Below are 54,709 nucleotides of genomic sequence, written 5' to 3' on the forward strand. Positions count from 1 at the left end.
ATCCTTGAAAGAGCAGTGCCCGTGTATGGTTTAACGTCTGCACCATGCTGCTGGTTCTCTCGCCACGGGCAACGAGAGGCACACGGTCGCAGACAGAACTTCTTACTTCGCGCGGGAAGCGACGATGGCTTCGGCCACGTTGCGCGGAGCTTCGGCGTAGTGCTTGAACTCCATCGTGTAGGTGGCACGGCCTTGCGACATCGAGCGCAGCGTGGTCGAGTAGCCGAACATTTCCGACAGCGGAACCTCGGCCTTGATGGCCTTGCCGCCGCCGACCATGTCGTCCATGCCCTGCACCATGCCGCGGCGCGAGGACAGGTCGCCCATCACGTTGCCGGCGTAGTCCTCGGGCGTCTCGACTTCCACGGCCATCATCGGCTCGAGGATCACGGGGTTGGCCTTGCGGGCCCCTTCCTTGAAGCCGAAGATCGCGGCCATCTTGAAGGCCATTTCGTTCGAGTCCACGTCGTGGTACGAACCGAAGTGCAGCGTGACCTTGACATCCACCACCGGGTAGCCGGCCAGGACGCCCTGGCCCAGCGCCTCGACGATGCCCTTTTCGACCGCGGGGATGTACTCGCGCGGCACCACGCCGCCCTTGATGGCGTCGACGAACTCGAAGCCCTTGCCGGCTTCCTGCGGCTCCAGCTTGAGCACGACGTGACCGTACTGGCCCTTGCCGCCCGACTGGCGCACGAACTTGCCTTCGGCTTCCTCGACGGTCTTGCGGATGGTTTCGCGGTAGGCGACCTGCGGCTTGCCGACATTGGCTTCGACGCCGAACTCGCGCTTCATGCGGTCCACGATGATTTCGAGGTGCAGCTCGCCCATGCCGGCGATGATGGTCTGACCCGATTCTTCGTCGGTCTTGACGCGGAAAGACGGATCTTCCTGCGCCAGGCGCTGCAGCGCGATGCCCATCTTTTCCTGGTCGGCCTTGGTCTTCGGCTCCACTGCCTGCGAGATCACGGTTTCAGGGAACACCATGCGCTCGAGCGTGACGATCGCGGCCGGGTCGCACAGCGTTTCGCCGGTGGTGACTTCCTTCAGGCCCACGCAGGCGGCGATGTCGCCGGCGCGGATTTCGCTGACTTCTTCACGGTTGTTGGCGTGCATCTGCACGATACGACCGATGCGCTCCTTCTTGCCGCGCACCGGGTTGTAAACGCTGTCGCCCTTGGTCAGCACGCCCGAGTAGACGCGCACGAAGGTGAGCTGGCCCACGAACGGGTCGGTCATCAGCTTGAATGCGAGCGCCGAGAACTTTTCGTTGTCGTCGGCCTTGCGCGTGACGGGCTGCTCGTCATCGTCCGTGCCGGCCACGGGCGGGATGTCCAGCGGCGACGGCATGTACTCGATGACGGCGTCGAGCATGGCCTGCACGCCCTTGTTCTTGAACGCCGAGCCGCACAGCATCGGCTGGATCTCGCCGGCGATGGTGCGCTGGCGAATGCCGGCCTTGATTTCCGCCTCGGTCAGCGCGTTGCCTTCGAGGTACTTGTTCATGAGCTCTTCGCTCGATTCGGCGGCGGCCTCGACCAGCTTCTCGTGGTACTCGGCACAGACGTCGGCCAAATCGGCCGGGATTTCGCCGTACTTGAAGGTGACGCCCTTGTCCTCGTCCCAGATGATCGACTTCATCTTCACGAGGTCGACGACGCCCTGGAAGCGGTCTTCGGCACCGATCGGAATCTGGATCACGACGGGGTTGGCCTTGAGGCGGTCCACCATCATCTGGCGCACGCGCAGGAAGTCGGCGCCGGTGCGATCCATCTTGTTGACGAACGCGAGGCGCGGCACCTTGTACTTGTTGGCCTGGCGCCAGACGGTTTCGGACTGGGGCTGCACGCCGCCGACGGCGTCATACACCATCACGGCGCCGTCGAGCACGCGCATCGAGCGCTCGACCTCGATCGTGAAGTCCACGTGGCCGGGCGTGTCGATGATGTTGATGCGGTGTTCGTCGAAGTTGGTGCCCATGCCCTTCCAGAAGCAGGTGGTGGCAGCGGACGTGATCGTGATGCCACGCTCCTGCTCCTGCTCCATCCAGTCCATCGTGGCGGCGCCGTCGTGCACTTCGCCGATCTTGTGGTTCACACCGGTGTAGAACAGGATGCGCTCGGTGGTGGTGGTCTTGCCGGCGTCGATGTGCGCGGAAATACCGATGTTGCGGTAGCGCTCGATGGGGGTCTTGCGGGACATGAAATTACTCCGTTAACGGATGAAAGCCCGCCCACCGCATTCGGTGGGTCGGGCTTCCAGCCTGTCTGACTAGTGGGCTGTTGTTAGAAGCGGAAGTGGCTGAAGGCCTTGTTGGCTTCGGCCATGCGGTGCACTTCATCGCGCTTCTTCATGGCACCGCCACGGCCTTCCGTGGCTTCCATGAGTTCGTTGGCCAGACGCAGGGCCATCGACTTCTCGCCGCGCTTGCGGGCGGCTTCCTTGATCCAGCGCATCGACAGCGCCAGGCGACGCACCGGGCGCACCTCGACGGGAACCTGATAGTTCGCACCGCCGACGCGGCGCGACTTCACTTCGACCATCGGCTTGACGTTGTTGATGGCCATCGTGAAGGCTTCGACCGGGTCCTTGCCCGGGTTCTTCTTCTCGATCTGATCGAGCGCGCCATAGATGATGCGCTCGGCAACCGCCTTCTTGCCGCCTTCCATGATCACGTTCATGAATTTGGACAGCTCGACATTGCCGTACTTGGGATCCGGCAGGATTTCACGTTTGGGGACTTCGCGACGACGTGGCATTTTTCTAACCTCTTTGCTTCAGTTGGCACCGTTTCCGGCACCGCGAGAGCCAACAAGAACTCTCACTTACTCGACCCAACAGCGGGCCACTTCGTCCGATGCGCCTGCCAGGGCACGCCGAACACCGTTGAACGACAGAAAGCCTTAAGCCTTCTTGGGGCGCTTCGCGCCGTACTTGGAACGCGACTGCTTGCGGTCTTTCACGCCTTGCAGGTCCAGCGAACCGCGCACGATGTGGTAGCGCACACCAGGCAAGTCCTTGACACGACCGCCGCGAACCAGCACGACGCTGTGTTCCTGGAGATTGTGGCCTTCGCCGCCGATGTAGGAAATGACTTCGAAGCCGTTGGTCAGGCGCACCTTGGCGACTTTCCGCAGCGCCGAGTTCGGCTTTTTCGGGGTCGTGGTGTAGACCCGGGTGCAGACGCCGCGGCGCTGCGGCGAGTTCTGCATGGCAGGGCTCTTCGACTTGATCTTTTCGACCTCGCGACCCTGACGCACCAGTTGATTGATGGTTGGCATGAATGAATAAGTCCCAAAACACCCCGGCAAGAATCCTTGTCGTGACACAAGGGGCCGGGAGATGACGAAAACGTGAATCCCTTCGGATTTTTCCGAAAAGCCCACGAGTATAGCAGTGCGGCCATGACGCCGCAATTTCAGCTGCGCTGGAGCGCCCACCTGGCGGGCGGCGGCCTCACTTGATCCAGAGACGGACGGCATCCCAGGCGCGGCCCAGCACGCCGGCCTGTTCGACCGGCTCCAGCGCGACCAACGGCACCTCGGCGACCGGCTGATCGGCCAGCGTGATCTTGAGCGAGCCGATCGGCTGGAAGCGGGAGAACGGCGCGACCAGCGGGTCTGGACGCGCCACTTGCGTCTTGATCTTGCTGGCCGAGCCGGCCGGTACCGCCACCACGATCGCCTCGGGGCGACCCAGCTTGACGGTGTTTTCCTTGCCCTTCCAGACTGCCGGCGTCGCCACCGGCTGGTTGGCGTCGAACAGGCGGACCGCATCGTAGGCGGTGTAGCCCCAGTTCAGGAGCTTCTGCGACTCGTTGGCGCGCGCGTTCTCGCTGGCTGCGCCTAGGACGATCGACAGCAGGCGCCGGCCGCCGCCGAGGTTCGGGAAATCGCGCTTGGAGGTCACGATCATGCAGTAGCCGGCTGCATCGGTGTGGCCGGTCTTGAGGCCGTCGACGGTCGGATCGCGGAACAGCAGCAGATTGCGGTTGGTGTCGTTGGTCGAAGGCGTGCCGGGATAACGGTATTTCTTGATGGCGTAGTAGTGCACGAACTCCGGAAAGTCGCGCATCAGGCGCGTCGCCAGGATGCTGAGGTCGCGCGCCGTGGTGGTGTGCCCCGGCGCGGTGAGGCCTTCGGGATTCTTGTAGCTGGTGTTCTTCATGCCGAGCGCCTTGGCCTGCTCGTTCATGAGCCCGACGAAGTGCTCGACCGTGCCGCCCACGCCCTCGGCCAGCGCGACGGTGGCGTCGTTGCCCGAATTGACAATCAGGCCCTTGATCAGGTCTTCGACCGGCACCTGCATCTTGGGGTCGATGAACATGCGCGAGCCGGGCATCTTCCAGGCACGCTGGCTGACCGGCAAGGCCTGCTGCAGGCTGATCTTCTTGGCCTTGAGCGCATCGAACACCAGGTAGGCCGACATCAGCTTGGTAAGCGAGGCCGGCTCGACCGGGCTGTCGATGTCCTTTTGCGCGAGCAGCTGGTTGGCCGTGACGTCGAGCAGCAGGTAGCTGCGCGCCGCGACCTCGGGCGGCGCCGGCACCTGGGCGTGGACGACCATGCAGAAGGATGCGGCAGCGGCTACCGCGAGCGCACGCAGCGCGTCGAGAAAACGATTCATGGGGATGCGAAGAGACGAAAAACTAACCCGCGCGCAGGTGGCGGACGACCAGACTTTTGAGCAGCGGCAATTGTCCGTGAAAGAAATGGCTGCCTCCGGGAACGACTGTGACAGGAAGTGACTGCGGCCGCGCCCAGTCCATCACGGCAGCAAGCGGCACCGTATCGTCCTGCTCGCCATGCACGACCAGCGTGCATTCGTGCGCTTCGGCCGGCAGCGTCGCAACGGAAAAGCGCGAGGCGGCCGTGCCGACCAGCACCAGGTGCTTGATGTCCCGCGCAGCCCAGAGCTTCTCGGCCGTGCAGCTCGCCACGAAGGCGCCGAACGAGAAGCCGGCGATGGCCAGCGGCCCCTCGGGCGCCAACTGCTCGACCACGGCCAGCATGTCGTCGCGCTCGCCGCGTCCTTCGTCATGCGTGCCTTCGCTGCCACCGACACCACGGAAATTGAAGCGCACGGCGGTCCACCCGCACGAAACGAAGGCACGCGCCAGCGTCTGTACCACCTTGTTGTCCATGGTGCCGCCGAAGAGCGGATGGGGATGGGCGATCACCGCGACGCCGAGCGCGGGCGAGCCCGCAGCCGCCGCGTCGCGCAGCACCTCGATGGCGCCGGCGGCGCCCTTCAGCTGGATTTTTTCGGTTCTGGAGTTCATCAGCGCCCCACCTCGGGCGGCAACAGCAGCCGCTCGACCACCTTGCCGTTCTTCAAATGCGATTCGACGATCTCGTCGATGTCGTCCTGGTCGACGAATGTGTACCAGACCGCTTCCGGATAGACCACCGCCACCGGCCCGCCGGCGCAGCGGTCAAGACAGCCCGCCTTGTTGACCCGCACCTTGCCGGGCCCGGCCAGTCCGGCCTCCTTGATGCGGGCCTTGCAGCGATCGAAGCCCGCCAGGGCGTTGTGCTTCGAGCAGGAGTCCTCTTCGTTCTTGCGTTCGTTCAGGCAGAAGAAAATGTGCCGGGCGTAGTAGCCGCGCGGCGGCGAGGTGCTGGGATCGGACATCGAACCATTCTATTGAGCGTGCGACGCGACCACTCGATGCCGGGGTATGGGCTACGCCGGCCGCGCTCGGCGCGACAGCGCGGCCAGCACGTAGGCCAGGGTGGCGAAGGGCCAAAGCCAGCCCAGCCACTGCGCGAGCCCATGGAAGCGGATGAAGCGCCCCTGCTCCCAGGTCGCCAGGGTCTGTGCGAAATAGGCGCTCTCGGGCGCCTGGTTGAGCAGGCTCAGGTGGACCACGAGCGCGATCAGCAGCAAGCCTGCACAGAACCGGCGTGGCGCGGGCAGCAGCAGCACGCCCAGAACCAGCGCGGCCACGATGCCCACCTGCACCGGCAGGCTCAGCCAGGCCCAGGCATGCTCGGGGCCGTAGCTCAGCGCCGCCGACAACGCAGTGGCCGCCATCCCGGCCACCAGCACCAGCGGCAGCAGGACGGCCCTGCGAGAGATCGAGCGCGTGACCAGGAAGGCGAGCAGGCAGGGCACCACCGCGCCCAGCATGACGCACAGCAGCTCGACGCCGGGCACCAGCGGTTCGAGCTCGAACTGGCGCACCGGCATCCAGTCGATGAAAGGGGTGTCGAGGAGCCATTCCGAGATCGCTGCCTCGAGCCGTTCGAACACCTGGCCCAGGCCGAAGGTCACCGCCGCCGGGAACAGCAGTGCCAGCGGCCACAGCGCCAGCAGCACCAGCGCGCCGCGCGACTCCTCGACGAACCAGTTGGAGCGGGTCCGGTGCCAATGCGCCACGGCACCGAAGCGCTCGAGCGCCGCCGCGAGCACGGCGCCCGCCAGGGCGCCGGCACTGTTCAGTCCGAGATCGACATTGGAGGGAATGCGCGAGGGCAGGTAGCTTTGCACGGTCTCCATCGCGAAAGCGATTGCGGCGCCGGCAGCCGTGGCGCGCAGCACCGCGCCCGCAACGCCGACGCCGGGCCGGGTTCGCAGTACCGCGATCGCCGCCAGGAAACCGAAGGGCATGTAGCCCGCGACATTCACGCCGAAGTCGAAGCCGGTCCAGTACTTGGGCCACGGCGCCGCCAGATAGGCCCAGGGCGCGATGCCCTGGTCGCGCCAGTCGGTGAACGGATAAAGACTCGCGTAGGCGATCAGCGCCGCGTAGGCGAGCGCAAGGGGCAGCGCGGCGGACTTGTGCCGGGTTCCCACCGCGCTCAGAAGGGCTTGACCACGACCAGCACCACGATCCCGAGCAGCAGCAGCACCGGCACTTCGTTGAACCAGCGGTACCAGCGCTCGCCGCGCCGGTCTGCGCCCGAGACGAACTTGCGCAGCAGCACCCCGCAGGCATGGTGATAGCCGATCGCGAGAAGCACCAGGGCCAGCTTGGCATGCATCCAGCCGTTGCCCGGGCCGCGTCCGATGCCGTAGCCGAGCCAGAGCCAGAGCCCGAAGCCCAGCGCCGGCACGGCCAGGAAAGTGGTGAACCGGAACAGCTTGCGCGCCATGAGCACCAGCCGCGCGCGTTCGGCCACGGATTCGGGCGCCACCATCGCCAGGTTCACAAAGAGGCGCGGCAGATAGAACAGTCCCGCGAACCAGCTCGCAATGAACACGATGTGCAGTGATTTGACCCAGAGCATGGCGGCAGTTTAGTGGCGCGCCCCAGTGGCACGGGGGGCGATTGAAAGGGGCAAAAAAAAGCCCGGCGTCAAAACGCCGGGCTGGGAAGCCCTTTTGCTGTCACACATCAAGGCACCCGCTCAGGGAGGAAAAGCGGGGAGCGGCAAGCCGCCCACCGCGGAATTTAGCAAAGGCATTACAACCTATCAAGCGAGTTCTAATCTTTTTCCCCAAATTGGTAAAACGCGTAGTTCCAACGTATTACTCGACCGAGGCGACATAAAAGCCGCTTGAAGGGCTGTATCAGAGGGCAACCCGCCACTTCAGGCACAATTTTCCGCATGACTCTCCACGCCCCTTTTCCGGCCGGCCGGCCGCGCCGGCTGCGCCGCGATGTTTTCACGCGCAATCTTGTACGTGAGCACACGCTCAGCGCTCACGACTTGATTTATCCTGTGTTCGTCCAGGAAGGTCAGAAGCGTCGCGACGCCGTGTCCTCGATGCCCGGCGTCGATCGGCTCAGCCTGGATCTGCTGCTGCCGGTCGCCGAAGAATGCGCGGCGGCCGGTATCCCGGTGATGGCGCTGTTTCCGGTTATCGATGCCAGCCTCAAGACGCCGGCCGGGGACGAGGCTTTCAATCCCGAGGGCCTGATCCCGCGCGTGGTGGCCGCCCTCAAGTCGCGCTTTCCGGAGCTGGGCGTGATGACCGACGTGGCGCTCGATCCGTACACCAGCCACGGCCAGGACGGCCTGCTCGACGACACCGGCTACATCCTGAACGATCCGACCGTCGAGGTGCTGGTCAAGCAGGCGCTCGTGCAGTCGCAAGCCGGCGTGGACATCGTGGCGCCGAGCGACATGATGGACGGCCGCATCGGCGCGATCCGCAGCGCCCTGGAGTCGGCCGGCCAGATCCACACGCGGATCATGGCCTACAGCGCCAAGTACGCCAGCGCCTTCTACGGCCCCTTCCGCGACGCCGTCGGCTCGGCGGCCAACCTCGGCAAAAGCAACAAGAAGGCCTACCAGATGGATCCCGGCAACAGCGACGAGGCGCTGCGCGAGGTGGCGATCGACATCGCCGAGGGCGCCGACATGGTGATGGTGAAACCCGGCATGCCCTATCTCGACATCGTGCGCCGGGTGAAGGACGAGTTCCAGGTCCCGACCTTCGCCTACCAGGTCAGCGGCGAGTACGCGATGCTCAAGGCCGCGGCGCAGAACGGCTGGCTCGATCACGATGCCGTGGTGCTCGAGAGCTTGCTGGCCTTCAAGCGCGCCGGCGCCGACGGCGTGCTCACCTACTTCGCGCTCGATGCTGCACGGCTGCTGCAGAAACAGTAGCAGGCGGACCGGGCCCCATGCGCGTCTTTGAGATCAGCGGCTCGCGGATCGCGGAACACGAGGCGCTCGCGCCGATGGCCGTCCCCGGCGCGTGCGCCAGCGGCTATCTGTGGATTTCGCTCACACGAGATGAATTCCGCAGTTCGCTCGCCGAGGTGCAGGGCATCCTGCAGTCGCTCTGCGGCACCCAGCTGGTCGACCTCCATGTGGCCGACCTGGTGAACGATCAGTTGCCCTCGCACTACGACTACACCTCCCAGTACGACGTGCTGGTTTTTCGCCGGCTCGCGGCTGCCAACGGCGCGGCGCCGAAGAGCGCCGAGCCCACGCTGGCGCGCGGCGGCCCGCCGGTGCTGCGGCGCGTCGATACGCGGCCGGTCGGCTTTGCGGTCTTCGACCGGGTGCTGCTGTCGGTGCATCCGGAAGACGGCGCGGTGCGCGATGCCTTTGCCGCCCGTCTGCTCGCGGCGGCGGCGCCGGACGCGCGCGGCGCCACCGCCCCAGCGCTGGACGTCCGCGCCGTTTCCACCCGCGTGCCGCCGAATCCTGCCGACCTGATGCTGCGCGTGGTGAACCTGATCGTCGACGCCTACCTCGACCTGCGGCGCGACCTGACGCGGCAACTCGACCACTGGCAGGCCGAGTTGATCGACCCCCGCAGCCGCTTCACGAACTGGAGCGCGCTGATGGATGCGCGCCAGTCGCTGCACCACCTGGACGAGATTTGCGAAGACCAGCGCGCAGCCATTCAGGACTGGATCGATGCGCTCGAGACCCTGCCGGCGCCGGAAGGGGCGGCCGCCCTGCGCGAAGGCGAACTGATCATGGTCCGCAGCCGCGACGTGCTCGAGCACATCCAGCGCGTGGTGCACCACGTGCGGCGGCTCGAACAGAACGCCGAGACAGCCGTGCAGATGCATTTCAGCGTGCAAAGCCACCGCGCCAACGACATCATGCGAGTGCTCACGGCGCTTACCGCCATCTTTCTTCCGCTCAACCTGATTGCCGGCATCTTCGGCATGAACTTCGAGTTCATCCCGCTCGTGCACAAGGCCGACGGCTTCTGGATCGCCATGGCGTCGATGGGCGCGATCGCGCTGCTGCTCGTGGTCGTGTTCTGGCGCAAGCGGTACCTGGCCCGAAGCAGATAAACAAAAAACCGGGCAGCGCTGATGCGCTGCCCGGTCCTTCTGTGGGTCGGCGAATTACTTGGCCGCGGGGGTGCCTTGCTGCTGTGCTTGCTGCAGCGTGGCGGCGCGGTTGGGCATGGTCGAGATCACGCGGCTGTTGACGCGCGAGCCGCTGGTCACGTTCTGGTCGGGCGCATTCGCCGTGGCGATGGCTTGGGCACGCACGGACGCCGGATCGGCCACCGAGGTGAAGGGATCGGCGCCACGCGAGCCGCGCGTCACGTTCTGGTTGGGTGCAGAGGCAGCACGAACGGCTTCGGCTTCGACGTCGGCGCGGCTCAGGCCGGACACCGGCTTTTGTACGCCTTCGTAGCTTTCGGCCTGGGCGCCGGCGGCGGCCAGAAGGGAAAGAGCGGCGGCGGCGATGATTTGCGAGGTCTTCATTTCAGGTCCTTTTTGGAATTCGTCGGAGTGGTTGCTTAACCAGGCTCGCGGGATGGCTGGCCTGTGCGACGAAGTTTCCGGTGGAATGACCTCGGGAAATTACCTAGAAAAGAGACACCGCGTTTCCGGGATCGAAACAATGTAAAGCCGGGCTCATGCTTTCGCATGGCCCGGCTTTGTCGCTCTTGCGAACTTGAGGATTACAGCCCGGCTTGACGCGTGATAACGAAGCGCGGGTTCGAGAACTGCTGCGGAATCACGCTGCCGGCAAAGGACTCGCGGCGCACGTTCTGGTTCGGCCGGTGTGCATGGGCCACGGCTTCGGCGCGCACGTCGGCACGGTCCCGCGCGCTCGCCAGCACCGTCGCCGGGCCTGCGGCGTAGCCTTCCGCATAGGGGTTGGCGCTGTGGGCGGCGGCGACCGCCTGGGCATTCACTTCGGCGCGGCTATTGGCCGACACCGGCGAGTGCACGCCGTCATAGGTTTCGGCTTGGGCGCCGGCAGCGGCGAGAATCGAGAGTGCGGCGGCGGCGATGATCTTCGAGGTCTTCATTTCAATCTCCTTCGGTTGGTGTGGGATGAAGTTTGCGCCTGAATCTAGGTAAAAACCCTTGGCTTTATGAACCACCGTATTCACGAAATTGAAACAATGGAAGCCCGATGGACGGCCTGGACCTGCTGAAAGCCTTTCGTGAAGTTGCCGAACGCGGCAGCTTCTCCCGCGCCGCCAAGGTGCTCGGCACCTCGAAAGCCACCGTCAGCAAGTACGTCGCACAGCTCGAAGAACGCTTCGGCGTGCGCCTGCTCAACCGCTCCACGCGCTCGGTCAGCCTGACCGATGCCGGCCAGTTGCTGCTCGAGCGCAGCAAACCGCTGATGGAAATGGTCGAGCTCACGCAGAACGAGCTGCAGGAACATGCGGGTCATCCGCGTGGGCGGCTTCGCATCACGGCGCCGCACGGATTCGCGCAGAGCGCCTTTCCGGACATCCTGAGCGAGTTCATCAAGACCTACCCCGACGTTCATGTGAGCCTGCACCTGAGCAACCGCGTGATCGACCTGGTGGAAGAAGGCGTGGACGTCGCGCTGCGCCTCGGGCGCATCCGCGACGAGAACCTGATCGTGCGGCGCCTGCGCCAGATGGACCTGGTGCTTTGCGCCGCGCCTTCCTACTGGGCCCGGCGCGGCCTGCCCGGGAAGCCGGACGACATGCGCCGGCACGACGTGCTGACCTACTCGCTCGCCGAGGGCGCGCCGCACCTGCCTTTCGAGGTCGACGGCAAGCCCTACATCGTGCCGGTGGCGAGCCGCATGGATGCCAACGATGCCGCGCCGCTGATCGGCGCCGCGCTCGCCGGACTCGGCGCCGTGTGCGTGCCGGCGATGATGGCGCAGTCGCATGTCGAGCGCGGCGCGCTGGTGCCGGTGCTGAAGGAATACATGCCGCGCGACCTGTGGCTCTACGCGGCCTATTCGCAGCGCCGCCACAACAGCGCGGCGCTGCGCGCGCTGCTGGATTTTCTCGAGGACCGCGTGCGGAACTCGGCAGCGGCGCCGGCTCCCCCCGAGGCGGTCGCCGTCAAGCCCGCCAGGCGCGCGCGACAGCCTGCGACCGCCTGAGCACGCGGTTCAGCGCAGACCGAACAGCGCGGCCGCGTTGCCCCACGCGATGCGCTGCGCCACCTCGGCCGGCACGTCGCCGAGCCAGCGGCGATAGCCGCCCATGATCTCGTCGTAGGCGCTCCAGCGCTGGTTGACCCAGGTGTCGGAGCCCACCAGGAAGCGATCGGGGTACTTAAGGATCAGCGCGCGCCACTCGGGGCACAGCATGCCGCCCTCGCAGGTGAGGCCCGGCCGGTAGGAGAGCTCGCCCATCAGCAGCGGATAGCGCTCCAGCAGCGCCTGCACGCGCGCTGCCGGCGCGCCGCCGATGCCGGTGTGGGCCCAGATGAGCCGCAGCGACTTTCCCTTGGAGGGCGCATGCGCCATCAGCAGGTCGATTGCCACGTCGTCGACATGCGCAAGCACCGCGAGCTTCTTCTCTTCCGCCAGAACGATCAGCTTCTTCGCGACCGGTCCGTTGGCGTTGGCACTGTCGTAGAGATGGAACTCCCCCAGCCCCCGGTAGGGCCCGCTCGCCGTACCGCGCGCCAGTTCGGCTTGTACCATCTCGTAGATGCTCTCGTCGCGGAACCAGTTGCCGTAGTCGTCGCGGTTGCGGTAGAGCCGCACGAAGGGCACCACGGTTATGCCGGCCTCGCGCGTCTCGCGTGCCGCAGCCAGCGTCCGCGTCCCGGCGTTGGGACGCGAGTTGGCGATGATGGCCTTCACGCCGTTGCGCTGCATGCGCGCCAGCGCCTCGGCGGGCGGGTACGGGCCGGTGTCGCCGTCCCAGGCTTCCTGGTTGTAGTGCAGGTGGGTGTCGAACAGCGGGCCGCCGTAGTCGGTCGCCTGCGCGCCGAAAGCGGCAGCCGCCAGCAGGGCCGGCACCCAACGCATCAGATGCCGCTTCACGCCATGCCCCGATCAGCCGACGTGCTTCGCAAAGAAGGCCAGCGTGCGCTCGCGCGCCAGCTTGGCGGCCTCGGCGTTGTACGAGCCGCGCTGATCGCAGTTGAAACCGTGGCCGGATTCGTAGACATGCACCTCGACTTCGGGGTGGGCCTTCTTGAAAGCCTCGATGGTGTCGAGCGGAATCCAGTGGTCCTTGTTGCCGAAATGGGCGAGCACCGGGACCTTGGGCTGGATCGCACTCTCCTCCGGCGTGGTCATCCCGCCGCCGTAGTAGGGTGCCGCCGCCGCAATGCCGGAGACCTTCGCCGATGCGCGCCACGTGAGCAGCCCGCCCCAGCAGTAGCCGACGATGCCGACCTTGCCGGCACGGGCCGCGTATTCCACCGCGGCCTGGATGTCCTGCAGCACGCCTGGCTCCGGCAGAGCTTCGACGGCGGTCTTGAGCTCGAAGCCGGCCTTCATGTCTTCCTCGCTGTAGCCCAGCTCGACGCCTGGCCTGACGCGATGGAAGGTCGAGGGCGAGACCGCGAGATAGCCGTCGGCCGCATAGCCGTCGGCCACTGAGCGGATGTGCGAGTTGACGCCGAAGATCTCCGGCACCACGACGATCGCGCCCTTCGGCTTGCCCGCGGGTTCCGCCACGTAGGCCGGAAAGCTGAAGCCGTCTTTGGCGGTGAGATCGATGAACTGGCCCATGGTCATGCTCCTGAGGTGGATGGTTGTTGAATCAATGCGCGTTCGACGAAATCCAGCCGGTCCTGGCCCCAGAAGATCTCGCCGTCGATCACGTAGCTCGGCGCGCCGAACACCTTGGCGTCGATGGCCTGCTGCGTGTAGTCCTCGTAGCGCTCCTGGACCGTCTGGCTTTGCGACTGCTCGCAGCGTCTGGCCGACAAGGCGCATTCGCCGACCAACGCTTCAAGCACCTTCGGATCGGCGATGTTGCGCTCCTGCACCCAAACCGCGGCGAACACCGCGCCGCAGAGCTTCATCGCGGCCTCGGTACCGTCGTGCAGGTCGACGGCGATGATGAGCTTCGCGGCGTCGTCGGCAGCGACCGGAAAGAACTTGGGCTTGGGGTTCAACGGAATGTCTAGATGGCGCGAGAAGCGCGCCAGCTCCAGCAGCCGGTAGGCCTGGCGCTGCGGTGCCCGCTTGCCGAGCGGTAGGCCGCCGGAGACCGGAAACACGGCGCCGAGATCGACCGGCCGCACCCGCACCGTGGCGCCGGTGGACTTGGCGAGCGCAGCGAAGCGCGCATGCCCCAGGTAGGTCCAGGGACTTTGGGGCGTGAAGTAGTAGTCGATGGTGTGGGTCACAAGCCGCTCCCGATGATGTAATCGTGCGCACGGTTTTAACTGAGGCACGGCTTTCGTGCAGGAGGTGGGATTTGGACCAGGTGCTCTTGATCACCGGCGGCAGCCGCGGCATCGGCGCCGCGACGGCGCTGCTGGCCGCGCAGCGCGGCTTCGCGGTGGCCGTCAACTATGCCAGCAACTCGCTGGCCGCAGACGAGGTGGTGCGCACGATCCGCGACGGCGGCGGCCGCGCGATCAGCGTGCACGCTGACGTCGGCGACGAGGCGCAGGTGCTCGCGATGTTCGAGAAGGTCGATGCGAAGTTCGGCCGCCTCACGGCGCTGGTCAACAACGCCGGCGTGGTCGACGTGCAGGCGCGCGTCGACCAGATGAGCGTGGCGCGGCTCGATCGCATGCTGCGCATCAACGTGATCGGCAGCTTCCTTTGCGCGCGCGAGGCGGTGCGGCGCATGAGCACGAAGCACGGCGGCAGCGGCGGCGCCATCGTCAATCTCTCGAGCGCCGCCGCGCGCCTCGGCTCGCCGGGCCAGTACGTCGACTACGCGGCCAGCAAGGGCGCCATCGACAGCTTCACGATCGGGCTGGCCAAGGAAGTCGCCGAGGAAGGCATCCGCGTCAACGCGGTGCGGCCCGGCCTGATCGACACCGAGATCCACGCCTCCGGCGGCATGCCCGACCGCGCCTTCCAGCTCGCATCCACCGTGCCGATGAAGCGCACCGGCAGCGCCCAGGAGGTCGCCAACGGCATCGCATGGCTGCTGTCGGAAGAAGCGAGCTACGTGACGGGCACCTTTCTCGACGTCACGGGCGGAAGGTGATGGACGGCCCCCACGCTCACTTCGTTCGCTGCCCCCCGAGGGGGCGCTCCATGCCCTTCGGGCGGCCGGGCGGGCATATGGACGGCCCCCACGCTCACTTCGTTCGCTGCCCCCCGAGGGGGCGCTCCATGCCCTTGGGGCGGCCGGGCGGGCATTGATGGCAACACCGACGATGGACCTGGTCAAGCCGATGATCACGCTGCTGGCCATCGTGAATCCGCTGGCGATCGTGCCATTCTTCATCCACTACACGCAGGGCTACACCGAGGCCCAGCGCAAGCGCACCGCGTGGGTTTCGGCCTTCAGCGCCTTCGTGGTCATCGCGGTCTGCGCGCTGCTCGGGCTTCAGCTGCTGTCCTTCTTCGGCATCTCGATCGCGAGCTTCCAGGTCGGCGGCGGCATGCTGCTCCTGATCAGCTCGCTCAGCATGCTCAACGCGCAGCCGGCCGAATCCAAGACCAGCCAGGAAGAACTCCGGGCCACGGAAGTGAAGGCCTCGCTGGGCGCCTCGATCGCGGTGGTGCCGCTCGCCATTCCGCTCCTGACCGGGCCGGCCACCATGTCGACCGTGGTCATCTACGCCGAGAAGACTCAGCACCTCTGGGAGCTCGCAGTGCTGGTCGGCTACGGCATGGTGATCGGGCTGGCGACCGGCCTCACCTTCCAGCTGGCCGAACCGATCGCACGCGTGCTCGGCAAGACCGGCATCAACGTGATGACGCGCCTGATGGGCTTGATCCTCGCGGCGCTGGCGGTCGAGGTGATGGCCGACGGGCTCGGCACGCTGTTTCCGGCGCTCGCGCGCGCGCCCTAGCCGTTCAGGAGTTCGACGATGCGCGGCGTGACCATGCCGCCATCGATCTTCAGCTCCGCCGCCGAAATCGGCAGCCTGAAGCGACGCGGGCCGGCGCTGCCGGGATTGAGGTAGAGCACCCCGTCGCGCTCTTCGGCCCGCGGCCGATGCGAATGCCCGGACACCACCACCCTGACGCCCGCGGCAACCGGGTCGATGTCTAGCTGCGCGAGATCGTGGATCGCGTAGAGGCGCACACCGCCGAGCTCGATGAGGGCCGTTTCCGGCACCGCCTCGGCCCACGCGTCCCGGTCGTTGTTGCCGCGCACCGCGGTCAGCGGCGCGATGGCGGCCAGCGCTTCGAGAATCGCCGTATCTCCGATATCGCCGCCATGCACGATGTGCTCGCAGCCGTGCAGAAAAGCGAGCGCCTCGGGCCGCAGCAGGCCATGCGTGTCGGAGATGAGACCGATGCGCATGCGGCCGACCTGATCAGCGCGGCTGGTCCACCCACGCCACCAGTTCCGCCACCGCCGCATCGCTTGCTGCTGCCAGCCCCTTCACGCCGCCGGGCGCATCCCCGCTCGGCGCGGGCCGCTGCACCATGAAACTCTGCTGCGCGAGCACGCGGTCGCCACCGGCGTTGCTGCGGATCAGGGTCGCACGCAGGCGCACCAGCCCGACACTCTTGTTCGGCGATTCGAAGTAGTGGCTGAATTCCTCCAGCGACACCCTGAGCGTGTCGGGCACCTTGCCCTCGCTGCGCGCGATGGTGGCGCTCTCTTCCGGGCCGAGCACGGTGCGGCGCGCGGCCAGCGCGTCGCGCAGGCGCTGGTGCAGCAGCTGCGCCGGCGCCAGGCTCCAGCGCGATTGGCCATAGGGCCGCAGCTGGTTGGCGTCGGCATAGCCCAGGCGGTAGAGCAGCTGCGTGCCCTCGAGCCGCGTGCCGGCCTCGAGCTCGGCCAGCGCGATGGGCGGCAGCGCGTGCGGATTGGAAGGTGCCGGCGCGGTGGATGCGGTGAGATTGGGGCCGAAGTCGTAGAGCGTGGCGCGAGCAGGCTTGTCGGGCAAGGCGCCGCAGCCCGCCGCGAGCAGCACGGCGGCGATGCCGGCGACGGCCGCGAGGCGTGCCCTCGATGCGCGAGCGGCCATGTTCTGGAGCAGTTCGTTCATGTCGTCACTTTCAAGGCCGCGCTGGCGCGGCGGCCGGGGCGGAAAATCCGGGCTCGCCCGGCCCGGCGACCACGCCGCCGCTGCCGAACAGCAGCGATTGCGGGTTGTCGTTGATGCCGTCGGCCGCGCGGCCGAGACGGCGCACCGCGCGCGAGGTGTCGTCGGCGACGCGGTTCACGCGCGGCAGCGTGGCGCTGTTGAAGGAGTCAACCGCCTGAGCCAGGGACTTGGTGCCGTCGCCCAGACGGTCGAGCGGACCGTCCTTCGCATTCAGCCGGTTCACGGTGCCGTTGAAGTTGTTGGCCACACGCGAGACGTCGCCGGCGGCGGTCTTCACGGTGCCCATGGTGTCCTTCGTGCGGTCGATCAGCGGCGGGAGAGCGGCCAGCGCCGGGTTGAGCCCGTTCTTTACCGTGTTGTCGAGCGATCGCGTCAGCTGGTTGGCGCTGGCCGAAGCCTGCGCGATGTTCTCCAGCGCGTCGGCGATGCGCTTCTGGTTGTCGTCGCCCAGCAGCGTATTGGCCTTCTTCGTCACTTCGTCGATCTGGTTGATGATGGCTTCGCCGCGGTCCTGCAGCTGCGCCAGCACCGAGGGCTTGAGCGGAATGCGCGGTGGCTCGTCGTTGTTCGGCGTGAGCGCCACCTGCGACTCGCCCTTGTCGTCGATCGCGATGAAGGCCAGGCCGGTCACGCCCTGGTAGCTCAGCGTGGCATAGCTCGAGGTCGTGAGCGGCACGCGCTCGTCGACCGTGATGCGCACGCGCACATTGCCCTTCACCTTGGGATCGAAGTCGATCGAGGCAACCTTGCCGACGGCGATGCCGCGGTAGCGCACCATGGCCTGCGGCTGCAGTCCGCTGACCGCGTCGCGGGTCGAGAGTTCGTAGATGTTGCGCACCGTGTTGTCGCGCGTGAACCAGACCACGAGCGCGACGATCGCGGCGATCAGGCCGAGCACGAAGGCGCCGGCGGCGATGGCATGGGCCTTGTTTTCCATGGCAGCTACCTTTCAGTGAGTGGGAGTCCGGCTGCGCCGGCAAGCCCCGAGACGGTGGGGGGCGGCACGCCTTCGTGGAGCGCCTCCATGGCGCGCTGGCCGCGGCCGCCGAGAAAGTATTCGTGGATGAAAGGGTGCGGGTAGGCGATGACGTCGCGCGCCGTGCCGGCGACGATCACGCGCTGGTCGGCCAGCACCGCGATGCGCGTGCTGAGGTCGAACAGCGTGTCCAGGTCGTGCGTGACCATCACCACCGTGAGCCCCAGTTCGCGATGCAGTCCGCGCAGCAGGTCGCAGAAGCCGTCGGCGCTCTCGGGGTCCAGTCCGGCAGTGGGCTCGTCGAGCAGGAGCAGCGGCGGATCCATGATCAGCGCGCGCGCCAGCGCCACCCGCTTGATCATCCCGCCCGACAGATCGGCCGGACTCTTGGTGGCCTGCTGCGGATCGAGCCCGACCATCTGCAGCTTGACCAGCGCGGCATCGCGGATCAGGTCGTCGGGCAGGAGCTTGAGTTCGCGCAGCGGGAACGCGACGTTGTCGAGCACGCTGAAGGCCGAGAACAGCGCGCCGTGCTGGAACAGCATGCCGACGTTGGCGGCGCCCGTGGCGCTGAGCCGGCCCGGCGGATGGCCGAGCACCGAGACCTCGCCCTTCGAAGGCCGCTCGAGTCCCAGGATCTGGCGCAGCAGTACGGTCTTGCCGGTGCCCGAGCCGCCCACCAGCGACAGCACCTCGCCTTTGCGGATCGTGAGGTCGAGGTCGCGGTGCACCACCTGGTCGCCCTCGGGCGACTCGAAGACGGTCCACAGCTTGCGGATCTCCACGACATTGGCGGTCTGCTGGTCGGTCATGCTCGTTTCCTGCCGCCTGAAGCTTGGTCCCAGCCCATTCCAGAAACACCGCGGAACCGGCTTCGACGGGCCGCTGGTGTTGCCCCCTGCAAGGGGGGTGGAGAAGCGACACGAAGTGCGCGAAGACTGGGGGTGGGTTCCATTTTCATGCCCTGAACCCCACGCCCTTGAAGAGCACTGCGAAGAGCGCATCGACCAGGATCACGACCGTGATCGAGGCCACCACCGAGGATGTGGTGCCGCGGCCGAGGCTTTCGGTGTTGGGCTTCACCTTCATGCCGTAGTAGCAGCCGATCAGCGCGATCAGGACGCCGAACACGGCCGACTTGGACATCGCGAGCCAGATGTTGACCATCGGCACCGCGCGCGGCAGCGCCGACAGGAAATAGGCCGGCGAGATGTCCAGCGTCAGATCGGCCGCGAGCATGCCGCCGAACAGCGCGGCCGCCGAAGTCCACATGCTGATCAGCGGCATCGCGATGGCCAGCGCCAGCACGCGCGGCATCACGAGCCGGAAGCCGTGCGGAATGCCCATCACGCGCATGGCATCGAGCTCCTCGGTCACGCGCATGACGCCGATCTGCGCGGTGATGGCCGAGCCCGAACGGCCCGCGATCAGCACCGCCGCGAGCACCGGGCCGAGTTCGCGGATCAGCGACAGGCCGAGGATGTTGACGATGAAGGCTTCGCCGCCGTACTGGCGCAATTGCTGCGAAGTCAGGTAGGCCAGCACCACGCCGATCAGGAGGCCCACCAGCGCGGTGATGGGCAGCGCGGTGGCGCCGAAATGGTAGAGATGGCCCGAGAAGTCGCGCCAGGGCGCACGGTGCGGCGCGCGCAGCAGCGTCCCGATGTCGAGCGTGAGCTGGCCGACGAGCGCCAGGAAATCGCGCGCCACCATCATGATGCGCGTGCCGTTGTGGGCGAAATCGTGGAGACGCTCGGTCAGCGTCTTGCCGGGCTCCGCCGGCGCGCTGCAGGTGTACTGCGCCACCTGGTCCAGCACGGCCTTGTGCTGCGAGTCCATTTCGAGCTGCGCCGGCCAGGCCTGGCGCCAGTGATTCCACAGGAGCTGGGCGCCGATGTGGTCGAGCTGCTCGACGGGGCGCAGGTCCCAGGCCCGGCCGTCCTGCGGCGGCAGGGCTTCGAGGTTCTTCGCCAGCGCATCCCAGGTGCGCCGCGACGACATCGACAGCGCGGTCCAGCAGCCGCTGGCGACGACCCAGTTGCCGCCCTCCCCGTCGCGTTGCTCGACGCGCGGATGCAAGCGGTCTGCGTTTTGCGCGTCGGCGGTCGGCAACGATGCGATCGACATGGATGGAGCGGGCGGCGGGCGGCGGTCGGCGGGATGGGGACGCAACATCGTAACCGCGTGCGTCTGCGCCGAATCGTCCGATCGCCGCCCGTTCGCGTAGGCCATCGGCGCAAGGCGCGGGCCTTTGCCACAATCGACCGTTCGATGCCGCATTGCGGCACCCCTTCACAAGAACGACCAGAGACAGACAAGGCGCGAATGAGCGACACCACCTTCGACTACATCGTCATCGGCGCCGGCACCGCCGGCGCGCTGATGGCCAATCGCCTCAGCGCCGACAAGCAATGCCGCGTGCTCCTGATCGAGGCCGGCCGCAAGGACGACTACCACTGGATCCACATTCCGGTCGGCTACCTCTACTGCATCGGCAATCCGCGCACCGATTGGCTCTACAGCACCGAGCCCGACGCCGGCCTCAACGGCCGCACGCTGCGCTATCCGCGCGGCAAGACGCTGGGCGGCTCGTCTTCCATCAACGGCATGATCTACATGCGCGGCCAGTCGCGCGACTACGAGCAGTGGGCCGCGCTCACCGGCGACGACAGCTGGCGCTGGGACAACGTGCTGCCCGCCTTCAAGAAGCACGAGGACTACTACCTCGGCGCCGACGAGATGCACGGCGCCGGCGGCGAGTGGCGGGTCGAAAAACAGCGCCTGCGCTGGGACATCCTCGATGCCTTCGCCGAGGCCGCGCAGCAAGCCGGCATCCCGCATTCGACGGACTTCAACCGCGGCAGCAACGAAGGCGTGGGCTATTTCCAGGTCAACCAGAAGAACGGCTGGCGCTGGAACACGGCCAAGGCCTTCCTGCGCCCCACCTGCTACGGCCGCCCCAACTTCGAGCTGTGGACCGGGGCCCAGGTCTCGCGTCTCGTCATCGACACGCGGCCGGACGGCAGCCGCCGCTGCACCGGCGTCCAGGTGTGGGACGGCCACGAGATGGTGCTGGCGCATGCAACGCGCGAAGTGATCCTCTGCGCCGGCAGCATCGGCTCGCCGCAGATCCTGCAGCTTTCGGGCATCGGGCCGGCCGAGCTGCTGCGCCGGCATGGCATCGACGTCGTGCTCGATGCGCCGGGCGTCGGCGCCAATCTGCAGGACCATCTGCAGATCCGCGCGGTCTACAAGATCAAGGACGCGCCCACGCTCAACGTGTTGGCCTCTTCCTCCTACGGCAAGGTGAAGATCGGCCTCGAATACCTGTGGAAACGCAGCGGCCCGATGAGCATGGCGCCCTCGCAGCTCGGCGCCTTCACGCGCAGTTCGCCCGAGCACGAATGGCCGAACCTCGAATACCACGTCCAGCCGCTCTCGCTCGATGCCTTCGGCGAACCGCTGCACGCCTTTCCCGCCTTCACCGCCAGCGTGTGCAACCTGAACCCGACCAGCCGCGGCACGGTGCACATCAAGAGCCCCCGCTTCGAGGACGCGCCCGCGATCGCGCCGCACTACCTCAGCACCGACGAAGACCGCAAGGTGGCGGCCGATTCGCTGCGCGTCACGCGCCGCATCGCGGCCCAGCCGGCGCTCGCGAAGTACGCGCCGGAGGAATGGAAGCCGGGCGTTCAATACCAGAGCGACGAGGAGCTCGCGCGCCTGGCCGGCGACATCGCGACCACCATCTTCCATCCGGTCGGCACCACCAAGATGGGCGCCGACGGCGATCCGATGGCGGTGCTCGACGCGCGCCTGCGCGTGCGCGGCATCGAAGGCCTGCGCGTGGTCGACGCCGGCGCGATGCCGACCATCACGAGCGGCAACACCAACAGCCCGACCTTGATGATGGCGGAGAAGGCGGCCGGCTGGGTTCGCGACGCGGGGCGCTAGAGCTCAGCGCTCTATCGTTTTGTTCCAGCGCGCGTTCCAGGCCGGCCGGTTGGCGTTGATGCTGTCCCAGTCGATGGTGACTGCGTTCTTCATCCACTTGTTGATCTCCGCCACCTGCGCCGCGCCCTCGCCCACCGCGGGCGCCTTGGGGTTGGTCGGGATCTGGCTGCCGAACTGAAGCACGTTGGCCTGCGCCAGCGGGCTCAGCAGGAACTCGGCCAGCTTGTGCGCCAGTTCGGGCTCGCTGTTGTTGGCGATTACGCACTGCCCCACCATCAGCACCACCGAGCCTTCCTTGGGCTGCGCGTATTCCACCGGAATGCCCTTGGTCTTCAACGCGGCCACCGCCGTAGGGGTGAGCGGAAACAGCGCGGCCTCGCCGGTCTGCACCATCTCGGAAATCTTGGCCGAGCTCGGGATGTATTCGAGCACGTTGGGACCGATGGTGGTGGGCCAGGCCTTGAAGCCGGGCTCGACGTTCTTGTCGCTGCCGCCCTGGATGCGGTTGAACATCAGGAAGCCGTGCAGGCCGAAGGACGAGGAGGACATCGACTGGAACACCACCTTGCCCTTGAACTTGGGATCGGCCAGATCCATCCACGAGGTGGGTGCAGCCCAGCCCTTCTCGGCGAACATCTTCTTGTTGTAGGCCAGCCCGGTCATGCCCAGGCTGACGCCGCTGGCCATGTCGTCCTTGAAACGGGCCGCCGGGTAGATGTCGTTGAGCGCCGCGCTCGGGCGCTGCTTCTGGCACAAGCCCATGCCGATGGCGCGCACCATGATGCCGTCGTCCAGGAACATCACGTGCATTTGCGGCTTGTCCTTGTTGGCCTGCGCCTTGGCCAGGATGTCCGACGAGGTGCCGGGCACCACCACCACCTTCACGTTGTTCGCCTTCTCGAAGGCCGGGAACACGTACTGCGTGTACGCCTTCTCCATGGTGCCTCCGTTCATGCCGATGTAGAGCGTCTTGGTCTGGGCGCTGGCCGCACCGCTTGCGGCCAGGGCCGCGGCGGCGGCCACGGCGAGGAGTGCACGGCGGACCGATGGGGATTGGCAAGAACGGGGCATGGCGGGTTCCTTTGAGAGTGGGTGGGGAAACTTCAATGCGCCGTTGCGGGCACGGCGGCTTCGACGGAAAGAAAACGTTCGATGGCGAAGGCTTCGATGGGCGTGCTGCTGCGCCCGTCGCGCGCGAGCTCGGCCAGCACCTCGCCCGCGGCCGGGCCGATCTGGAAACCGGCGCCGGCGAAGCCGAAGCCGTGGATCAGTCCCGGCGTGGTCGCGCTCAGGCCCAGCACCGGCTGGCGGTCGGGCAGATAGCCTTCGGTGCCGCTCCAGGTGCGGATGAAGCTGGCGTGGCGCAGCACGGGCAGCAGCTCGATCGCCTGCACCGCCAGCGCGGCGATGGCCTCGCGTGCGGAGCGGGCGGTGTCGGCGTCCAGCGCCACGCCGGCACCGCCGCCCAGCACCAGGTTGCCGCGCTGGACCTGACGGCAATAGATGCCGCCGCCCTCCACGCCGAGGCTCCAGTCCATGAAGTACGGCAGCGGCTCGGTGACCGCCATCGCCGGATGGCCGGATTGCAGCGGCACCGTCTCGCCGAAGCGGCTGGCGACGGCACCGGCCCAGGCGCCGGCGCAGTTGAGCATCACGGGCGCGCACACTTCCAGCGCGTTGCCCGAACGCAGCATGAAGAGTCCGCCGTCGTGCGCCACCTCGTCGAGCGGGGTGCGCTCGAAGATCTGCGCGCCCGCGCGCTGCGCCGCGCGTGCGAAGGCCGGCGACACCAGCCGGGGATTGGCCTGCCCGTCTTCCACGCACAGCGAACCGCCGAGCGCCCTGTCGCCCAGCCACGGGCAGCGCTCGCGCATGCGCGCACCCGACAGCAGCTCGATGCCGAGGTCGAAATCGCGGCTCGCGTCGCGGTAACGCTCGAGCGCGGCCAGGTCGGCCTCGCTGCGGGCGATCTTGAAATGGCCGGAGCGCAGGTACTCGCCGTCGGTGCCGATCAGTTCCGGCAGCCGGCCCCAGATGCGATGGGCCCGCTGGGCCAGCGGCAACTGGGACAGCGGCCGGCCCTGGCGCCGCACGCCGCCGTAGTTCACGCCGCTGGAACGCGAGCCGCAGAGGTCGCGCTCCAAGAGCACCACCTGCAGTCCGATGCGCCGCAGCGCCAATGCGGCAGAAGCGCCGACGATGCCGCCGCCGACGATGGCCACATCGGTCTTCAGCGTTCGCTTCATGCGGCCGCGCCCTCGGCCGGCGCACTCGCCAGCTGGATCGGAATCGGCTTGATCGGCGCCTGCCCGCGCAGCCGGCCCACCTGCGCGAGCGGCTGGCCGCTCGCGTGCGCGAGCATTTCGGCCGCCGCCGTGCCGCACATGCGGCCCTGGCAGCGGCCCATGCCGACGCGGGACAAGGCCTTGAGGCGGTTCATCTCGTCGGCGCCGCAGCTGCGCACGGTCTCGCGCAGCTCACCGGCGGTGACGTTCTCGCAGCGGCACACCACAAGCTCGTCGGGCGCATGGGCCGCCCAGTCCTGCGGAAAGGGAAAGGCGCGCTCCAGGCCGCGGCGAAAACCGACGAGCTTGCCGAGCTTGCGTTCCAGCGCCTGGGCGCGGACGGCGTCCACCTTCACCCCATGGTCGGTCAAGAGCGCCAGCGCAGCGCGCTCGCCGGCCCATTCGGCCGCATCGGCGCCCATGATGCCGGCGCCATCGCCTGCCAGGTAGACGCCGGCCACGCTGGAACGACCGGCCGCATCGCGCTCGGGCAGATGCGCGCGCTGCAGCGGCGCGAAGGCGAAGCGGCAGCCCAGCAGGTCGGCCAGCTGCGTTTCGGAACGCAAGGCGTAGCCGAAGCCGACCGCGTCGCATTCGAGCGTTTGTTCGCGCGTGCCGTCGTGCCAGGAGACGCCGCCGACGCGCGCATCGCCCAGCACCCGCAGCGGCCGGACGCCGCCATGAAGCAGCACGCCGCGGGCGCGCAGCCAGGCCACGTAGTAGAGCCCCTTGAGGAACACGGCCGGCTGCGAGAGCAGCGCCGGCACGGCCGCGAACTGGTCGGCGAAGCGCGCGGTGTCGAGCACGGCCGCCACGTTCACGCCGGCCTTCGCGTATTGGCAGGCCACCAGGTAGAGCAGCGGGCCGGTGCCCATGAAGACCACGCGCCGGCCGATCGCGCAGCCCTGGAATTTGAGCGCCACCTGCGCGCCGCCGAGGGTGTAGACGCCAGGCAGCGTCCAACCGGGCACGGGCAGCACGCGGTCGGTCGCGCCGGTCGCCACGATCAGCTGGCGATAGGGCACGCTGCGCGTGCTGCGGCTCGGGCCGTGCAGCACATCGAGCAGGCCGCCCTGGGCGTTCCACACCAGGCTGTCGGGCTGGTAGTCGATGCGGTCCTGCAGCCCGTCCAGCGCCGCGTGCATGGCGGTGGCGCGCGCGGCTTCGAAGCCGTACAAGGTCTCGGGGGAACGCTGAAAGTTCGCCGGTGGCCGGCGGTAGATCTGGCCACCGGCACGGCCGGCTTCGTCGATCAGCACCGGCCGCAGGCCGTGCGCGACCAGCGCCTGCGCCGCGCGCACGCCGGCCGGGCCGGCGCCCACGATCACGGGTTGCAGCATGGCCTCTGCCGTCATGCAGGCTCCCCGCCGGTGAGCAACGCCATGCCGGGTTCGATGAAGGTGGAGCAGGCGCGCAGCCGGGCGCCATCGGCCGTCAGGATCCAGCAGTCCTGGCAGGCGCCCATCATGCAGAAGCCCGCACGCGGCGCGCCGCTGAATTCGTTGCGGCGCAGCTGGCCGCACTGGGTCAGCACGGCGGTCAGCACCGTGTCGCCGGCCAGGGCGCGAGCAGGCCGCCCGTCGAGCGTGAAGGCCACGGGAGCGCGACCGGACTCGGCCACACGGTACAGCAGAGGCTTGGCGAAACCGCTCATCGGCGCCCCACCAGCACCCGGTCCAGCCCGTAGACGCGGTCGAGCACCACCATGGCGCAGGCCGTCACCGCCACCATCAGCGCCGACACCGCGGCCATCAGCGGATCGATCGATTCGGTCGCGTACATGTACATGCGCACCGGCAGCGTCACGGTGCTGGGCGCGGTCACGAAGATCGACATGGTCACCTCGTCGAAGCTGTTGATGAAGGCCAGCAACCAGCCGCCCGTCACGCCCGGCAGGATCATCGGCAAGGTGATGCGCCTGAACATGGTGGCCTGGCTCGCGCCGAGCGAGAGCGCAGCCTGCTCGGCGCTGCGATCGAAGCCGACCAGCGCGGCGATCACCAAGCGCAGCGTGTAGGGCGTGACGATCAGCGCGTGGGCCAGCACCAGCCAGCCGAAGCTGCCGGTACCGCCGACCAGCGCGAACAGGCGCAGCAGCGCCACGCCCAGCACCAGGTGCGGAATGATCAGCGGCGAGAGGAACAGGCCGTTGAGGAAGTCGCGCCCCGCGAACTCGTAGCGCGTGATCGCCATGCCGGCCGGCACCGCCAGCAGCGTGGCCAGCGTGGCCGAGGCGAGCGCCAGCCACAGGCTGTTCCAGAACGATTGCATGAAGTCGGGGTGCGCGAACACCGCTTCGAACCAGCGCAGCGAGAAGCGCGTGGTCGGGATGGTGAGCGTGTTCTCGGGCGTGAAGGCGACGATGCACACCACCAGCAGCGGTGCCAGCATGAAGGCGATGACGAGCGCGTTGAACGCGAGGGCCAGGGGTCCGTTCTTGCTCATGGCCCTACCCGAGCGCCTTTTTGTATCGGCCCTCGACCAGCCGGTTGTAGCTCAGCATGACGACGAGATTGGCCGCCAGCAGCGTCAGCGCGATGGCCGCGCCGAGCGGCCAGTTGAGCTCGTGCAGGTACTCGTCGTAGACCACGGTCGCGACCATCTTCAGGCGCCGCCCGCCGAGCAGGCCCGGAATGGCGAAGGAGCTGGCCGACAGGCCGAACACGATCAGGCTGCCCGACAGCACGCCCGGCATGACCTGCGGCAGCACGACGCGGCGCAGCGTGGTGAAGTGCGAGGCCTTGAGCGAGAGCGCGGCGTTCTCGACGCCCGGGTCCAGCTTCTGCAGCGAGGTCCAGACCGGGATCACCATGAAGGGGAGCATCACGTGCACCAGCGCGATCACCACCGCGGTCTCGGTGTAGAGCATCTTCACCGGGCCGAGGCCGACGAGCTTGAGCGACCCGTTGACCAGGCCTTCCGGCCCGAGCAGCATGCTCCAGCCGAAGGCCCGCACCACCACCGACACCAGGAGCGGCGCCAGCACCACCAGCAGCAGCACCGAGCGCCACGGGTTGCGCATGCGGCTCAGCACATAGGCCTCGGGGGTGCCGACGAGCACGCAGATCAGCGCCACCAGGCCCGAGATCCAGAAGGTGCGCCAGAAGATGCCGTGGTAGTAGGAGTCGGTGAACACATGGGTGTAGTGCTCGAGCGTGAACTCGTCCGCCCGGGGGCCGGTGGCGGGGTCGTAGACGTTGAAGGACAGCACCGCCGTCAGCGCCAGCGGCACCAGCAGCAGCGCGGCGAACAGCAGCAGCGCCGGCCCGGACAGCCACCAGGGCGATGCCTTCTTCATGCGGCCACCCGTTCGGCAGCCGCACGCTCTTCGGCGGGCAGCAGGCGCGTGCAGTGGTCGGGCCAGGCGAGCCCGGCCGCATGGCCTTCATCGAGCGCGGGCCGGCCGTCGTTGGGCGACAGCACCATCAGCTCGCCGACCGGCGTCGTCACGGCGTAAAGCCACTGGCTGCCGAGGAAGAAGCGCTCGCGCACCGTGCCGTCGAAGCGGCCGCGGCCGGCTTCCACCAGCTGCAGCTTTTCCGGCCGCACGCTGAGCAGCACCTGCGCGCCGACCTGGAAGCCGGCGTCGTCCACATCGACCGCGAACGGCCCCAGGTCGACGCGGCTGCGGGTGCCGTTCGCCACCACGCGCCCGGCCAGCAGGTTGGCCTTGCCCACGAAAGTGGAGATGAAGCGCGTGCGCGGATGCTCGTAGACGCGGTGCGGATGGTCGATCTGCGTGGCGCAGCCGCCTTCCATGACGACCACGCGGTCGCTGATCGACATCGCCTCGCTCTGGTCGTGCGTGACCATCACCGTGGTGGTGCCCACCTTGCGCTGGATCTGGCGCAGCTCGAACTGCATCTCCTCGCGCAGCTTGGCGTCCAGGTTGGAGAGCGGCTCGTCCAGGAGCAGCACCGGCGGCTCGATCACCAGCGCGCGGGCCAGCGCCACGCGCTGGCGCTGGCCGCCCGAGAGTTCGCGCGGATAGCGGGTGGCATGCGGCTCCAGGTGCACCAGGGACAGCGCCTGCGCCACGCGCTCGCGCCGCTCGGCCTTCGGCATCTTGCGCATCTCGAGGCCGAAGCTCACGTTGTCGGCCACCGTCATGTGCGGAAACAGCGCATAGGTCTGGAACACGATGCCCAGGCCGCGCGTGTTGGCCTTGGCGTGCGTGATGTCGCGCCCGGCCAGTTCGATGCGGCCGCTGCTCACGGCCTCGAAGCCCGCCACCATCTGCAGGGTGGTGGTCTTGCCGCAGCCCGAAGGCCCCAGCAGCGAAACGAATTCGCCTTTCTCCACCGACAGGCTCATGGCGGACACCGCGCAGGTGCTGCCGTAGAACTTGGTCAGCTCGGTGAGCTTGAGAAATGACATGAACAGGCCTTTCGTGGGGCGCACCCCGATGGGGCGGCAACTGAAGTCTTTCGTCGGAGTCGATTCACTCTATTGCAACGAATGCGCCAGATCACACAGGGTATTTCACTAATCAGAATCTTTTTCTTATTTATTCCGTTCAATGGAATTTGTGGCGTAGACTGGCCGAACAACATTCCACCCTGCACAGGCATGAGCACCCCTTCTCCTTCCACCAGCGGCGTGCCGCGCGTCTTCGCCGTGATCCGGGCCCTCGCCGCGGTGCAGGCGGAGGGTGGACGCGTGACCCAGATCGCACGCGCCGTCGGCCTGACCCAGGCCACCACGCACCGGCTGCTGCAATCGCTGGTGGCCGAAGGCATGGTCGACCAGGACGCGCGCAGCAAGCTGTACCGGCTGGGCATCGACTTCTTCGCGCTGGCCGCCAATGCGGGCAACCCGGGGGACCTGCGCACGCTGTGCCGCCCCGTGCTGTTGCGCCTGTGCGCGAGCCTGGGCGACAGCATCTTTCTGCTGGCGCGCAGCGGCTTCGATGCGGTGTGCCTGGACCGCAGCGAGGGGCCGTTTCCGATCCGTTCCTTCACCGGCGACGTCGGCGGGCGCATCGCGCTGGGCGTGGGCCAGGGCGCGCTCGCGATCCTGGCCTTCCTGCCGGAGGCCGAGCGCGAAGAGGTGATCCGCTTCAACCTGTCGCGCGTGCGCGAGTACGGCGTGTACGACGAGGTCTATCTGCGAACCGAGATCGAGCGCGTTCGCCAGGCGGGCTACGCGGGCCGCAGCACCGGCCTGCTCGAAGGCATGGCCGGCGTCGCCGTCCCCATCTGCGACCGCGAGGGCCGCGCGGTTGCCGCACTGAGCGTGGGCACCATCGCCGACCGGCTCAACGCCGACCGCATGCCGACCGTGGTGGAGCTGCTCAAGCGCGAGGCCGCGGCCATCGGGCCGAAGATCAATCCCTTCGACGCGACGCTGCGCCGGCCTTCGCAGAGCCTGGCGAGCTCGCCGGCCGCGCAGCGGATCGAGCTGCCCGCGGCGCCGGGGCCGGCGTGAGGGCCGCGGCCCGGCTCTGGGCCACGATCCAGTCGCGAAAGGCCAGCAGCAGGGGCGTCTGGGCGCGCGACTCGGGGTACACGAGGTAGTAGGCGTCCGAACTCGTCAGCGCCTGCGGAAACAGCACGACCAAGGCGCCGGAGGCGATCTCGGCCTCGACCAGAAAGCTCGGCAACAGCGCCGCGCCCAGCCCTGACACTGCGGCCTGGGCGATCATCGCGAACTGCTCGAAGCGCGGCCCGCGCAGTGCCTGCGCCGCGCTGCCGCCGGTTTGCTCGAACCACTCGGCCCACTGGGTCGGCCGGGTGCTCTGCTGCAGCAGCACGACCGAGGCCAGGTCCTGCATCCGGTGGATGCCGTGCTGCTGCTTGTAGGAAGGGCTGCACACAGGCACCACCTCTTCCTGCATCAGGTATTCGCAGGCGGCGCCAGCCCAGTGCGGCGCGCCGAAATGAATGGCCGCATCGAAGGGCTCCTGGGCGAAGTCGAAGGGCTCGGAGCGGGCCGCGAAGTTCACCGTGACCTCGGGATGGCGCGCCGCGAAATCGGGCAGGCGCGGAATCAGCCAGCGCGTACCGAGCGTGGGCAGCACGGCCAGGTTGAGCAGCCCGCCGCCGCCGGAGAGCGCCATGACCTTCTGCGTGGCGCCGGAGAACTGCTGCAGCGCGCCGCGCACGTCCGCGGCGTAGACCCGGCCGGCGTCGGTCAGCACCACGCGCTGGCGCACGCGGTGGAACAGGGCCACGCCCAGCTGGGCTTCGAGCTGGCGGATCTGCCGCGACACGGCGCTCTGCGTCAGGTGCAGCTCGTCGGCCGCGCGCGAGACGCTGGCGTGGCGCGCCGCAGCCTCGAAGGCCAGCAGGTCCGCGATCGGCGGCAGGAAGGTCTTGCGAAGCGTGGTCATGCGGCGGAGGAATGATCTGGCGGGAGGCTAGCGTAATCGCGCTGCGCAAAGTTCATTCCTTCCGAGCATCAAGTCTTTCCGATTTTTTGCTATGCAATCGGCCCGGCGTGGCGGATATTGATGCCCTCCTGTTCTCGAACGCGAATCCCATGCCGCAAGCCTTCACCTCCTCCGTCGCCACCGAAGTCGATCAGCTGCTGCAGCGCTTGGGCGTGCCCCACGCCGCCTACACCGGCGGCGACCTGCCGGTGCGCTCCCCGATCACCGGCGAGCCGATCGCCGCCGTGGCGCAGACCACGCCGGCCGAAGCCACCGAGGCCATCGGCCGGGCGCACGCGGCCTACCAGGCATGGCGCAGCGTGCCGGCGCCGCGCCGCGGCGAACTCGTGCGCCTGCTTGGCGAGGAGCTGCGCGCGGCCAAGGCCGACCTGGGCCGGCTGGTCACGCTGGAGGCCGGCAAGATTCCGTCCGAAGGCGCCGGCGAGGTGCAGGAAATGATCGACATCTGCGACTTCGCGGTCGGCCTGTCGCGCCAACTCTACGGCCTGACGCTGGCCACCGAGCGCGCCGAGCACCGCATGATGGAAAGCTGGCATCCGCTGGGGGTCTGCGGCGTCATCTCGGCCTTCAACTTCCCGGTGGCCGTGTGGTCGTGGAATGCCGCGCTGGCGCTGGTCTGCGGCGACGCGGTGGTGTGGAAGCCGTCCGAGAAGACGCCGCTCACCGCGCTGGCCACGCACGCCATCGCGCAGCGCGCGCTGGCGCGCTTCGGCGATGCGCCCGAGGGCCTGCTGGAACTGCTGCTCGGCCAGCGCGCCGTCGGCGAAGTGCTGGTGGACGACCACCGCGTGGCGGTGCTGTCGGCCACCGGCTCCACCGCCATGGGGCGCCAGGTCGCACCGCGCCTGGCGGCGCGTTTCGCCCGCGCGATCCTGGAGCTGGGCGGCAACAACGCGGCCATCGTCGCCCCGTCGGCCGACCTCGACCTCGCGTTGCGTGCCATCGCCTTCTCCGCGATGGGCACGGCCGGGCAGCGCTGCACGACGCTGCGCCGCCTGTTCGTGCACGACGGCGTGTACGACACGCTGGTGCCGCGGCTCGCCAAGGTCTACGGCAGCGTGCAGGTGGGCGATCCGCGCGCGCCGGGCACGCTGGTGGGGCCGCTGATCGACAGCGCCGCCTTCGAGGGCATGCAGAAGGCACTGCAGGAAAGCCGCGAGGCCGGAGCGACGGTGCATGGCGGCGGACGCGTCGACGGCATCGCGGGCGACGGCGCCTTCTACGTGCGGCCGGCCCTGGTGGAGCTGGCCGCGCACGCCGGCCCGGTGCTGCGCGAAACCTTCGCGCCCATCCTGTACGTGCTGCGCTACCGATCGCTCGACGACGCGATCGCCTGGCACAACGAAGTCGGCGCCGGCCTGTCGTCGTCCATCTTCACCTTGAACGTGCGCGAGGCCGAGCGCTTCATCTCGAGCACGGGTTCGGACTGCGGCATCGCCAACGTCAACATCGGCCCGAGCGGCGCCGAGATCGGCGGCGCCTTCGGCGGCGAGAAGGAGACCGGCGGCGGGCGCGAGGCCGGCTCCGACAGCTGGAAGGCCTACATGCGCCGCGCCACCAACACCATCAACTATTCCACCGCCCTGCCGCTGGCGCAGGGCGTGACCTTCGACATCGAGGGCTGAGCGCATGACCGCTTCGCGCACCGGCGGCCGAATCCTGGTCGACCAGCTCATCACTCACGGCGTCCAACAACTCTTCTGCGTGCCGGGCGAGAGCTTCCTGGCCGTGCTCGACGCGCTGCACGACGCCTCGATCGAGGTCACCGTGTGCCGCCAGGAAGGCGGCGCGGCCATGATGGCCGAGGCGCAAGGCAAGCTCACCGGGCGCCCCGGCGTCTGCTTCGTGACGCGCGGCCCGGGCGCTACCAACGCGGCGGCCGGGGTGCACATCGCGCACCAGGACTCGACGCCGCTGCTGCTCTTCGTCGGCCAGGTGGCGCGCGGCGCGCTGGGCCGCGAAGCCTTCCAGGAGCTGGACTACGGCGCGGTGTTCGGCACCATGGCCAAGTGGGTGGTGCAGGTCGACGACGCCGCGCGGCTGCCCGAACTGGTGTCGCGCGCCTTTCATGTCGCCACCTCGGGGCGACCGGGCCCGGTGGTCATCGCGCTGCCTGAAGACATGCTGACCGAAGCGGCTGCGGTGGCCGATGCGCTGCCCTACGCGGTGGCCGAGACCTACCCCGGCGCGGCGCAGCTGGCTGAATTGCAGCAGCGCCTGGCGGCGGCGCAGCGGCCGGTGGCCATCGTCGGCGGCAGCCGCTGGTCCGAGGCGGCGGTGCAGCACTTCAGCGCTTTCGCCGAGGCCTTCGCCCTGCCCGTCTACTGCTCGTTCCGGCGCCAGATGCTGTTCAGCGCCGACCATCCCTGCTACGCCGGCGACCTCGGCCTCGGTGCCAATCCGCGCTTGCTGGAGCGCATCCGCCAGTCGGACCTGATCCTGCTCGTGGGCGGACGCTTGTCCGAAGTGCCGTCGCAAGGCTACGAACTGCTCGACATCCCGTCGCCGAAGCAGGCCCTGGTGCATGTGCACGCCGATGCGGACGAACTGGGCCGCCTGTACCGCGCCACCCAGGCGGTCCACGCGACGCCGCAAGCCTTCGCCCAGGCGGTGGCCGCGCTGCGCCCGGCGGCGCCGCCAGCCTGGCGCGGCGCTACCGCAGCGGCGCGCGAAGAATTCCTGCGCTGGAGCGACCCGACGCCGATCCGCATCCCGGGCCCGCTGCAGATGGGCGAGGTGATGCAGCACCTGCGTGAAGCCCTACCCGCCGACACCATCTTCTGCAACGGCGCCGGCAACTTCGCCACCTGGGTGCACCGCTTCTGGCCCTTTCGCGCCTTTGCCAGCCAGTTGGCCCCGACCAGCGGCTCGATGGGCTACGGCCTGCCCGCCGGCGTGGGCGCCAAGCGGCTGTGGCCGCAGCGCGAGGTGGTGGTGTTCGCCGGCGACGGCGATTTCCTCATGCACGGCCAGGAGTTCGCGACCGCCGTGCAGTATGGGCTGCCCATCCTCGTGGTGCTGCTCGACAACGCCATGTACGGCACCATTCGGATGCATCAGGAACGGCACTACCCGGGCCGGGTCAGCGCCACGCAACTGAAGAACCCCGATTTCCGCCGCTACGCCGAGGTGTTCGGCGGCCACGGCGAGCGCGTGGAGCGCACCGAGGAGTTCGCCCCCGCCCTGGCGCGCGCCCGCGCCAGCGGCCGGCCCGCCATCCTGCACTGCCTGCTGGATCCGGAGGCCATCACCCCCGGCAGCACGCTGCAGAGCATCCGCGCCGCGGCGCTTTCTGCCGACTGATGCCGGGCAGGGTTTCCTTTTGTTTCAGAGTGACGGGTAATCCCCGATGCACTGGCACGGTGCGCAACCTAAAGTCTCGCCACTCGCAAACGGGCCAGCCCGCAGCGCGGGGGACCGAGGAGACATTTTTCGAAGAATCAGAAGATCGATACAAAAGGCATCCGAACGAGATGCTGCTTGCTTGAAAAGGCGCCGCTGGTCGGCGCCTTTTCTTTTTGGGTTCGCTACTGGACCAGCTTGCCGCCGGCGCCGAACATCGCGAAGTCCACGAAGCGTGACGCCGTCTGGCCCCTGGCGCTGAAGTCGAGCGTGTAGCCGCCGACATCCACCGCCTTCGCCGAGGCCAGCGCGGCGCTCACGCCGGCCGCGTTGAGAGTGGTGGCGCCCTCCATCACCTTGACCAGCGCCTTGGCGGCGATGAAGCCTTCCATCGAGCGCGCCGAAAGATCCGGATCCTTGGAGGCCTGGCGCAGCTGCAGGTATTCGCGCACCACGGCGCGATCGCCCTGCTGCGGCAGAACGACCGAGAAAGCGTAGCCGCGCGCACGCTGCGGCCCGAGCGCCTTGAGCAGCGCATCGGTGTCGATGATCGACATGCCGTAGAGCATGCTGCCGGCCCCGCCGGCGGCCGCATACTGCTTGACGAATTCGATCCCCGCCGCCGTGGTCGCACCGAGAAAGACGACCTGCACCTTGGCCTTGGCGATCTCCGCCACGGCCTTCTCGACGGCCACCGTGTTGCGCGGATAGCCGGCGCGCACGACGAGCTGCAGGCCGTTCGCCTTGGCGGCCGCTTCGGCGCCGGCCAGCACGTCCTGGCCCAAGCCGTCGTCCTGGTAGAGCAGCCCCACGCGCTGCACGCCGACGGTGGCCAACTGGCTGAAAAGCCGCCCGACCTCGTCGTGGTAGCTGGCCTTCACCACGTAGATGCCCGGCGCCTGCGCCACGGTGCTGGCGCCCGAGACGGCGCCGATCATCGCCACGCCCTTTTGCACCAGCACGCCGTCTTTGGCGATGGCTTCGAGGTTGGTCGTGCCTACCGTTCCCAGCAAGGCCACCGGCGATTCGGCCGCGATGATCTCCCGCAAAAGGCGCACGCTTTCGGCCGCCTTTTGCGCATCGTCGCGGGTCACCAGCTTGACCGGCCGGCCACGCACGCCGCCCTTGGCGTTGACGGCGTCGAAGTACAGCTTGGCGCCGGCATGGATGGCCCGGCCGGTAACCGCCTGCGGGCCTGTGAATGGGGCAACTTGGCCGACGACGATCGGCTCGCCTGGCGCAGCAGCGCTCCAGTGAGCGCTTGCCAACAAGAAGACGGCCGCGCAGGCATTGCGCCAGCGCGCGAAACGGCGCCCGCCCTGATTCCCGATGCTCATGAGACCTTTCCGGCGTTGCCGCCGATGTCGTTTGGTAACGATTGTTTACAAAGGCCGAGAGCGTACAGGAGGGAGCAATCACCCTCGCGAACCTAGGGTTAACCCGTGAATCGATTGGGGCGTCAGGGCGCCGCTGCCGCGGCGGGGACGACCGGCCAAGCCATCTCGCTCGCCACGCGCGGCTTGCCGATCGGAGGGCCGGCCTTGCCGGCCTGCACCGCGGCCAGATCCTGTTCGTTGGGATACTGGTCGGCCAGCCAATAGTCGAACACGCGGCGCACGATCGGCGCGGCAGCCGCCGCGCCGAAGCCGGCGTTCTCGACAATGATCGCGACCGCGATCCTGGGCGCCTCCGCCGGCGCGTAGGCCGCGAACAGCGAGTGGTCGCGCTGGTGCTCCTCCAACGCCTTGGCGTTGTACTTCACGTTCTGGCCCAGGCTCATGGCCTGCGCGGTGCCGGTCTTGCCGGCTGAGCTGTAGGGGGCGCCCGCGAACACGCGCGTTCCGGTGCCGCCCTTGTTCACCGCGACCAGCGCATTGCGCACGATGTCGACGTTCTTCGGCAGGAAGCCCAGGTCCACGGCCGGCGGCTGCGGCAGTTGGGCCACCTCGCCCGTGAGCGTGTCCTTGATCGCCTTCACGAGATGCGGCCGGTGGTTGATGCCGCCGTTGGCCAGCGTGGCTTGGGCCACCGCCAGCTGCAGCATCGTGAAGCTGTTGTAGCCCTGCCCGATGCCGAGCGAGACGGTTTCGCCCGGATACCACTTCTTCATCTCAGGGCGCTTGTAGGCCTCGCGTTTCCAGGTCGTGCTGGGCAAGAGGCCGCGCACCTCGCCGTGCACGTCGATGCCGGTAATCTGGCCGAAGCCCAGCGGTTTCATGAAGTCGTGGATGGTGTCCACGCCCATCTCGACCGCGAGCGAATAGAAATAGGTATTGCTCGAATGCTGGATCGCGCGGTGCATGTCCACGCCGCCGAGGCCGCCCTCATGGCTGCGGAAGGTGTGGCCGCCGAAGGTGTAGAAGCCCGGGTCGTTGACCACGACGTTCGGCGCGCGCTTGCCGAGCTGCAGCGCGGCCAAGGCCATGAAGGGCTTGTAGGTGGAGCCCGGCGGGTAGGTGCCGCGCAGCGCGCGGTTCAGCAGCGGCTTGTCGAGCGACTCGTTGAGCGCCTGCCAGCTTTCGTGGTCGATGCCTTCGACGAACAGGTTCGGATCGAAGGTGGGCTTGCTCACGAAAGCCAGCACCTCGCCGCTTGTGGGGTCGATCGCCACCAGCGCGCCGCGACGCTCGCCGAACATGTCTTCCACTAGCTTCTGCAACTTGATGTCCAGCGAGAGCATCACCGTGTTGCCGGGCGTCGCCGGGTGGCTGGCGAGCCGGCGCACCGCACGGCCGCCGGCGGAGGTTTCCATCTGCTCGACGCCGGTCTGGCCATGCAGCGTCTTCTCGTAGCTCTGCTCGATGCCCAGCTTGCCGATGTAGTCGGTGCCCTTGTAGTTGGCCTGGTCTTCCTCGCTCCAGTCATCCATCGCAGTCTTCTCGCGCTGGTTGATGCGGCCGATGTAGCCGAGCGCATGGGAGGCGAGCTCACCGTTGGGATAGTTGCGGAACAGCCGGGCCTTGATCTCGACACCGGGGAAGCGGTAGCGCTGCGCCGCGAAGCGCGCGACTTCCTCGTCGCTCAGGCGCGTGCGGATCGGGATCGAATCGAAGCTGCGCGAATCCTCGCGCAGGCGCTTGAAGCGGCGGCGGTCGCGCTGCGACACCTCCACCACCTCGCCGAGGCTGTCGATGGTCTCTTCCAGGCTGCTGCCGACCTTCGAAGGCGTGATCTCGAGCGTGTAGGCCGAGTAGTTGGAGGCCAGCACGATGCCGTTGCGGTCGAGGATCAGGCCGCGGTTCGGCACCACCGGCACCACGGCCGTGCGGTTGCTCTCGGCCTGCTCCGCGAGGTCGTCGTGCCGCACCACCTGCAGGAAGAACAGGCGCGCGCCCAGGAGCCCGAAGGCAGTGAGTACGACCAGGCCGATCACGATCACGCGGCGCTTGAAGCGCGCGAGGTCGGCGGCGACGTTGCGGAGTTCGGTCATGGCGCGCGGAGCCTACGCCGCCGGAACGCGAAGAACAAGCCGAGTCGGCATGTCACAGCGGACGGTTGGCATCGGGCTCGGGCGTGCGGCGCTGCGGCGCGAGGAGCGCCAGGCTCACCAGCGGCCACAGGACGGTCTCGATGGCCGGCGAGATCAGGATCGTCCAGCCGGGGAAGATGCCGCCGCCGACCATCCGGATCGCGACTTCGATCAGGTGCGAAAGCGCGAACAGCGGCAGCACCTGCAGCGCCTGCGAGATCACCGGGTACCAGAGCAGGCGCCGGTGGATCATGATCGCGAAGAAACCGAGCATGGTGTAGGACAGCGCATGCTGGCCCAGCATGGCCGTCTGGTGCACGTCCATCAACAGGCCGAACATGAAAGCCGCGCCGATGCCGATGCGCGCCGGCTGGTGCACGCTCCAGAACACGATCACCAGCGCCAGCAGGTCGGGCGTCCAGGCGGCGCGACCCACCGGAATCATGTTGACGAGCAGCGCCGCGATGAGGCTGGCCCACATGAAGAGAGGACTGACGGGCAGCAGAAGCTGCTGCTGCCCGGGACGCATGATCATCGGGCGCGACCCTCCTTCTTGTCCGGCTTGGCGGCGGATTTGTCGCCCTTTTTCTTACCGGTCGCGGCATCCGCCGGCGCTGACGGCAGCGGCTTCGGTGCCTGCACGCCCGTGGGCGCCAGCACCAGCACATAGCGCGCGGCCGTCACATGGGCCAGCGGCACGCAGTGGATGCGCGCGAACGCGGAGTCGGCACGGCGCTCGATGCGGTCGATCTTGGCGACCGGCAGGCCCGGCGGGTAGACGCCGTCGACCCCGCTGGTGGTGAGCAGGTCGCCTTCCTGCAGGTCGGCACTGGCCGCCATGAAGCGCAGTTCGAGCCCGCCGCCGTGGGCGCTGGCATCGCCGAAGGCCACGCTGCGCGCGCCGGTGCGCACGTTCTGCACGGGGATCGACAGGTCGCGATCGATCACCAGCGTGATCTCGCTACTGAAAGGCTGGACCTGCGTGACCTGCCCGACCACGCCGTGCTCGTCGATCACCGGCGAGCCGGCCGCGATGCCGTTGGTGAGGCCCTGGTCGATGACCAGCTTGCGGGTGTAGGGGTCGGCGGCGTCATAGAGCACCTCGGCCGCGCGGCCTGGCGTCTGCGTGGTCTGGCGCAGTTCCAGCAGCGAGCGCAGCCGCGCGTTCTCCTGCGCCAGGGTGTCGGCCTGGCTCGCGCGTTCGGACTGCAGCGCGAGCGCCTTGCGGGCCTCCGCCTCCCTGCTTTGCGCGGTCTGCAGGTCTTCGAGATAGCGGCCGCCGCCCATCGCGAGCTGCACCGGCTTGAGCGCCAGCCACTGGATGGGATAGAGCACCGCGCCGATGCCCGCGCGCAGCGGCTGCACGATGTTGAAGCGTGCGTCGGCCACCATCAGGAACAGCGCGAGCGCGCTGAAGAAGATCAGCTTGCTGAGCGCCGAGGGTCCCTGGTTGAACAGGGGTGGCGCGGTGCGATCCAGCGTGCCCAGGGGCATGGTGTTTAGATATGAAAAAGCCGGCCGATGCTGACACGGGCCGGCCGGATGTGCAAAGTGTGCATCACTCGCTGGTGAATATGCTTCCCAACCTGTCCATGCGCTCCAGGGCGATGCCGCAGCCGCGCACCACGCAGGTCAGGGGGTCTTCGGCCACCAGCACCGGCAGGCCGGTCTCTTCGGCCAGCAGCCGGTCGAGATCGCGCAGCAGCGCGCCGCCGCCGGTCAGCATCATGCCGCGCTCGGCGATGTCGGCGCCCAGTTCGGGCGGCGTCTGCTCCAGCGCGTTCTTGACCGCCGAGACGATGTTGTTGAGCGGATCGGTCAGCGCTTCCAGCACCTCGTTGCTGCTGATGGTGAAGCTGCGCGGCACGCCTTCGCTCAGGTTGCGTCCCTTGACTTCCATCTCCTTGACCTCGGAACCCGGGAAGGCCGACCCGATGCTCTTCTTGATGACCTCGGCCGTCGGCTCGCCGATCAGCATGCCGTAGTTGCGGCGGATGTAGTTGATGATGGCCTCGTCGAAGCGGTCGCCGCCGACGCGCACGCTGCCCTTGTAGACCATGCCGCCGAGCGAGATCACGCCGACTTCGGTGGTGCCGCCGCCGATGTCGACCACCATCGAGCCGCTGGCTTCCGATACCGGCAGGCCGGCGCCGATCGCGGCGGCCATGGGCTCCTCGATCAGGTAGACCGAGGTGGCGCCGGCCGCTTCGGCGGCATCCTTGATGGCGCGGCGCTCGACCTGGGTCGAGCCGCAGGGCACGCAGATGATGATGCGCGGACTGGGCGTGAGCAGCGAGCGCGGGTGCACCATCTTGATGAACTGCTTGATCATCTGCTCGGTGATCACGAAGTCGGCGATCACGCCGTCCTTCATCGGGCGGATGGCCTCGATGTTGCCCGGCACCTTGCCGAGCATCGCCTTGGCTTCGCGGCCGACGGCCTGGATCACCTTCTTGCCGTGCGGACCGCCTTCGTGGCGGATGGCCACGACCGAGGGCTCATCCAGCACGATGCCCTTGTTGCGCGCAAAGATCAGGGTGTTCGCGGTGCCGAGGTCGATCGCGAGGTCGGTAGAAAAATACCGACGGAAAGCTCCAAACATTATGGAATCCTCTGGAGCACGGCATGCGCGCCGGCATGTCGTCGCCCTCTTTCTGGGTCTTTTTGGACGGGGGTGGTTGGATCGTTTTTGCAGCAAATGCCGCCGCGTTCGCGGGGGTTGCGGCAAAGGCGGGATAATACCCGAATCCCCTCTGTATCCCAGCGCTGGCGCACCCTTCCGACGTGTGGCGGCCCTTCTTTTTTCGATGTCACTCACTTCCTCCGATATTGCGCGCATCGCATCGCTCGCCAGGCTGGAGCTTGCACCCGACGAGAGCGAGCGCATGCTGGGCCAGATCAACGGCTTCTTCGAACTGGTCGAGCGGATGCGCGCGGTCGACACCGCCGGGCTGGAGCCGCTCGCCCACCCCGTCGCCGCCTTCGAGGATGTGACGCTTCGGCTGGCGGAGGACGTTGCGAGCGAACCGAACCGGCGCGAGGCCAATCAGCGCAGCGCGCCGGCGGTCGAGAACGGCTTGTTCCTGGTGCCGAAGGTGATCGAATGAGCGGCGCGGATCTGCACAGAATGGGCGTGGCCGAATTGGCCACGGCACTGCGCGAACGCAAGGTGTCTGCGGTCGAGGCCGCGCAGCACCACCTGGCTCGCATCAGGCAGCACCAGGACCTCGGCAGTTTCGTCGCCCTCGACGAAGAGGTGACGCTGGCCCGGGCCCGCGCCGCCGATGCCCAGCTCGCCGCCGGCGGCGCCCCGGCCCTGGCCGGCGTCCCGATCGCGCACAAGGACATCTTCGTCACCGCCGATTTCCCGACCACCGCGGGTTCGCGCATCCTGGCCGGCTACCGCTCGCCCTTCGACGCTACGGTGGTGCGCAAGCTGGCCGAGGCCGGTGCCGTGACGCTTGGCAAGCTGAGCTGCGACGAGTTCGCGATGGGCTCGGCCAACGAGAACGTCGCGGTGCCTGCGGTCGGCTTCGACCAGGCCGTGCCGGTGCGCAACCCCTGGGACACAACGCGCATTCCCGGCGGCTCCTCGGGCGGCAGCGCCGCCGCGGTGGCCGCGCGACTGGTGCCGGCCGCGACCGGCACCGACACCGGCGGCTCGATCCGCCAGCCGGCCTCCTTCTGCGGCGTGACGGGCATCAAGCCGACCTACGGCCGCGCCTCGCGCTACGGCATGGTCGCCTTCGCCTCCAGCCTCGACCAGGCCGGGCCGCTGGCGCGATCGGCGCAAGACTGCGCGCTGCTGCTGTCGGCCCTGTGCGGGCCGGACCCCGAACGCGATTCGACCTCGCTGGACAAGCCGGCAGAAGACTTCTCGCGCACCCTGGGCGATTCGCTCGAAGGGCTGCGCATCGGCGTGCCGAAGGAGTTCCTGGGCGAAGGCGTCGCCCCCGGCGTGCGCGCGGCCATCGATGCCGCGCTGGCGGAATACGAGAAGCTCGGCGCCCGTCGCGTCGAAGTCACGCTGCCGCGCACCGAGCTGTCGATCCCCGTCTACTACATCATTGCGGCGGCCGAGGCCTCGAGCAACCTGAGCCGCTTCGACGGCGTCAAGTTCGGCCATCGGGCCAGGAACTACCGCGATCTGGCCGACATGTACGCCAAGACGCGCGAGGAAGGCTTCGGCGACGAGGTCAAGCGCCGCATCATGATCGGCACCTACGTGCTCTCCCACGGCTACTACGACGCCTACTACCTACAGGCGCAGAAGGTGCGCCGCATGATCGCCGACGACTTCCAGCAGGCCTTCGCGCAGTGCGATGTGATCGCCGGGCCGGCCGCACCCACGGTCGCCTGGAAGCTCGGCGAGCACGGCGGCGACCCGGTGGCCGATTACCTGGCCGACATCTTCACGCTGCCCGGCTCGCTCGCCGGCCTGCCCGGTATGAGCCTGCCTGTGGGCTTCGACGGCGGCATGCCGGTCGGCCTGCAATTGATCGGCAACTATTTCGGCGAGGCAAAGCTCTTGAACGCGGCACACCGCTTCCAGCAAGCAACGGATTGGCATCAGCGCGCGCCGGAGGGCTTTTGACATGAACTCCTTCGAACAGATGCAGGAAGGCCGCCCGACCGGGCCGCTGGTGCAAGGCTACGAAGTCATCATCGGCTTCGAGACCCATGCCCAGCTCTCGACCGCGAGCAAGATCTTCAGCCGCGCTTCCACCGCCTTCGGCGCCGAGCCCAACACTCAGGCCTCGCCGGTCGACCTCGCGCTGCCGGGCACGCTGCCGGTGATGAACAAGGGCGCGGTCGAGCGCGCCATCAAGCTCGGGCTCGCGCTCGGCTCACAGATCGCACCGCGCAGCGTGTTCGCGCGCAAGAACTACTTCTACCCCGACCTGCCCAAGGGCTACCAGATCAGCCAGTACGAGATCCCGGTGGTGCAGGGCGGATCGGTCACCTTCTTCCTGGGTGACGAGAAGAAGACAGTGCGCCTGGTCCGAGCCCATCTCGAGGAAGACGCCGGCAAGTCGCTGCACGAGGACTTCGTCGGCCAATCGGGCATCGACCTCAACCGCGCCGGCACGCCGCTGCTGGAGATCGTGACGGAGCCCGACATGCGCTCTACCGCCGAGGCCGTAGCCTATGCGCGCGAGCTGCACAAGATCGTGACCTGGATCGGCATCTGCGACGGCAACATGCAGGAAGGCAGCTTCCGCTGCGATGCCAACGTCTCCGTGCGCCGGCCCGGCCAGCCGCTGGGCACGCGGCGCGAGATCAAGAACCTGAACAGCTTCAAGTTCATGCAGCAGGCGATCGACTACGAGATCCGCTGGCAGATCGGCGAGATCGAGGACGGCCGCGCGATTCAGCAGGCCACGGTGCTGTTCGATCCCGACACCGGCGAGACGCGCGCCATGCGCACCAAGGAAGACGCGGCCGACTACCGCTACTTCCCCGATCCGGACCTCCCGCCGCTGGCGATCGCGGCCGAATGGATCGAGCGCGTGCGCGCCGACATGCCGGAGCTGCCGCGCGCGATGGCCGAGCGCTACGTGCGCGAGCACGGCCTGTCGGACTACGACGCCACGCAGCTCACCCAGAGCCCCGCGCTCGCCCGCTACTTTCAGAGCGCGGTGGCCGCCGGTGCCAACGCCAAGCTGGCCAGCAACTGGATCACCGGCGAGATCGCGCGCCGTCTCAAACTGCAGGACATCGCGATCGACGAAGCGCCGGTGACGGCCGGGCAGCTCGCGAAGCTGATCGAGCGCATCGGCGACGGCACGTTGTCGAACAACGCCGCGCGCCAGGTCTTCGATGCGCTCTGGACCGGCGAGGGCCAGGACGCCGACCAGCTCATCGAAGCCAAGGGCCTGAAGCAGATGAGCGACGCTGGCGCCCTCGAGAAGATCATCGACGGCGTGCTGGCCACCAACCAGAAGAACATCGACGAGTACCGCGCCGGCAAGGACAAGGCTTTCAACGCGCTGGTCGGCCAGGTTATGAAGGCCAGCCAGGGCAAGGCCAACCCGGCGCAGGTGAATGCGCTGCTGAAGGCGAAGCTGGGTTAAGTAAACGAGGGGCGCGGGCTCAGCGCGCCGAGGTCGCGGGCGCATTGCCCGCCCACAGCGGCTTGAGGCGCCCGCGCTCCTCGTCGAAGCGCGCGTTGACGCGCTTCTTCTCGTCTTCCTGGTCGCCGATGAAGCGGTTCTGCACCGCGACGCTCTTGCCGTTGTCGTCCAGCTTGCGGCGCAGCGAGTCCGGCGCCTTGCTGACATCCTTCTTGTAGAACTCGAGTTCGTCGTCGATCTTCTTGCGCTCCTCGGACAGCTCGCCGAGGCGCTTCTGGGCGGCAGCGATCACCGCATCGATCTGGACCAGGGCCTCGGCGCGTTCGCGGTCGTGCGCGGTGGCGTTGGGATAGCGGATCAGGAGCGCGCGTTCGCGGCGGCGCTCTTCGATCACGCGTGCCGCCTGCAGTTGCGCCTGGCGCTCGCGCTCCTCGCGCTCGGCCAGTTCGCGCGCCGTGTAGGTGGGTTCTATCTTGCGCCGCACGCCGCCGCTCGGGCTGAGTTCGCGTTGTTCGCGATCGCTGCAGTCGGCGATCGGGCGGTCGGAAGTGAGGGTGCGGCCGCGGGCATCGACGCAGCTGTAGATGCCGGAGCTCGCGGCCGGCGCCGATTGCGCAGAAACAGCACCAGCCGCCGCCAGCAGGAGGGCCAGAGAAGCGATGTGTATGCGCGCCAACGTCGGTCCTTCAGACAGTGGATTCAACCCGCGCCGTAGCGCGCCCTGTATGCCAGCACTCCCTCCCGGTAGGCGCTCAGCTCGTCGTCCGCGCGCCCCGAGAGGTAATGTAACAAGTCGTCGAGCGTGGCGATCGCCACCACCTGCAGACCGAGCTGATTACGGACATATTGCACGGCGCTGTGCTCCACGTCGACGCCGTTCTCGGTCGCCTTCTCCTGCCGGTCCAGCGCGATAGCCACCGCATGCGGCGTGGCCCCGGCGCTGCGGATGGCGGCGATCGACTCGCGCACCGCTGTGCCGGCCGACATCACGTCGTCGACGATCAGCACCCGGCCCTTGAGCGGCGCGCCGACCAGCGTGCCGCCCTCGCCGTGGTCCTTGGCCTCCTTGCGGTTGTAGGCGAAGGGCACGTTGCGGCCGCGCCGGGCGAGCTCGGCGGCGACCGTTGCGCCGAGCGGGATGCCCTTGTAGGCCGGGCCGAAGATCATGTCGAAGTCCAGCCCGCTGGCGATCAGCCGGTCTGCATAGAATTCGGCGAGCCGCGCGAGCTTGGCGCCGTCGTCGAACAGGCCCGCGTTGAAGAAGTAGGGGCTCATGCGGCCGGCCTTGGTCTTGAACTGCCCGAAGCGCAGCACTCCCGATTCGAGCGCGAACTGCACGAAGGCCTGCGCCAGCGCACCGCCCTCGCCCACTCCTCCAACTTCTGCCACCTCTTCAGCCATCGGGAACGTCCTTGTGTTCAAACTGACCAGCCTCAACCTCAATGGCCTTCGTTCGGCCGCGACCAAAGGCGTCGCCGACTGGGTTGCCGAACTGGCGCCGGATTGTATTTGCATGCAGGAGATTCGCGTCCAGGCGAGCGACATCGAAGGCCGTTTCGAGGCCATGGCCGGTCTCAAGGGCCACTTCCATTTTGCGGAGAAGAAGGGCTACGCCGGCACTGCGGTTTACACCAAGCACGAGCCCAGCGAGGTCGTGGTGGGCTGGGGCGACTCCGAGTTCGATGCCGAAGGCCGCTACCTCGAGCTGCGCTTCGACACGCCGGCGCGCAAGTTCTCGGTCATCAGCTGCTACTTCCCGAGCGGCTCCTCGGGCGAGGAACGCCAGGCCGCGAAATACCGCTTTCTCAAGGGCTTCTTCCCGCACCTGATCGCGCTCAAGGCCGAGCGCGAGTTCGTCCTTTGCGGCGACATCAACATCGCGCACAAGGAGATCGACCTCAAGAACTGGCGCGGCAACCAGAAGAACAGCGGCTTCCTGCCCGATGAGCGCGCCTGGATGACCCGGCTGCTCGACGCCGGGGCGGAAGGCGCGGGGCTGGTCGACGTCTACCGCATGCTCAAGCCCGACACCACCGACGAGGCTTACACCTGGTGGAGCAACCGCGGCCAGGCCTATGCCAAGAACGTGGGCTGGCGGCTGGACTACCACCTGGCGACGCCGAAGACCGCGGAGCTCGCGCGCAACGAGCAGATCTTCAAGACCATCAAGTTCAGCGACCACGCGCCGATCACGGTGGACTACGAGTTCACGCTGTAGCGAGCGCCACCTTCAACGCCTGGGTGAAGGCCTGCATGGCCTCCGTCTCGGCCGTGCCGCGCCGCGTGACGCGGTAGAAGTCGATGCCCACCTTCGGCTTGACCAGCAGGTCCGTGCGCACCCGGTGCCGCCGACAGGCCGCGAGCGCGAAAGTCGGCATCACGGCGGTGCCGAAGCCGGCCTCGACCATCGAGATCAGCGTGCCGAAGAAGTTGAAGGCCGGCCGCTCCGCATCCGCCCGCCCGATCGCGCCTAGGTGCACGTCGATGACCTTCTGGATCGGGTTGCTTTGCGGCAGCCCGAGCAGCGGCGCCGAGCGAAGCGAGGACCAGGGCACGCTGCCGAGCGGCGGCGCTTCATCCGTGCCGGCAGGCGCCACGCGCATCAGCTGAAACCGCCCCACGGGCTTGCGGCCGAGCCCGGGCGCCGCCTTGAAGAAGAAGCCCAGGCCCATGTCGGCCTCGCCGCCCGCCACCATCGCTTCGACGTCGCGAAGGTCGGCGTCGAAGAGCTTGAGCTGGATCGCAGGATGGCTCTCGCGGAAGCGGCCGAAGACCTGCGGCAGCAGGTTGGAAGACACCAGCGGCGTGGCCGCGATGCGCAGCGTCTGGCGCGCCTGGTCGCCTTCGGCGCCGAGATGGGCGGCCACGTCGTCGAGCTCGGTCAGCACGCGCTCGACGACCGGGAGCAGCCGCCGCCCCGCCGCGGTGAGAACGACCATGCGCGTGGTGCGGTCGAACAGGCGGCAGCCCAGCTGGCGCTCCATCTCGCGCACCAGCGTGCTGAGGCCGGCCTGCGTCATGTGCGCCTGCTCGGCCGCGCGCGTGAAGTTGCCGATGCGCGCGACATGCAGGAAGGCGCGCATCTGGCGAACGGACAAATTCATATGAATTCATGATAAATCCATACGACATCTAAATTTCACAGATGATCGTCGCGCCGGTCTAATCCGGCCATGAGCAGAGACAAGACAACCGAAGTGATCGTGCTGGGCGCCGGCATCGGCGGACTGACCCTGGCGCTGAGCCTGCACCAGGCCGGCATCGCCTGCCGCGTGTACGAAGCGGTGCCCGAACTCAAGCCGCTGGGCGTGGGCATCAACCTGCTGCCGCATGCGACGCGCGAGTTGAGCGAACTGGGCTTGCTGCCGGCGCTGGACGCGGTGGGCGTTCGCACGCGGGAAGCGGTGTTCTTCAATTCCCATGGCCAGCTGGTGTTCCGCGAGGCGGCCGGCACCGCGGCCGGCTACGACTGGCCGCAGTATTCGATCCATCGCGGCGACCTGCACACCGTGCTCTTGAACGCCGTCCGCGAACGCCTTGGCGCCGGCAGCGTGGTCTGCGGCCATCGCTGCGCCGGCGTCGACCAGGACGAGCGCGGCGTGACGGCGCGCTTCGCCGCGCCGGACGGCACGGCCCTGCCGGAGGTGCACGCATCGCTGGCCGTCGGCTGCGACGGCATCCACTCGGTGCTGCGCAAGCAGCTCTATCCGGACGAGGGCGCGCCGCGCTACTCGGGCGTCAACATGTGGCGCGGGACCGCGAAGCACAAGCCTTTTCTCTCCGGCGCGAGCATGGTGCGCGCGGGCTGGCTGGACCAGGGCAAGATGGTGATCTACCCGATCCGCAACGATGTCGACGCCGAAGGCAACCAGCTCATCAACTGGGTCGCCGAGATCCACGCGCCGCGGCCTGCGCTGCAGGACTGGAGCCGCGCCGGGCGGCTGGAAGACTTCCTGCCGGCCTTCGAGGGCTGGCATTTCGACTGGCTCGACGTGCCGGCGCTGATCCGCTCGTCCGACGCCATCCTCGAGTACCCCATGGTCGACCAAGACCCATTGCCGAAGTGGACGCACGGACGGCTCACGCTGCTCGGCGATGCGGCGCACCCGATGGTGCCGCGCGGCTCCAACGGCGCCGGCCAGGCCATCATCGATGCCCGTTTCCTCGCCGGCGCACTGCACAAGCTGGGGGTCGGCACCGAAGCGCTCGATGCCTACGACCGCGTGCGCGTCAAGGCCACCACCGAGGTGGTGCTGACCAACCGCAGCAATCCGCCCGACACCATCCTGCGCGAGGTGTTCCAGCGCTCCGGCGGCAAGCGCTTCGAGCGGCTGGAGGAGATCGTGAGCACCGAAGAATTGCAAGCGATCTCGGACAACTACAAGCGGGTCGCGGGCTACGACCCGGCCGCGCTGAAGGCGCGCCCTTCCTACCTTTGAACGACGATCGAAACAACGCGGAGACACCATGCACCAATTGACCAAGCTCCTCGCCACCCTGCTGCTGGCCGCCAGCGCCGCGGCCGCACACGCGTGGCCCGACCAGCCGATCACGCTGGTGGTGCCCTACACGCCCGGCACCGGCATCGATTTGATCGCGCGCCAACTCTCGGCGCGGCTGCCGGCCATCCTCGGCCAGCCGGTGGTGGTCGACAACGTGCCCGGCGCCAGCGGCAACATCGGCAGCGAGAAGGTGGCGCGCGCCAAGCCCGACGGCTACACGCTGCTGGTGCAGGTCAACACGCTGGTGATGAACAAGAGCCTCTACAAGTCGCTGGCCTACGACCCCGTCAACGACTTCACGCCGGTCTCGCTCACCTCCTGGGGCACGCTGCTGCTGGTCACCAACCCCAACGTGCAGAAGACCACTTCGGTCGCGCTGGTGGTCGCGGCGGCCAAGGCCAGCCCCGGCAAGTTCACCTATGCGACGCCCGGCGTCGGCACGCCGCACCATCTCTCGATGGCGCTGCTGCTGCAGAGCACCGGCACCGAGATGCTGCACGTGCCCTACAAGGGCACGGCCGGTGCGGTGACCGACCTCCTGGGCGGGCGCATCGACTACATGTTCCTGCCGGTGCACGTGGCGCTGCAGCACATCCAGGCCGGCAAGCTCAAGGCCATCGCGACCGGCAGCGACAAGCGCCTGGCGCAGCTGCCCGAGGTGCCGACCTTGGCCGAGGCCGGCATCCAGGGCGGCAACGTCGACATGTGGTACGGCGTGCTGGCGCCCAAGGGCACGCCGAGCGCGGTGGTGGCGCGGCTCAACAAGGAGATCGCGGCGGTCTTGAAGCAGCCCGAGGTCGCGGGCGCTTTCCAGTCGCAGGGCATGGTGCCCGCGAGCTCGACACCGAGCGAATTCAAAGACCTGATGAGCAAGGACACGCAGCGCTGGGCCGGCGTCGTTCAGCGTGGCGGCATCACGGCGGACTGAATGTCGATGTGGTCGCCGGCGAGCATATAGCGGCCTTGGTGAGCGCTCTGCCGGTTGTCAGCGACTACCGCCACGAGCTCCCTTTTCAGTGGGCGCTCGCTGTCGGGCGCACGATGATTTCGCTGGTGTCGACGTCCTCAGGCTTCTGCTCGATCGCAAAGGCGATGGACCGCGCGATGGCCGTGGGCGACTCGGTCGCGCCCGGCGAGATCACGGTGACGCGGATGTCGCCGCCCGCCTCCTGGCGCAGCCGTTCGGAGATCGCGTGCACCGCGAACCTCGAGGCGCAATAGACGAACTGCCCGCTGCCCTGCGCACGCATGCGCGGCAGGCCGGCCGCGATGCCATGCAGCACGCCGCGCACGTTGACATCGAGCATTCGGTCCCCCTCGTCGACCTCCCCTTCCTCCCGTGTCGACCGCGGCATCACGCCGGCGCTGTTGACGATCACGTCGACGCGGCCGAAGGCCTCGGTCGCCTCGTCGATGAAAGACTGCATGCTGGCGCGCCGCGTGACGTCGAGCGCCTGGTAGCGTGCCGAGCCGCCGGCCTCGAGGATCTCGTTGGCGAGCGCGTTCAGCCTGCCGATGCGGCGCGCGCCGAGCAGCACGCGCGCCCCGCGCTGTGCCAGGAGCCTGGCGGTGGCTTCGCCGATGCCGCTGCTCGCGCCGGTGATGGCGACGACTTTTCCTTCGATGCCTGTCATTTGCGTTCCTTGACTGCGGGGGAGTGGAACGAAGTCTAGGAACGAGGGGGCATCGGGCGGTAGCCGATTCGCCCGCGCTTCTTGCCTGATCCTGCAATACGCAGCTTCAGAGCACGGAGAGCGGTTCGAACGCGACGCCCTGGCCAGCCGCCCGCCTGATCGGCTCCGGATCGACGCCGGCACGCAGCGCGCGCAGCAGCGCGGTGTCCATGTAGACACGCTCCTCGGCGATCTTCCCGTCCCGGAGCCGAAACTTGTCGACACCGCGCCAGTCGAAGCGCTTGCCGCCGACTTGGCGCGTGCACTGCCATTCGATGATCACGACATCGCCGCGCGACGTCCAGTCCAGCAGCTGCCAGACGAGGTCGGGCGCGGCTTCGCGCTGCACCTCGTTCAAGCGGCCAAGCTCGGCACCGGCGACGGGGCGATCGACCAGCGGCGTGCGCAGCACCCCGTCCGGATGCCAGAGCGCGACAAAGGCCTCGCCATCCCTCGCAGCCCATGCGGCGGCGAATCGGGTGATGAAGTCCTGGATCTCTGCATCGGTCATGGTCAGGTCGCTTTCGTTGGAATGACGCAGCGATGATCGCGAAGCGCGGTGCGCTTGACCGGCCATATCCGGACATCATCATCCGTGCTCATGCATTCATGAAAGGTCCACCGTGAAGATTCTCGTGACGGGCAGTTCCGGCCATCTCGGCGAGGCCTTGATGCGCCGCCTGCAGCACACGGCGCATGAGGCCGCCGGCATCGACGTGCTGGCATCGCCCTTCACCCGCCACGTCGGCTCGATCAGCGATCGCGCCCTCGTGGCCCGCTGCATGCGGGGCGTCGATGCCGTGCTCCACACCGCGACGCTGCACAAGCCCCACGTCGCCACGCACAGCCGCCAGGACTTCGTCGACACCAACATCACGGGCACGCTGAACCTGCTGGAAGAGGCGGCGGCGGCAGGCATCGGCGCCTTCGTCTTCACCAGCACCACCAGCGCCTTCGGCCGTGCGCTGGCGCCGTCGCCGGGCGCGCCGGCGGCCTGGATCACCGAAGACGTGATGCCGGTGCCGAAGAACATCTACGGCGCCACCAAGGTCGCGGCCGAGGACCTGTGCGAACTGTTCCAGCGCCAGCACGGGCTGCCCTGCATCGTGCTGCGGACCTCGCGCTTCTTTCCCGAGGAGGACGACCAGCGGCATGTTCGCGAACGCTACGAGGATGCCAACGCGAAGGTCAACGAGTTTCTGCATCGCCGGGTCGACCTGGAGGACGTGGTCGAGGCGCATCTGCTCGCCATCGAGCGCGCGGCCGGGATCGGCTTCGGCCGCTACATCATCAGCGCGAGCTCGCCCTTCACGCGCGACGACCTGCAACTGCTGCGCACCGACCTGCCAGCGGTGGTGGCACGCCACGTGCCGCAGTTCGAAGCCGAGTACGCGCGGCGCGGATGGCGCATGTTCCCCGAGATCGACCGCGTCTACGTCAACGAGCGCGCACGCGCCGAGCTGGGCTGGCAGCCGCGGCATGACTTCCGCGCAGTCATCGAACGCCTGCGCACGGGCGGCGACCATCGCAGCGCGCTGGCGCAGGCGATCGGCTCCAAGGGCTACCACGCGACCGTGTTCGCCGACGGACCTTATCCGGTGGACTAGGCATCATGGTCGCTCGCTAGCCAAGCGAGCGACCATGATGCCTAGTTGCGCTTCGCCGCGCGGTAGAGCCCTTCGACCTTGGGCACGTTGGCTTCCAGCTTCGCGATGCGGTCGGGCCCGCTCGGGTGCGTCGACAGAAAGCTCAGCCCGCCCTGGTTCTTCGAGGCCTGCGCCATCTTCTTCCACAGCGAGACCGAAGCCTTCGGGTCGTAGCCGCCGCGCGCGGCGAGTTCGAGCCCGACCAGGTCGGCATCGGTCTCGTCGCTGCGGCTGAACTTGAGCGTGAGCAGCTGCGTGCCGGCCCGCGCCGCAAGATCGCCGGCTTGCCCGAGGCCCAGCAGCTGGGCCGTGATCGACAGCGCGGCGCCGGTGCCCGCGCTCTTGGCCAGGCGGGCCCGCGCATGCTCGCGCAGCGCATGCGCCATCTCGTGGCCCATGACCATCGCGACCTCGTCGTCGGTCAGCTTGAGCTGGTCGAGGATGCCGGTGAAGAAGGCGATCTTGCCGCCCGGCATGCAGAAGGCGTTGATCTGCTTGCTGCCGATCAGATTGAGCTCCCACTTCCAGCGCGCGGCACGCTCGTTCCATTGCGCAGCGAACGGGATGATGCGTGCCGAGATGGCGTGCAGCCGCTGCAGCTGCGGATGGCCCTCCGGGGCCAGCGCGCCCTTGGCCTTGGCCTGCGCCATCAGCTGGCCGTACTGCTGCACGCCCGCTTGCTCGACGTTCTCGGCCGGCACCAGATTGCGCGCCACCGAGGACTTGCCGACCTCGACCTGCGCGAGCGCCGGCGTCACCGCGGCCGCGCCCGCGGCCAGCAGAAATGCGCGGCGGGCCTGCCAGGTTCCGGAGCGAGAAAAGCAGCGCAAACACATGCGGGAATAATAAGAGAGCCCCAAAGACCCTCATTCATGTCCGCACCCCCGGCTGACGAAGCCTCCCCTGCCCTGCCTTGGCGCGACGCGCTCAAGGTTTATCTCGAACCGGCCACGCTGCGCATGCTCGCGCTGGGCTTCTCCGCAGGCCTGCCCTTGCTGCTGGTGCTCGGCACGCTGAGCTTCCGGCTGCGCGAGGCGGGCATCGACCGCACCACCATCGGCTACCTGAGCTGGGTCGGCCTGGCCTACGGCTTCAAGTGGGTCTGGGCGCCGCTGGTGGACCGGCTGCCGATCCCGCCGCTGACCACGCTGCTCGGGCGCCGCCGCGGCTGGCTGCTGCTGGCGCAGGCAATGGTGATCGCCGGCATCGTCGGCATGGCCTTCAACGACCCGCGCGCCGGGCTCGCGCCGCTGATCTGGTGCGCACTGCTGGTGGCTTTCGGCTCGGCCACGCAGGACATCGCGCTCGACGCCTTCCGCATCGAATCGGCCGCCACGCGCAAGCAGGCCGCGCTGGCGGCCGCCTACCAGACCGGCTACCGGCTCGCGATGATCTGGGCCGGCGCCGGCGTGCTGTGGATCGCGGCCTGGGCCGAGATCGCCGGCAGCGCGGGCTACCAGAATGCGGCCTGGAAAGCTGCCTACCTCGCGATGGCGGCCTCGATGGCGGTCGGCGTGATCACGGTGCTGCTGTCGCCCGAGCCGGTGCGCGTGGCGCTGCCGAAGGCGAAGAACGCGGCCGCGTGGCTGCAAAGCGTGCTGATCGAGCCCTTCGCCGACTTCATCCGCCGCTACAAGTGGCAGGCCGCGCTGATCCTCGCGCTGATCGCGGTCTACCGCATCAGCGACGTGGTGATGGGCATCATGGCCAACCCCTTCTATGTCGACATGGGCTTCACCAAGGACGAGGTCGCGACGGTCAGCAAGATCTACGGCGTGGTGATGACGCTGGTGGGCGCCTTCGTCGGCGGCGTGCTGTCGATGCGCTTCGGCGTGATGCGCGTGCTGATGCTGGGCGCAGTGCTGAGCGCCGCGAGCAACCTGCTGTTCGCCTGGCTCGGAACGCGCGGGCACGATCTCACCGGCCTGGTGCTGGTGGTCTCGGCCGACAACCTGGCCAGCGGCATCGCTTCGGCCGCCTTCATCGCCTACCTGTCGAGCCTGACCAACATCAGCTACTCGGCCACGCAGTACGCACTGTTCAGTTCGCTGATGCTGCTGCTGCCCAAGTTCATTGCCGGCTACTCGGGGGTCTTCGTCGATCACTACGGCTACGTCGCCTTCTTCGTCGGCACTGCGGCACTGGGCGCGCCGGTGCTGTTGCTGGTGGCGCTGGCCTCCCGAGCCTTCAAAACGGCGCCATAATGGCTCCGCACTGGAGGCATTCGCGTGGCCAATCTGTCAATCAAGGGCGTTCCTGACGATATCGCCGAGCGCCTGCGGCAACGCGCCGCACGCAACCACCGCTCGCTGCAAGGCGAGCTGATGGCCATCATCGAGCAGGCCGCCGGCGAGCCGAAGCCTGAGGCCGCCCACACCTTTCAGCGCGCGAGCAAGTCCATCGAACAGATCGCGGCCGAGCACCGCGCCCGTTTTCCGCAGCCCATCGCCAACGGCCCCGACGCGGTCGACATCATTCGCACCGAACGGGACGTCCGGTGAGCGCGCCGGCACCCGCTCCCCGCGCCACCGAACCGCCGGTGCCCTACCTGATCCGGCCACCGATGGTGGTCGACTGCAGCGCGCTCAGCGCCGTGCTGTTCGACGAGCCGATGCGCGATGCCTCGCTGGCACGCCTGGTCGGCCACAGCCTGCACGCGCCGAACCTGCTCGATCACGAGATCGCGAGCGTCGCGCTCAAGAAACTGCGACAGGACTGGCCCGCGGATTCCGTCGCGCTGGCGCTGGCCGACTACCGCGCCTACGACATCCAGCTGCACCCGGTCGATATCCCGGCGCAGTTCGCGCTGGCGCGGCGCTACCAGATCTCGGCCTACGATGCTGCCTACCTGTGGCTCGCGGCCGAGCTCCGCGCGCCGCTCGCCACCTTCGATCCCAAGCTCGCCGCCGCTGCCCAGGCGCACCTCAACGGCGCCCCTTGAGCCAGGGGATTGACCGACATCGCGATCCGGCATCCAACTGGTAGTCTTGTGCCACTCTCATCCCACCCCTTCTCCTGCACCGTGCCCTCCCGCATTCCTCCTCTCCAGATCAGCGCCTACACCGCAACCTCCGCCGTCGGCATCGGCAAGGAAGCCCTCGTTGCCGCAATCGAACAATCGAAGAGCGGCCTGCGCGCCAACGATTTCGGCGCCGCACCGCTCCCCACCTGGATCGGCCGCGTCGACGGCCTCGAAGAACTCCAGTTGCCCGACGACCTGGCCGGCTGGGATTGCCGCAATAACCGACTGGCCTGGCTCGGCCTGCAGGCCGACGGCTTCGTCGAAGCGGTGGCTGCGGCGCGCGAGCGCTACGGCGCGGCGCGCATCGCGCTGGTGCTCGGCACCTCCACCTCGAGCATCGGCGAGACCGAACTGGCCTACACGCAGCTCGATGCCGGCGGCGGCTTCCCGGCCGATCAACGGCGGCCGCTGGTCCACACGCCCCATTCGCTCGCGATGTTCGTGCAGCAGGCACTCGGCCTCGAAGGCCCGGCCGAGACTCTCTCGACCGCCTGTTCGTCGAGCGCCAAGGTCTTCGCTTCGGCCGAGCGGCTGATCCGCCTGGGCCTGGTCGACGCCGCCGTGG

General features: G+C 68.1%; 57 protein-coding genes (1 of these 57 cut by a window edge). 20 read left to right on the top strand and 37 right to left on the bottom strand.

Annotated elements, in window-relative coordinates; translation table 11 throughout:
• Positions 1-102 precede the first annotated feature (102 nt).
• The 8 genes from fusA to EJI01_RS23260 form a co-directional block, all read right to left on the bottom strand.
• Positions 103-2,202, bottom strand: coding sequence for an elongation factor G (gene fusA, locus EJI01_RS23225; RefSeq protein WP_126839500.1), 2,100 nt, complete (start codon positions 2,200-2,202; stop codon positions 103-105).
• Positions 2,203-2,285: 83 nt separating this feature from the next.
• Positions 2,286-2,759 (bottom strand): 30S ribosomal protein S7, encoded by a 474-nt coding sequence (gene rpsG, locus EJI01_RS23230; RefSeq protein WP_106560959.1) that lies wholly within the window; start codon positions 2,757-2,759, stop codon positions 2,286-2,288.
• Between the two features lie 144 nt (positions 2,760-2,903).
• Positions 2,904-3,281 carry a 30S ribosomal protein S12 gene (gene rpsL / locus EJI01_RS23235; protein ID WP_028249584.1) on the bottom strand — a complete coding sequence of 126 codons (378 nt, stop codon included), beginning with the start codon at positions 3,279-3,281 and terminating at the stop codon, positions 2,904-2,906.
• Between the two features lie 175 nt (positions 3,282-3,456).
• Positions 3,457-4,626, bottom strand: a complete 1,170-nt coding sequence (locus tag EJI01_RS23240; RefSeq protein ID WP_126839501.1) for a D-alanyl-D-alanine carboxypeptidase family protein — start codon at positions 4,624-4,626, stop codon at positions 3,457-3,459.
• 22 nt (positions 4,627-4,648) lie between these two features.
• On the bottom strand, positions 4,649-5,281 hold the full coding sequence (locus EJI01_RS23245; protein ID WP_126839502.1) for an alpha/beta hydrolase: 633 nt from the start codon (positions 5,279-5,281) through the stop codon (positions 4,649-4,651).
• Complete coding sequence (locus EJI01_RS23250) at positions 5,281-5,634, bottom strand: (2Fe-2S) ferredoxin domain-containing protein (protein ID WP_126839503.1); 354 nt, start codon at positions 5,632-5,634, stop codon at positions 5,281-5,283. Before EJI01_RS23250 ends, EJI01_RS23245 begins: the two co-directional genes overlap by 1 nt.
• Positions 5,635-5,685: 51 nt before the next feature.
• Positions 5,686-6,798 carry a VanZ family protein gene (locus tag EJI01_RS23255; protein WP_126839504.1) on the bottom strand — a complete coding sequence of 371 codons (1,113 nt, stop codon included), beginning with the start codon at positions 6,796-6,798 and terminating at the stop codon, positions 5,686-5,688.
• Between the two features lie 5 nt (positions 6,799-6,803).
• Positions 6,804-7,232, bottom strand: coding sequence for a CopD family protein (locus EJI01_RS23260; protein ID WP_126839505.1), 429 nt, complete (start codon positions 7,230-7,232; stop codon positions 6,804-6,806).
• A gap of 321 nt (positions 7,233-7,553) precedes the next feature.
• On the opposite strand from EJI01_RS23260, the gene hemB reads away from it, so the two are divergent.
• Together hemB and EJI01_RS23270 are read left to right on the top strand one after the other, a co-directional pair.
• On the top strand, positions 7,554-8,558 hold the full coding sequence (gene hemB / locus EJI01_RS23265) for a porphobilinogen synthase (RefSeq protein ID WP_126839506.1): 1,005 nt from the start codon (positions 7,554-7,556) through the stop codon (positions 8,556-8,558).
• A 17-nt stretch (positions 8,559-8,575) separates the two neighbouring features.
• Positions 8,576-9,709 carry a magnesium transporter CorA family protein gene (locus tag EJI01_RS23270; protein ID WP_126839507.1) on the top strand — a complete coding sequence of 378 codons (1,134 nt, stop codon included), beginning with the start codon at positions 8,576-8,578 and terminating at the stop codon, positions 9,707-9,709.
• 54 nt (positions 9,710-9,763) lie between these two features.
• Here the strand turns inward: EJI01_RS23270 and EJI01_RS23275 are convergent, their stop codons facing one another.
• Entirely contained in the window at positions 9,764-10,132 is a 369-nt protein-coding gene (locus tag EJI01_RS23275) for a DUF4148 domain-containing protein (protein ID WP_126839508.1), read from the bottom strand.
• A 200-nt stretch (positions 10,133-10,332) separates the two neighbouring features.
• Positions 10,333-10,686 carry an alpha/beta hydrolase gene (locus tag EJI01_RS23280; protein WP_126839509.1) on the bottom strand — a complete coding sequence of 118 codons (354 nt, stop codon included), beginning with the start codon at positions 10,684-10,686 and terminating at the stop codon, positions 10,333-10,335.
• A 107-nt stretch (positions 10,687-10,793) separates the two neighbouring features.
• Between EJI01_RS23280 and EJI01_RS23285 the strand changes: the two genes are divergently transcribed.
• A complete protein-coding gene (locus EJI01_RS23285; protein WP_126839510.1) occupies positions 10,794-11,753 on the top strand; it encodes a LysR family transcriptional regulator in 960 nt (319 codons plus the stop codon).
• Between the two features lie 9 nt (positions 11,754-11,762).
• On the opposite strand, the gene EJI01_RS23290 is transcribed toward EJI01_RS23285, so the two are convergent.
• The 3 genes from EJI01_RS23290 to EJI01_RS23300 are packed head-to-tail and all read right to left on the bottom strand — an operon-like array spanning position 11,763 to position 13,966.
• Positions 11,763-12,632, bottom strand: a complete 870-nt coding sequence (locus tag EJI01_RS23290; RefSeq protein WP_126839578.1) for an amidohydrolase family protein — start codon at positions 12,630-12,632, stop codon at positions 11,763-11,765.
• A gap of 27 nt (positions 12,633-12,659) precedes the next feature.
• Positions 12,660-13,343 (bottom strand): dienelactone hydrolase family protein, encoded by a 684-nt coding sequence (locus EJI01_RS23295; protein WP_126839511.1) that lies wholly within the window; start codon positions 13,341-13,343, stop codon positions 12,660-12,662.
• Between the two features lie 2 nt (positions 13,344-13,345).
• On the bottom strand, positions 13,346-13,966 hold the full coding sequence (locus EJI01_RS23300) for a 2-hydroxychromene-2-carboxylate isomerase (protein ID WP_126839512.1): 621 nt from the start codon (positions 13,964-13,966) through the stop codon (positions 13,346-13,348).
• 71 nt (positions 13,967-14,037) lie between these two features.
• Here EJI01_RS23300 and EJI01_RS23305 point away from each other — a divergent pair, with 71 nt between their 5' ends.
• A complete protein-coding gene (locus EJI01_RS23305; protein ID WP_126839513.1) occupies positions 14,038-14,784 on the top strand; it encodes an SDR family oxidoreductase in 747 nt (248 codons plus the stop codon).
• A 157-nt stretch (positions 14,785-14,941) separates the two neighbouring features.
• Positions 14,942-15,598, top strand: a complete 657-nt coding sequence (locus tag EJI01_RS23310; RefSeq protein ID WP_126839514.1) for a MarC family protein — start codon at positions 14,942-14,944, stop codon at positions 15,596-15,598.
• Here EJI01_RS23310 and EJI01_RS23315 read toward each other — a convergent pair.
• The 5 genes from EJI01_RS23315 to EJI01_RS23335 all read right to left on the bottom strand — a co-directional run bounded on the left by EJI01_RS23315 (position 15,595) and on the right by EJI01_RS23335 (position 19,913).
• Complete coding sequence (locus tag EJI01_RS23315) at positions 15,595-16,056, bottom strand: metallophosphoesterase family protein (RefSeq protein ID WP_126839515.1); 462 nt, start codon at positions 16,054-16,056, stop codon at positions 15,595-15,597. The two genes, EJI01_RS23310 and EJI01_RS23315, sit on opposite strands and share 4 nt — an antisense overlap.
• Positions 16,057-16,069: 13 nt before the next feature.
• The gene (locus tag EJI01_RS23320; RefSeq protein WP_260602626.1) at positions 16,070-16,750 is read right to left on the bottom strand and encodes a PqiC family protein; all 681 of its coding nucleotides are present in this window, start codon (positions 16,748-16,750) and stop codon (positions 16,070-16,072) included.
• 10 nt (positions 16,751-16,760) lie between these two features.
• Positions 16,761-17,747, bottom strand: coding sequence for an MlaD family protein (locus EJI01_RS23325; protein ID WP_126839516.1), 987 nt, complete (start codon positions 17,745-17,747; stop codon positions 16,761-16,763).
• Positions 17,748-17,752: 5 nt separating this feature from the next.
• Complete coding sequence (locus EJI01_RS23330; RefSeq protein WP_126839517.1) at positions 17,753-18,598, bottom strand: ABC transporter ATP-binding protein; 846 nt, start codon at positions 18,596-18,598, stop codon at positions 17,753-17,755.
• 145 nt (positions 18,599-18,743) lie between these two features.
• Positions 18,744-19,913, bottom strand: a complete 1,170-nt coding sequence (locus EJI01_RS23335) for an MlaE family ABC transporter permease (RefSeq protein WP_126839518.1) — start codon at positions 19,911-19,913, stop codon at positions 18,744-18,746.
• A 198-nt stretch (positions 19,914-20,111) separates the two neighbouring features.
• Here EJI01_RS23335 and EJI01_RS23340 point away from each other — a divergent pair, with 198 nt between their 5' ends.
• Complete coding sequence (locus tag EJI01_RS23340; RefSeq protein WP_126839519.1) at positions 20,112-21,740, top strand: GMC family oxidoreductase; 1,629 nt, start codon at positions 20,112-20,114, stop codon at positions 21,738-21,740.
• 3 nt (positions 21,741-21,743) lie between these two features.
• On the opposite strand, the gene EJI01_RS23345 is transcribed toward EJI01_RS23340, so the two are convergent.
• Genes EJI01_RS23345 through EJI01_RS23375 form a run of 7 tightly spaced genes read right to left on the bottom strand, consistent with a single transcriptional unit; the run spans position 21,744 to position 28,402 of the window.
• Positions 21,744-22,811 carry an ABC transporter substrate-binding protein gene (locus EJI01_RS23345; RefSeq protein ID WP_126839520.1) on the bottom strand — a complete coding sequence of 356 codons (1,068 nt, stop codon included), beginning with the start codon at positions 22,809-22,811 and terminating at the stop codon, positions 21,744-21,746.
• Between the two features lie 32 nt (positions 22,812-22,843).
• Entirely contained in the window at positions 22,844-23,986 is a 1,143-nt protein-coding gene (locus EJI01_RS23350) for an NAD(P)/FAD-dependent oxidoreductase (RefSeq protein ID WP_126839521.1), read from the bottom strand.
• Positions 23,983-25,380 carry an NAD(P)/FAD-dependent oxidoreductase gene (locus EJI01_RS23355; protein WP_126839522.1) on the bottom strand — a complete coding sequence of 466 codons (1,398 nt, stop codon included), beginning with the start codon at positions 25,378-25,380 and terminating at the stop codon, positions 23,983-23,985. Before EJI01_RS23355 ends, EJI01_RS23350 begins: the two co-directional genes overlap by 4 nt.
• Positions 25,377-25,679, bottom strand: coding sequence for a (2Fe-2S)-binding protein (locus EJI01_RS23360; RefSeq protein ID WP_126839523.1), 303 nt, complete (start codon positions 25,677-25,679; stop codon positions 25,377-25,379). Before EJI01_RS23360 ends, EJI01_RS23355 begins: the two co-directional genes overlap by 4 nt.
• Positions 25,676-26,470 (bottom strand): ABC transporter permease, encoded by a 795-nt coding sequence (locus tag EJI01_RS23365; RefSeq protein WP_126839524.1) that lies wholly within the window; start codon positions 26,468-26,470, stop codon positions 25,676-25,678. The genes EJI01_RS23360 and EJI01_RS23365 overlap by 4 nt, the downstream gene beginning before the upstream one ends.
• 4 nt (positions 26,471-26,474) lie before the next feature.
• On the bottom strand, positions 26,475-27,323 hold the full coding sequence (locus tag EJI01_RS23370; protein WP_126839525.1) for an ABC transporter permease: 849 nt from the start codon (positions 27,321-27,323) through the stop codon (positions 26,475-26,477).
• Entirely contained in the window at positions 27,320-28,402 is a 1,083-nt protein-coding gene (locus tag EJI01_RS23375; RefSeq protein ID WP_126839526.1) for an ABC transporter ATP-binding protein, read from the bottom strand. The genes EJI01_RS23370 and EJI01_RS23375 overlap by 4 nt, the downstream gene beginning before the upstream one ends.
• Positions 28,403-28,594: 192 nt before the next feature.
• Here EJI01_RS23375 and EJI01_RS23380 point away from each other — a divergent pair, with 192 nt between their 5' ends.
• Entirely contained in the window at positions 28,595-29,452 is an 858-nt protein-coding gene (locus EJI01_RS23380; RefSeq protein WP_126839527.1) for an IclR family transcriptional regulator, read from the top strand.
• Here EJI01_RS23380 and EJI01_RS23385 read toward each other — a convergent pair.
• The gene (locus EJI01_RS23385) at positions 29,352-30,356 is read right to left on the bottom strand and encodes a LysR family transcriptional regulator (RefSeq protein WP_126839528.1); all 1,005 of its coding nucleotides are present in this window, start codon (positions 30,354-30,356) and stop codon (positions 29,352-29,354) included. The genes EJI01_RS23380 and EJI01_RS23385 overlap by 101 nt on opposite strands.
• A 149-nt stretch (positions 30,357-30,505) precedes the next feature.
• Between EJI01_RS23385 and EJI01_RS23390 the strand changes: the two genes are divergently transcribed.
• Together EJI01_RS23390 and EJI01_RS23395 are read left to right on the top strand one after the other, a co-directional pair.
• The gene (locus EJI01_RS23390; RefSeq protein ID WP_126839529.1) at positions 30,506-32,041 is read left to right on the top strand and encodes an aldehyde dehydrogenase family protein; all 1,536 of its coding nucleotides are present in this window, start codon (positions 30,506-30,508) and stop codon (positions 32,039-32,041) included.
• Positions 32,042-32,045: 4 nt separating this feature from the next.
• Positions 32,046-33,719: a thiamine pyrophosphate-binding protein gene (locus tag EJI01_RS23395; protein WP_126839530.1), complete on the top strand. Its 1,674-nt coding sequence runs from the start codon at positions 32,046-32,048 to the stop codon at positions 33,717-33,719.
• Positions 33,720-33,943: 224 nt separating this feature from the next.
• On the opposite strand, the gene EJI01_RS23400 is transcribed toward EJI01_RS23395, so the two are convergent.
• The 5 genes from EJI01_RS23400 to EJI01_RS23420 all read right to left on the bottom strand — a co-directional run bounded on the left by EJI01_RS23400 (position 33,944) and on the right by EJI01_RS23420 (position 39,829).
• Positions 33,944-35,095, bottom strand: a complete 1,152-nt coding sequence (locus EJI01_RS23400) for an ABC transporter substrate-binding protein (protein WP_126839531.1) — start codon at positions 35,093-35,095, stop codon at positions 33,944-33,946.
• Between the two features lie 122 nt (positions 35,096-35,217).
• Positions 35,218-37,188 (bottom strand): penicillin-binding protein 2, encoded by a 1,971-nt coding sequence (mrdA, locus tag EJI01_RS23405; RefSeq protein WP_126839532.1) that lies wholly within the window; start codon positions 37,186-37,188, stop codon positions 35,218-35,220.
• A 52-nt stretch (positions 37,189-37,240) separates the two neighbouring features.
• The gene (gene mreD / locus EJI01_RS23410; RefSeq protein WP_126839533.1) at positions 37,241-37,762 is read right to left on the bottom strand and encodes a rod shape-determining protein MreD; all 522 of its coding nucleotides are present in this window, start codon (positions 37,760-37,762) and stop codon (positions 37,241-37,243) included.
• A complete protein-coding gene (gene mreC / locus EJI01_RS23415) occupies positions 37,759-38,721 on the bottom strand; it encodes a rod shape-determining protein MreC (RefSeq protein ID WP_126839534.1) in 963 nt (320 codons plus the stop codon). Before mreC ends, mreD begins: the two co-directional genes overlap by 4 nt.
• Positions 38,722-38,785: 64 nt before the next feature.
• Positions 38,786-39,829 carry a rod shape-determining protein gene (locus EJI01_RS23420; protein WP_028249609.1) on the bottom strand — a complete coding sequence of 348 codons (1,044 nt, stop codon included), beginning with the start codon at positions 39,827-39,829 and terminating at the stop codon, positions 38,786-38,788.
• 205 nt (positions 39,830-40,034) lie between these two features.
• On the opposite strand from EJI01_RS23420, the gene gatC reads away from it, so the two are divergent.
• From gatC to gatB, 3 genes are read left to right on the top strand one after another with little or no spacing between them, the layout of a single operon-like run.
• Complete coding sequence (gene gatC, locus EJI01_RS23425; protein ID WP_093104238.1) at positions 40,035-40,334, top strand: Asp-tRNA(Asn)/Glu-tRNA(Gln) amidotransferase subunit GatC; 300 nt, start codon at positions 40,035-40,037, stop codon at positions 40,332-40,334.
• Positions 40,331-41,821 carry an Asp-tRNA(Asn)/Glu-tRNA(Gln) amidotransferase subunit GatA gene (gatA, locus tag EJI01_RS23430; protein WP_126839535.1) on the top strand — a complete coding sequence of 497 codons (1,491 nt, stop codon included), beginning with the start codon at positions 40,331-40,333 and terminating at the stop codon, positions 41,819-41,821. The genes gatC and gatA overlap by 4 nt, the downstream gene beginning before the upstream one ends.
• 1 nt (position 41,822) lies before the next feature.
• A complete protein-coding gene (gene gatB / locus EJI01_RS23435) occupies positions 41,823-43,301 on the top strand; it encodes an Asp-tRNA(Asn)/Glu-tRNA(Gln) amidotransferase subunit GatB (RefSeq protein ID WP_126839536.1) in 1,479 nt (492 codons plus the stop codon).
• A gap of 19 nt (positions 43,302-43,320) precedes the next feature.
• On the opposite strand, the gene EJI01_RS23440 is transcribed toward gatB, so the two are convergent.
• Together EJI01_RS23440 and pyrE are read right to left on the bottom strand one after the other, a co-directional pair.
• Positions 43,321-43,977: a DUF4124 domain-containing protein gene (locus EJI01_RS23440; RefSeq protein WP_260602629.1), complete on the bottom strand. Its 657-nt coding sequence runs from the start codon at positions 43,975-43,977 to the stop codon at positions 43,321-43,323.
• 23 nt (positions 43,978-44,000) lie between these two features.
• On the bottom strand, positions 44,001-44,702 hold the full coding sequence (gene pyrE, locus EJI01_RS23445; RefSeq protein WP_126839538.1) for an orotate phosphoribosyltransferase: 702 nt from the start codon (positions 44,700-44,702) through the stop codon (positions 44,001-44,003).
• A gap of 13 nt (positions 44,703-44,715) precedes the next feature.
• On the opposite strand from pyrE, the gene EJI01_RS23450 reads away from it, so the two are divergent.
• Positions 44,716-45,519 carry an exodeoxyribonuclease III gene (locus EJI01_RS23450; RefSeq protein WP_126839539.1) on the top strand — a complete coding sequence of 268 codons (804 nt, stop codon included), beginning with the start codon at positions 44,716-44,718 and terminating at the stop codon, positions 45,517-45,519.
• Here EJI01_RS23450 and EJI01_RS23455 read toward each other — a convergent pair.
• On the bottom strand, positions 45,509-46,405 hold the full coding sequence (locus EJI01_RS23455) for a LysR family transcriptional regulator (protein ID WP_126839540.1): 897 nt from the start codon (positions 46,403-46,405) through the stop codon (positions 45,509-45,511). The two genes, EJI01_RS23450 and EJI01_RS23455, sit on opposite strands and share 11 nt — an antisense overlap.
• Before the next feature lie 69 nt (positions 46,406-46,474).
• Here EJI01_RS23455 and EJI01_RS23460 point away from each other — a divergent pair, with 69 nt between their 5' ends.
• Together EJI01_RS23460 and EJI01_RS23465 are read left to right on the top strand one after the other, a co-directional pair.
• Positions 46,475-47,740: a flavin-dependent oxidoreductase gene (locus EJI01_RS23460; protein WP_126839541.1), complete on the top strand. Its 1,266-nt coding sequence runs from the start codon at positions 46,475-46,477 to the stop codon at positions 47,738-47,740.
• A 28-nt stretch (positions 47,741-47,768) separates the two neighbouring features.
• Positions 47,769-48,731, top strand: a complete 963-nt coding sequence (locus EJI01_RS23465) for a tripartite tricarboxylate transporter substrate binding protein (RefSeq protein WP_126839542.1) — start codon at positions 47,769-47,771, stop codon at positions 48,729-48,731.
• 85 nt (positions 48,732-48,816) lie between these two features.
• On the opposite strand, the gene EJI01_RS23470 is transcribed toward EJI01_RS23465, so the two are convergent.
• Both EJI01_RS23470 and EJI01_RS23475 read right to left on the bottom strand, forming a co-directional pair.
• On the bottom strand, positions 48,817-49,437 hold the full coding sequence (locus tag EJI01_RS23470; protein WP_126839543.1) for an SDR family oxidoreductase: 621 nt from the start codon (positions 49,435-49,437) through the stop codon (positions 48,817-48,819).
• 106 nt (positions 49,438-49,543) lie between these two features.
• Positions 49,544-49,987 (bottom strand): nuclear transport factor 2 family protein, encoded by a 444-nt coding sequence (locus EJI01_RS23475; protein WP_185879030.1) that lies wholly within the window; start codon positions 49,985-49,987, stop codon positions 49,544-49,546.
• A gap of 112 nt (positions 49,988-50,099) precedes the next feature.
• Here EJI01_RS23475 and EJI01_RS23480 point away from each other — a divergent pair, with 112 nt between their 5' ends.
• A complete protein-coding gene (locus EJI01_RS23480) occupies positions 50,100-51,083 on the top strand; it encodes an NAD-dependent epimerase/dehydratase family protein (protein ID WP_126839545.1) in 984 nt (327 codons plus the stop codon).
• Positions 51,084-51,124: 41 nt separating this feature from the next.
• Here the strand turns inward: EJI01_RS23480 and EJI01_RS23485 are convergent, their stop codons facing one another.
• Positions 51,125-51,958, bottom strand: coding sequence for a M48 family metallopeptidase (locus EJI01_RS23485; protein ID WP_126839546.1), 834 nt, complete (start codon positions 51,956-51,958; stop codon positions 51,125-51,127).
• A 36-nt stretch (positions 51,959-51,994) separates the two neighbouring features.
• Here EJI01_RS23485 and EJI01_RS23490 point away from each other — a divergent pair, with 36 nt between their 5' ends.
• From EJI01_RS23490 to EJI01_RS23505, 4 genes are all read left to right on the top strand, one after another.
• A complete protein-coding gene (locus EJI01_RS23490; protein ID WP_126839547.1) occupies positions 51,995-53,326 on the top strand; it encodes an AmpG family muropeptide MFS transporter in 1,332 nt (443 codons plus the stop codon).
• A gap of 24 nt (positions 53,327-53,350) precedes the next feature.
• Positions 53,351-53,623 (top strand): FitA-like ribbon-helix-helix domain-containing protein, encoded by a 273-nt coding sequence (locus EJI01_RS23495; RefSeq protein WP_126839548.1) that lies wholly within the window; start codon positions 53,351-53,353, stop codon positions 53,621-53,623.
• Complete coding sequence (locus tag EJI01_RS23500) at positions 53,620-54,063, top strand: type II toxin-antitoxin system VapC family toxin (protein ID WP_126839549.1); 444 nt, start codon at positions 53,620-53,622, stop codon at positions 54,061-54,063. Before EJI01_RS23495 ends, EJI01_RS23500 begins: the two co-directional genes overlap by 4 nt.
• A gap of 81 nt (positions 54,064-54,144) precedes the next feature.
• Positions 54,145-54,709, top strand: partial view of a beta-ketoacyl-[acyl-carrier-protein] synthase family protein gene (locus EJI01_RS23505; protein ID WP_185879031.1) — the start only. Its footprint extends 629 nt past the window's final position; 565 of the gene's 1,194 nt are visible here — the first part of the coding sequence; the start codon lies at positions 54,145-54,147; the stop codon falls past the right edge of the window.

The sequence above is a fragment of the Variovorax sp. MHTC-1 genome (assembly GCF_003984645.1).
Taxonomy (GTDB): domain Bacteria; phylum Pseudomonadota; class Gammaproteobacteria; order Burkholderiales; family Burkholderiaceae_C; genus Variovorax.

Bases quoted from the DNA above. Each gene is read 5' to 3' on its own strand.
- EJI01_RS23460 (WP_126839541.1), top strand. From the start codon at position 46,475: ATGAGCAGAGACAAGACAACCGAAGTGATCGTGCTGGGCGCCGGCATC.
- EJI01_RS23290 (WP_126839578.1), bottom strand. From the start codon at position 12,632: ATGCGTTGGGTGCCGGCCCTGCTGGCGGCTGCCGCTTTCGGCGCGCAG.
- gatB (WP_126839536.1), top strand. From the start codon at position 41,823: ATGAACTCCTTCGAACAGATGCAGGAAGGCCGCCCGACCGGGCCGCTG.
- EJI01_RS23360 (WP_126839523.1), bottom strand. From the start codon at position 25,679: ATGAGCGGTTTCGCCAAGCCTCTGCTGTACCGTGTGGCCGAGTCCGGT.
- EJI01_RS23240 (WP_126839501.1), bottom strand. From the start codon at position 4,626: ATGAATCGTTTTCTCGACGCGCTGCGTGCGCTCGCGGTAGCCGCTGCC.
- EJI01_RS23285 (WP_126839510.1), top strand. From the start codon at position 10,794: ATGGACGGCCTGGACCTGCTGAAAGCCTTTCGTGAAGTTGCCGAACGC.
- EJI01_RS23400 (WP_126839531.1), bottom strand. From the start codon at position 35,095: ATGAGCATCGGGAATCAGGGCGGGCGCCGTTTCGCGCGCTGGCGCAAT.
- gatA (WP_126839535.1), top strand. From the start codon at position 40,331: ATGAGCGGCGCGGATCTGCACAGAATGGGCGTGGCCGAATTGGCCACG.
- gatC (WP_093104238.1), top strand. From the start codon at position 40,035: ATGTCACTCACTTCCTCCGATATTGCGCGCATCGCATCGCTCGCCAGG.
- EJI01_RS23325 (WP_126839516.1), bottom strand. From the start codon at position 17,747: ATGGAAAACAAGGCCCATGCCATCGCCGCCGGCGCCTTCGTGCTCGGC.
- EJI01_RS23275 (WP_126839508.1), bottom strand. From the start codon at position 10,132: ATGAAGACCTCGCAAATCATCGCCGCCGCCGCTCTTTCCCTTCTGGCC.
- rpsL (WP_028249584.1), bottom strand. From the start codon at position 3,281: ATGCCAACCATCAATCAACTGGTGCGTCAGGGTCGCGAGGTCGAAAAG.
- EJI01_RS23420 (WP_028249609.1), bottom strand. From the start codon at position 39,829: ATGTTTGGAGCTTTCCGTCGGTATTTTTCTACCGACCTCGCGATCGAC.
- EJI01_RS23455 (WP_126839540.1), bottom strand. From the start codon at position 46,405: ATGAATTTGTCCGTTCGCCAGATGCGCGCCTTCCTGCATGTCGCGCGC.
- EJI01_RS23385 (WP_126839528.1), bottom strand. From the start codon at position 30,356: ATGACCACGCTTCGCAAGACCTTCCTGCCGCCGATCGCGGACCTGCTG.
- EJI01_RS23375 (WP_126839526.1), bottom strand. From the start codon at position 28,402: ATGTCATTTCTCAAGCTCACCGAGCTGACCAAGTTCTACGGCAGCACC.
- EJI01_RS23390 (WP_126839529.1), top strand. From the start codon at position 30,506: ATGCCGCAAGCCTTCACCTCCTCCGTCGCCACCGAAGTCGATCAGCTG.
- EJI01_RS23370 (WP_126839525.1), bottom strand. From the start codon at position 27,323: ATGAAGAAGGCATCGCCCTGGTGGCTGTCCGGGCCGGCGCTGCTGCTG.
- EJI01_RS23380 (WP_126839527.1), top strand. From the start codon at position 28,595: ATGAGCACCCCTTCTCCTTCCACCAGCGGCGTGCCGCGCGTCTTCGCC.
- EJI01_RS23395 (WP_126839530.1), top strand. From the start codon at position 32,046: ATGACCGCTTCGCGCACCGGCGGCCGAATCCTGGTCGACCAGCTCATC.
- EJI01_RS23330 (WP_126839517.1), bottom strand. From the start codon at position 18,598: ATGACCGACCAGCAGACCGCCAATGTCGTGGAGATCCGCAAGCTGTGG.
- EJI01_RS23490 (WP_126839547.1), top strand. From the start codon at position 51,995: ATGTCCGCACCCCCGGCTGACGAAGCCTCCCCTGCCCTGCCTTGGCGC.
- EJI01_RS23340 (WP_126839519.1), top strand. From the start codon at position 20,112: ATGAGCGACACCACCTTCGACTACATCGTCATCGGCGCCGGCACCGCC.
- hemB (WP_126839506.1), top strand. From the start codon at position 7,554: ATGACTCTCCACGCCCCTTTTCCGGCCGGCCGGCCGCGCCGGCTGCGC.
- EJI01_RS23270 (WP_126839507.1), top strand. From the start codon at position 8,576: ATGCGCGTCTTTGAGATCAGCGGCTCGCGGATCGCGGAACACGAGGCG.
- EJI01_RS23485 (WP_126839546.1), bottom strand. From the start codon at position 51,958: ATGTGTTTGCGCTGCTTTTCTCGCTCCGGAACCTGGCAGGCCCGCCGC.
- EJI01_RS23260 (WP_126839505.1), bottom strand. From the start codon at position 7,232: ATGCTCTGGGTCAAATCACTGCACATCGTGTTCATTGCGAGCTGGTTC.
- EJI01_RS23280 (WP_126839509.1), bottom strand. From the start codon at position 10,686: ATGAAGACCTCGAAGATCATCGCCGCCGCCGCACTCTCGATTCTCGCC.
- mreC (WP_126839534.1), bottom strand. From the start codon at position 38,721: ATGCCCCTGGGCACGCTGGATCGCACCGCGCCACCCCTGTTCAACCAG.
- EJI01_RS23350 (WP_126839521.1), bottom strand. From the start codon at position 23,986: ATGAAGCGAACGCTGAAGACCGATGTGGCCATCGTCGGCGGCGGCATC.
- mreD (WP_126839533.1), bottom strand. From the start codon at position 37,762: ATGATCATGCGTCCCGGGCAGCAGCAGCTTCTGCTGCCCGTCAGTCCT.
- EJI01_RS23320 (WP_260602626.1), bottom strand. From the start codon at position 16,750: ATGAACGAACTGCTCCAGAACATGGCCGCTCGCGCATCGAGGGCACGC.
- EJI01_RS23335 (WP_126839518.1), bottom strand. From the start codon at position 19,913: ATGTCGATCGCATCGTTGCCGACCGCCGACGCGCAAAACGCAGACCGC.
- EJI01_RS23310 (WP_126839514.1), top strand. From the start codon at position 14,942: ATGGCAACACCGACGATGGACCTGGTCAAGCCGATGATCACGCTGCTG.
- pyrE (WP_126839538.1), bottom strand. From the start codon at position 44,702: ATGGCTGAAGAGGTGGCAGAAGTTGGAGGAGTGGGCGAGGGCGGTGCG.
- EJI01_RS23315 (WP_126839515.1), bottom strand. From the start codon at position 16,056: ATGCGCATCGGTCTCATCTCCGACACGCATGGCCTGCTGCGGCCCGAG.
- EJI01_RS23475 (WP_185879030.1), bottom strand. From the start codon at position 49,987: ATGACCGATGCAGAGATCCAGGACTTCATCACCCGATTCGCCGCCGCA.
- EJI01_RS23355 (WP_126839522.1), bottom strand. From the start codon at position 25,380: ATGACGGCAGAGGCCATGCTGCAACCCGTGATCGTGGGCGCCGGCCCG.
- mrdA (WP_126839532.1), bottom strand. From the start codon at position 37,188: ATGACCGAACTCCGCAACGTCGCCGCCGACCTCGCGCGCTTCAAGCGC.
- EJI01_RS23345 (WP_126839520.1), bottom strand. From the start codon at position 22,811: ATGCCCCGTTCTTGCCAATCCCCATCGGTCCGCCGTGCACTCCTCGCC.
- EJI01_RS23365 (WP_126839524.1), bottom strand. From the start codon at position 26,470: ATGAGCAAGAACGGACCCCTGGCCCTCGCGTTCAACGCGCTCGTCATC.
- EJI01_RS23295 (WP_126839511.1), bottom strand. From the start codon at position 13,343: ATGGGCCAGTTCATCGATCTCACCGCCAAAGACGGCTTCAGCTTTCCG.
- EJI01_RS23250 (WP_126839503.1), bottom strand. From the start codon at position 5,634: ATGTCCGATCCCAGCACCTCGCCGCCGCGCGGCTACTACGCCCGGCAC.
- EJI01_RS23465 (WP_126839542.1), top strand. From the start codon at position 47,769: ATGCACCAATTGACCAAGCTCCTCGCCACCCTGCTGCTGGCCGCCAGC.
- fusA (WP_126839500.1), bottom strand. From the start codon at position 2,202: ATGTCCCGCAAGACCCCCATCGAGCGCTACCGCAACATCGGTATTTCC.
- EJI01_RS23470 (WP_126839543.1), bottom strand. From the start codon at position 49,437: ATGACAGGCATCGAAGGAAAAGTCGTCGCCATCACCGGCGCGAGCAGC.
- rpsG (WP_106560959.1), bottom strand. From the start codon at position 2,759: ATGCCACGTCGTCGCGAAGTCCCCAAACGTGAAATCCTGCCGGATCCC.
- EJI01_RS23245 (WP_126839502.1), bottom strand. From the start codon at position 5,281: ATGAACTCCAGAACCGAAAAAATCCAGCTGAAGGGCGCCGCCGGCGCC.